Origin of the sequence: Emcibacter nanhaiensis (assembly GCF_006385175.1) — a bacterium.
Classification (GTDB): Bacteria; Pseudomonadota; Alphaproteobacteria; order Sphingomonadales; family Emcibacteraceae; genus Emcibacter; species Emcibacter nanhaiensis.
Genome location: NZ_VFIY01000005.1, coordinates 464,668 through 520,551, shown reverse-complemented (window position 1 = coordinate 520,551; position 55,884 = coordinate 464,668). Strand labels below are relative to the sequence as shown.

Below are 55,884 nucleotides of genomic sequence, written 5' to 3'. Positions count from 1 at the left end.
GATAAATATCAAGCATATAGAGCCGGTCCAGCTGACGCTTTTTGAACAGTCCGGCACAGATATGCTCTTCAGAAATCGTGACATCTTTGAGGGAAGAAAATTTGACCTTGCAGTAGTAAGTGGCCACACAAATATCCGAACGGCCACGATCGCGGGGGCGGACACAAAGATCAACAAGGTTGGCGGACTTGATTTTAAGGCCGGTCTCTTCATAGACTTCCCGGTGCAGGGTGTCCTCGAGGCCCTCGCCTTCATCCAGCTTGCCACCAGGCAGTTCCCACTCCTTGTCGGGTTCCTGCAGCAACAGCACCTTGTCTTCAAGGGTAATGACGGCCTTTACCGAAATCGGAAGACCGTCGGCTTTCCTGAAAACATCCTTTGTTGTCGGCTTCGCGCCCATATTAATTCCAAAGTCTCTAACCGTTCATATCTGGTATGTTTTCTTATTTTAGCTACCAGATATGGTATTGTCCAGTTTCCCCCTTGGAAATTAACCATAGCACTCTGCGGTTAAGGTTTTATTTATTTTTCTTCGATTTTTTTGCAGACTTCTTTTTGTCAGACTTTTTCTTGTCGGTTTTCTTCTTGTCCGCCTTCTTCTTATCGGACTTTTTCTTGTCGGATTTCTTCTTGTCCGCCTTTTTATCGGCTTTCTTTTTCTCAGCCTTTTTCTTGTCCTTTTTCTTGGCCGGTTTTTCCGCTTTTTCCTCTTTTACAGGCGCTGCTTTTTTCGCCGCCGGCTTGGCCGCCGGTTTCGGGGCAGCCGGTTTCGGGGCGGCCGGCTTTTTCGCCGCAGGCTTACGGGCCGCGGCCGTACCGGTCGCCGGAGAGGAGGTCAGCAGGATCGCCGCCTCAATTACCCGGGACGCCCTGAGTACGGAAAACCCCTGGATTTCAGCCAGCTTCTCCGGTGTCGCCTTACTCAGTGCCGCCACCGTTTTGATGCCATGCGCCTCGAGCAGTTTTTGTGTGGCCGGGCCAATCCCGTTCACATCAGATAAAGAATGCGCCATGCGTAACCTCCGCCATTGTGGAAATAGTTCTAATTCTGCAGGCCATTGTAGGCTCAAGCACCCGGCAGGTAAATGACATAAGTATGTAGTTTTTGTTACAATTTTGTGAATTTTATCACTGTCCGAGGGGGGCGTCCAGACCTCGGTGCGTCATCAGGTACGTGGCAAAACTGGCGAGCCAGTGACCGCCGGCATAATGCTCCCCGGTGACCGCCTGCAGCCCGACACTCCGGTGCACCCGGGCCGCATTCAGCAGCGACGGCCGGCGCCGGTCCCGTTTCGACAGCGCCGCGGCAATATTTTCCAGGTTCCAGGCCCGGGACAGGTTGAGGCCGTCCAGATGGGCCAGTTTGCCGTCGGCAATATCGCCGACGATCCCCGGCGGCAGCCAGTCCCAGCTGCCGTCTTTCGGCACCTGCGGCATGAATTTCCTGAACCACCTGCTGAATTTCTTCGGCGGCAGGACCCGGCGCATCAGGTCGGCCTCCATCAGGCAGGGCGACATGAAATCCTCGCCGGAGGGCTCATAGGCCAGCGGGCATTTCTGATCCTTTTCGTGGAATTCCCGCACCCGGGCGACAATCAGCTGTTCCAGGTCCTGATCCCCGGCCTGCCGGGCCCAGTCCAGCATCAGCCCCCAGGCAAAGGCCGTCTGGTTGTGGGTGCCGATGCGCACCGGATAAACCAGCTTGGGCAGCCAGATCTTGATATTCTCCACCACCACCGCCTCCAGGGGTTCGAGCGTGCGGGCCCATTGCTGCCCGATCGGATCCTGCCACTGCCTGAGCTCCGTCATCAGCTGCAGGAACCAGGCCAGGCCATAGGGCCGCTCGAAGGAACTGCCCATGCGGGCGCGGAAATAGGCCACTTCCCCCGCTACCCTGTCCGGGGTGAAACTCTGCGCCAAAGCCGGCAGGATATTGTGTTTATAGTCGCCGTCCGGCCCGACATGCAGGAGCCTGACCAGCATCCAGTGGCCATGCACCGCCGAATGCCAGTCGAAACAGCCGTAAAAGACCGGATGCAGGTCCCGGGGCGGCGCCACATGGCCGTCACTCTGCATCATATGGGAAATCTTGTTGGGATATTCCCGGTGAATGCATTTGAGCGCCAGATCGGCAAACCGTCCCGCCTGTGCCGCATCGAACACCGGCTCCCCGGTTTCCGCCCGGGCCGGCACCGCCAGGCCGATCAAGACCAGAATCCTGAATAAATTCATATAGATCTCCCGCATTGTCCCAGCCTTTCCCTCTTATCCAATACTGCATGGCCACAGCGTTATAAATGCATAACACAAGCGGTAAAAGTCTGATACCCTGAACCGCCTTAGAGCGCGAAACAATAAAAAGGGGAAAGAGCGATGTCTGTCCTGTATCCCATGGCCCTGATGGCCATCTTCACCATTCTCTATTCACCGTTCCTGGTGATCGGGCGGTTCCGGTCGGTGCGGCTCGGCGATGTGGCGCCGCATTATTACAAGACCCTCGACGGCGACACGCCGCCGGACTATGTGAAAAAGCCGACCCGGCACTGGTCCAACCTTTACGAAGTGCCGGTGCTGTTTTATGCGGTGTGCCTGGCGATCCTGGTCAGGGGGCAGGAAGACAATCTGTTCATCTATATGGCCTGGGCGTTCCTGTGCCTGCGGTTACTGCAGGCGCTGATCCATACCACCTACAACAATGTCTATCACCGGCTCATTACCTTTGCCTCCGGCATGGCTGTGGTGCTGGCCATGTGGATCAGGCTGTTGCTGATGAACCTCTAGGACACGGCCGATCGGGGGAGGTCAGTGCACCTCCCCGCCCAGGTGTTTGGCAAGGAATTTTTCCACCGCCTTCAGGAACGCCACGCGATGTTCCTGCCGGCTCAGGAAATGATCGCCCTCCTCGAACTTGAGGAAGGTGATGTCCTTTTTCTCACGCTTCATTTTTTTGGCAAAATCCTGACCCTGGTCGAATTCAACCCGTCTATCTTCGGTGCCATGGACCAGCAACACGGGAAAATCAATCTTGTCCATATTCTCGCTCGGGGACATATCGTCATAGGAGAGTTCATCGTTGCGGATATAGTGACGATACATCTTGTCCCCGATAAATTTTCTCGCATGCCATAACAGGGCGCCGACATCTGTCACCGGCGCAAAAGCCACCGAACATTTATACAAGCCTTGTTCCTTGACCGGCGCCTGGAGGGCCGCATAACCGCCGTAACTACCGCCCATAATGCAGACCTTATCCGGGTCGGCATAACCCTGTTCAATCATCCAGCGGGTGCCGTCGTTGATATCGTCCAGCATCTTGCCGCCCCACTCCTAGTCACCAAGAGATTCAAATCCCGCGCCGAAACCCGTTGATCCGCGATAATTCATTTGCAGCACCGCATAACCGCGGGTGGTCAGCATTTGAACCCAGTAATCAAACTCCCAGTGGTCCCGGGCGTTAGGTCCGCCGTGAGGCATGATGATCGTAGGCAGGTTTTTCGGCTCTTTGCCAACCGGCAGGGAGAGGTAGCCCGGTATTTCCAGCTCGTCGCGGGCCGTGTAAGTAACAGGCTCCATCGGGGCCAGCTTGCTGCGATCAAGACCCGGGTATTTTTCGGCAAACCAGTTCATGGCTTTCTTGTCCAGATCCAGAAGATAGTAATCGCCGGGGTTCCGAGGCGAGCTTACCAACACAATATATTTGCGTTTGTCCTTGCTGCTGCTGACAATACGGCTGCTCTGACCGGGAAATTTCTTTTCGAAAAAAGCAGCCAGGCTTTTACGCTTCTGGTCCGTATAGACAGTCACCGGCTTGACCCCGGAATAATAGTAGCTACGCAGGTTTCCGTCTTCGTCGATATCAACCGAGTCCACATCCCCTTCAACACTGCCGGCTACCTGGTCGATAAATTCTTCTTTCTCCAGGTCATATTTGTAGTAGGCGTTGCGACCATTCTCATCCAGCTTGGAAACATAGATGATATCAGGATCGGAACTGAATTCCTCAAAGGTAAAGGGAATATCGTCTTCAATCAGATCATAACGGGCAATGGTTTTCCAGCCGTCGTCCTCGCTCTTGCGATACATGATACGCTCTTTGCCTTTCTCATTGAACCCGATGCCCAGCCGGACAACACCCTTCTGGTCCGCCCGCCAGTCCCGGATATTTGTGCGCGAGCGGATAATGCGGGACCGGTCGGCATCATGGATATTCACCTTGTAGACATCAGGCCGATTGATATTGTCGAAATCATCGAGAGCCAGCAAAATATGATCCGGGTCGTCGGGTAAAAAGCTTACAACCTTATCCTGAAACTGGGATATCCAGGTTCGGCTTGTTGCCGCCCAGTACCCCTTGATCCGCTGCCGTTTTACAAGATTGATCTGTTCGCTTGCATCCCACTCAAACGCCAGCAAGCGTCCTTCAGTAGTATTGGAATAAAGTCGTTCCTCGGGAAATCTGATACTGGCCGCCAGACGATCATTGGTTAGCCAGCGGAACCAGTTATACCGCCCTTCCTTGAAGGGTATTGTGTAAAAAGTCCCAACTTCCCCCTGCCTCAAGCCGGTTGTAGTCAGGGTCATCGCCCCTTTGTAGCTTTGCAACATAGCCATGCGCGTGCCGTCAGGAGAGAGTTGTACGCCATCTATCCTTGGAAGCTGCCCGAACACCTCCGCCGAAACGGACGTCTGCGGCTCTTCCGCAACAGCCGGAGAAACAAAAGTAAGGACAGATAAAATAAGGATAATAAAGCGCATGCGTACCCCCCAGGAATTTATTTATCCCTGAAAGGTAGCCAAGACAGGCAAATGACGCAACCGCTAAAAGCCTAGACCCGGGTGGCAAGTTCGAGCCGGAGCACCTCGGCAATGTCATAGATCAGGGCCAGTTCCCGGGCGCTTGAATAAACCCGGCCCGGATCGGCAAAACTGGAAAACATGGAGCCGCCTTCAAAGCTATCCCCCGGCTTGCGGATGGACAGATACAGGTTGCCGCGGTCAAAGGCCAGCTGCAGGTTTTCCGTACCGACCAGCGCCGCCAGTTGCTTGATGCGCTCCATAAAGGTGGGGGTAAGCAGATAGCGGGCCTCGACCTGGTCGGTGGCATAGACCTCGAACAGGCGCTCGAACTCCGGGTCTTCCAGCTTGACCCGCTCGCCGCTGGCGAAAGCGCCGTCAAAGAAATTGCCGATCGCGGTCCTGTCCTTGCGAATGATGGTGGTGCCGGAAAACTGCTTGTGGAAATCGAAATGGGACAACAGGCCGCGGAAGACGGTGCGGCTGCTTTTGCGGCCTTTGCTGTCCCGGCTTTCCTGGATCAGCTTGGCCTCGAACATATTAAAGTCAGCGCCCTTGACCTGACCGTAGACCCGGTCCTCGATTTTCCGTTTGTTATGACCGGGGACCAGGCGCAGGTTTTTGAAAGTACTGACCGGCTGATGGGCTGGCTTCATCTGGTAGTGAAGCCCGAGATGCCCACACAGGGCGGTCATGATGCGGTTCTTGGCCTGCTTCTGCAGATTAGACAGGGGCCTGAGGCCCAGAGCGCCGATCCCCACGCAGCCCACGCCGACAAAGATCATCACCTGGGGGTCCGCCATGCGGCGGGACAGGATAAAATAAGCGGCGGCGCAAAAGACCAACACGGCCGCCACAACCGCCGCCATGAAGATTTTCATGGCCCGGGGGCGGCCGGCTTCGATCTCCTGCAGTTCGGGCAGGAGTTCCGTCTCGAAATATGATTCAAACCCCTCAAGGAGACTGTCTGCCTGCATGGCTATACCCTAGAGAAACTCCGCCGCATCGACCGGCTTCTTTTCGGCCTCGTCCATTTCGAAATAGGGCATGGCCCGGATGCCGATCATGCCGGCCACGGCGCTGGACGGGAAAATCTGCACCGCATTATTCAGGTCGGTGACACTGCTGTTGTAAAAGCGGCGCGCCGCGGAAATATGCCCCTCCACTTCCTCATAGGCCTGCTGGGCCTCGATCATATTATGCTGGGATTTCAGGTCGGGGTAGTTTTCCGCCACCGCGAACAGCTGCATCATGGCGGACTGGAAGCCCTTTTCCGCCTCGAGATGCTTGCCGACCTCGTCCGGGTTGGACGGGTCATAGGACCTGCCGGCCAGGTTGCGCATTTCGGTGACCCGGGTCAGGACGTCTTTTTCATGCTCCATGAATTTCTTGGCAATGGTCAGGATATTGGGCAGCAGGTCATGGCGTTTCTTGAGCTGCACATCAATCCCGGACAGCGCCTCCAGCGCCCGGTTGCGCTTTGTGATCAGCGAGGCATAAAGCCAATAGAGAATGAGCAGGATAACAAGAACAATAGCGCCAAAAATAATCATGATAGTCCCCATTCAAATCAGACAATAAGCATCATTGTTGGCCATATTCGGCGCCCATGCAAGTGGAAAGGGCGGCCCGGAATCCACGCTGGATCCGCGCCGCCCTCGCTACACTTCCTGCCTTACCTTGGTAATGGCTGGATCGGGCCTTATTTGTTGATCAGGCCCCTATTTAATCAAACCCTTGAGCTTGCTACCCACGTCCTCAAGCTTGTCCTTGATCACATCCTTGGTGATAATCTTGCCAAGACCGCTGTTCACCGCGCCCAGCACCTTGTTCATCACTTCGGCCCCGCTGGCGCCGTCCCCTTCCTTGCCGATATCTTCAAGATGAATGTCGGGCAGGGTCAGGCCGGTGCCCTTGCCGCCCAGCAGGTCAGTGGCCAGCTGCACCTTGGTCCCGGTGATGTAGATATCGTCAATCACGAAGCTTTTGGCGCTTTCGTCGCTGCTGCCGAACTTGGCCATATAGTCCTGCACGTTCTTCTGCAGCTTGGAGATATTGTTGCCCTTGCTGCCAAGCTCGTAAATCAGGTCGGCGCCGTCAATGCGTACTTCCTTAATATGAATAATGTCGGAGGTGACCGACATCACGTCCATGGCGACATTGACCGAGCCGACCTTGAAGGCGTGATCTGACTTGAAGCCCGGCGGGTTGCCGACCACAAGGCCGCTGAGCCCGGCCGTGCCCGCCAGGAAGGAAACATCCACGCCTTCCAGGGCGATTGGCGTTTGGGTAACTTCGGGGCCATATTTCACAACGCCTTTCTGGATAATGCTTCCGGCCTGAGAGCCAATATAGAAAACGCCTCCCAGGATCACCAGCAGGATGACAATCAGTCCAATCACAACTTTTTTCATCATTTTTCCCCTTGAATGTTTATTGACCTTCAGTGTCCCCGATCACCGGGACAAAAGCAAGGGGTTAGGAGGCGCTAATTTATCCTTTGGTCATTTGGGGTCATTTGCTGCGCCCGGTCATCTTTTCCGCACTGCGGAGCGCGCCAAGGCCGAGCAGCGCCAGCACCAGTTCCATCATATTGTCGGTAGCGATCTTAGGCGGCGTGACGTCAAGTCCGGCGAGCGCCACACCCCACTGGAACAGGGGATGGAGCAGAAAGGCCCACAAAAACCCGATCCCGCAGACCCAGCCGATAAACGGCCGCCAGCCGGCGACAAACACCGAACGATGCGCCGCCTCGATGCGGTTGATTTCCGCCTGCAGGATCTGCGGCTGCTGGCGGATTTTCGCCATCACCGCCTCGGCACGGGCCTTTTCCTCGTCGCTGGTGAACAGCTTGTCAAAAACATTGCCCACGGCAGAAACCGCATCCACCGCCGGACCGCCGAACAGATCACCCAGAAAGGACATCGTCCATCTCCCTGTAGCTCTTGCCGTCAAAAACCAGCGCCTGGCCCCGATTGGCGCGCCCCCGGGCGGGATCAGCCAGTGAACAATGCAGCCAGCCGCTCTCCGGCTCCGCCGGCCGGTGATATTCGAGGATCAACTGATCGAAAGCCAGCTCCCGCCGGATCAGTCCGGCCAGGTCATGGAGGCCGATGCCGGGAATTTTCAGGTCCACCGCCTCGCCGCACAAATGCTGGGAGCGTCCGGACGAGCCGAGCAGCCGGTTAAGCGCCGGGCAGCGGTAGCCGCTGGTGGGACTGAACGGATGGCCGATCCTCTCGCGCAATGGTTCGAGCAGATGATGCGCCAGATAGGTAAGGCGCTCGGTTGCCACAGGATCGGGGTGGTTGTCGATATTGTGCCGCGCGGCGGTCTGGCTGTGACACAGCTCCTCAAGACTGAAATGTTCCGATAACTTCATAGTTCGGCATCTCCTTGCGGCTGGCTCCCGTGAGCGACCTTGATATAAAGATCGAGGGATTGTTGAAGATGGGTCTTGGCCCAGCCCTTGCGCCGGCGCCATTTCCGGTCAATGGCGGCCAGCGAGGTTTCTTCCACCACCATGTCGAACACCGGACCGACCATCAGCTTCTCTGCCGTCATGCGATCCACCCAGTCGGCATAGCGCTCCTTCAGGTCAACCTCCCAGTCGCTTTCGCGCAGGTTGGTTCGGCGGCTGTTCTGCACCATCACGTCGGCAAAACTGGTCACCCGCGGACCAATCCCTTCTGTAATCAGGCGGTAGGCCCGCCGGATCGCGTGGGCGGCCCAGACCTGCCGGGAGGACAGGATACCCCGGGTTTCATAACTCTTGAGCGGATCCTGCGCGAGTTTCCCGGCCGTTTCCGGTGTCGGTCCGACACTGCCCGGTTCCGCCGGAATGATCCTGATCCGCGGCCCCTTCGGCTCCAGCGCCTTCTGCATCAGTTTTTCCGCCCGTTTGCGGCGCCGGGTTTGCCGGGCGCGGCGGAATGACGGCGCGGGATCATCGCCCGCGGATTTATACTCCAACACCGCGCCCGCTGGCGCAGTACAGCCATATAGTTGAAAGTCCATATTACCTCCGGTCGATCTATACATCTTATAAGAGAATCATTTTTAATAAGACTATTATAGGTATAAATAGGAACAAAACAAGAACATCGAGGGAAAAATAATAAAATCTTGACCTTGGCGGCGCTTGGTTCAACAATTCCGCTGACCGGACACCGCAGCAGTGCGGCACAGGAATTCTTTGAGGGGAGACAGAGTTATGCGCATATTATCCTACGCCGGCGGGCTTGGACTTATATGCCTGATTGTGATGATTATGGTGCTTGGCCGTGACCTTCTGGTCCCGTTCGTTATCGCGGTCGTGATCTGGTACCTGATCCATACCCTGTCTGACTACTTCCGGAAAATCAAAGTGAGCGGCAAAAGCATGCCCGGCTGGCTCAGCTTTACCCTGTCGCTTCTCAGCATGCTGCTGGCCCTGGCGCTGCTCTATGACATGATCAATTCCAATATTGCCGACGTGCGGGCCGCCGCACCAGGCTACCAGGAGAATTTCGCCAAACTGACGGCCCGGCTGTCCGGCCTGCTGGGGGCCGATGAGCAGATGAACCTGAAGCAGTTCCTCGGTCAGATCAGCCTGGCACCGTTTATCACCAATATTGCCGCCACCATGGTCACGCTGGCCGGCAATGCCAGCCTGATCCTGATCTATCTTTTGTTTCTGATCCTGGAACAGAAATTTTTCTCCCGCAAACTGGAGGCCCTGCTGCGCAACACTTCGTATGATGAAACGGTGCGGGACATCCTGTTCCATGTGCAGGAAGACGTTGAAAAATACGTGGCCATCAAGACGTTCACCAGCGTCCTGACCGGGTTCGCCTGCTATATCGTGCTCACCCTGGTCGGGGTGGATTTCGCCGAATTCTGGGCCTTCATCATTTTCCTGCTCAACTTTATCCCGACGGTCGGCTCGCTGCTGGCGGTAATTTTCCCGACGCTCCTGAGCTTGATCCAGTTTGACACCCTGACCCCGTTTTTCATTGTCATTCTGACCCTGTCCACCATCCAGTTCACAATCGGCAATGTGCTGGAGCCGAAGCTGATGGGCAATTCCCTCAACCTCAGCCCACTGGTGGTGATGCTGTCCCTGGCGCTGTGGGGCAGTATCTGGGGTATTACCGGCATGTTCCTCAGTGTGCCGTTCACGGTGATCCTGATGATTGTCTTTTCCAAATTTGACAGCACACGACCGATCGCCATCCTGTTGTCGCAGGATGGCAATGTCAAAGACCTTCGCCGGGAGGACTAAGCGCGCTGCAGAAGACATAAAAATACCGGCAACGGCCCCTCAACCATTACCGGTACGGTACTAAAGAAATACAATAAAGCTCAGACGGCGACAGCCACCTGGTCAGCATTTTCAAGGCAGAACAGCTCGTAGGTGACGCGCAGCATGTGCTGAACGCGCTCGTCCTTGATACGGTAGAAAATCTGCTGGCTTTCACGCCGGGTTGTCACCAGGCCTTCAGCACGCATGCGGCTCAGGTGCTGGGACAGAGCAGACTGGGAAATATCCAGGTTCTTTTCCAGATCCCCGACACACATTTCTTCATCAAGGAGACGGCTGAGAATGACCAGCCGGTTTGAATTTGCCAGAGTTTTCAGAAAATCTGCAGCCTGAAACGCCTTGCTCTGCAATTTATCAACATCGATTATATCTACTTTTTTATCCATGATCCCTTACCTAATTACTCTTTGGTTCCTGCCTATTGTTTCTTTGTAGTTTAATCAGTGGTGTATACACATTTATTGATTAATATATCCTAATTCCCTTTAAACGTGAAACACTATTTTATATATTCATTTTTATTTAATAGCTAAAGAAATAACTATTTTAGACTATTCGCTGAATTTTTTTTAAATTTTACTTAATTAAAAGCGGTTCGCAATAAATTTCTTCATCTCAAACGCTATTTTCTCCCTACATTCTACGCCAAGCCCTGTGCTACAGACAAGAAAGTTTTGTTGCTGATAAAAATAATTTCATCCTCAACCGACTAGTCTTTATCTCATAAAATAAGCCCCTTATATTTCATAAGGGGCTTATATAAAACAACTATAGATGGAATTTAACTTTAAAGAGTTTCGGCAAAAAGCTCCCGACCGATCAGCATACGGCGAATCTCGCTGGTTCCCGCGCCGATCTCGTAAAGCTTGGCGTCCCGGAGCAGCCGTCCGGTCGGAAATTCATTGATATAACCGTTGCCGCCAAGAGCCTGAATGGCCTGCAGCGCCATCTGGGTCGCTTTCTCCGCGGAATAGAGAATGCAGCCGGCCGCGTCCTTGCGGGTGGTTTCCCCCCGGTCACAGGCCGACGCCACTGCATAGACATAGGCGCGAGAGGCATTCAGTTCCGTATACATGTCGGCAAGCTTGCCCTGCATGAGCTGGAATTCGCCGATCGGCCTGTCAAACTGCTTGCGGTCGTGCACATAGGGAATGACCACATCGAGACAGGCCTGCATGATGCCAATCGGCCCGCCGCTGAGCACGACGCGCTCATAGTCCAGGCCGGACATCAGGACCCGCACACCGCCATTTTCCTGGCCGAGGATATTTTCCTCCGGCACTTCACAATCCTCGAACACCAGTTCGCAGGTGTTGGAACCGCGCATGCCCAGCTTGTCCAGTTTCTGGGCTGTGGAAAATCCCTTCATGCCTTTCTCGATCAGGAAAGCGGTGATGCCTTTGGGCCCCGCTGACATATCGGTCTTGGCATAGACCACCAGGGTGTCCGCATCGGGGCCGTTGGTGATCCACATCTTGTTGCCGTTGAGCACATAGTAGCCGTCTTTTTTGTCGGCCCGCAGTTTCATGCTCACCACGTCGGAGCCGGCGCCCGGCTCGCTCATGGCCAGGGCGCCCACATGTTCGCCGCTGATCAGCTTGGGCAGATATTTATGCTTCTGTTCCTCGCTGCCGTTACGTTTGATCTGGTTGATACACAGGTTGGAATGGGCGCCGTAACTGAGGCCCACGCTGGCAGAGGCGCGGGAGATTTCCTCCATGATCACCGTATGGGCCAGATAGCCCATGTCGACGCCGCCGTATTCTTCGGGAACCGTGACGCCGAGCAGGCCCAGCTCCCCCATTTTTTCCCACATATCCGTGGGGAATTCGTTGGTCTCGTCGATCTCCGCGGCGCGGGGGGCAAGTTCCTTGTCCGCAAAGGACCTTACCGTATCGCGCAGCATGTCGACATCTTCACCAAGATTGAAGTTTAAAGAAGGATATGAATTCATCCCAGAATCCTTTCGTTATTTTAAATGCTAATCAGGTCTCCCCAAAGCTATCGCAACCTTTGATGACGGAGGCCTGCCCAGTTCGTCCGCAATATACCAGGCAGCTTTGACAAGTTTCTCCAGGTCAACGCCGGTTTCAAATCCCATGCCGTTGAGCATGAAAAGGACATCTTCCGTCGCCACATTGCCGGACGCCCCCTTGGCATAGGGACAGCCGCCGAGGCCGGCCACGGAACTGTCTATCACCCGCACGCCACGCTCCAGCCCGGTCAAAATATTGGCCAGGGCTTGTCCGTAGGTATCGTGGCAGTGCAGGGCAATCTTATCGACCGCAACACGGTCCAAAACCGCCTCAAGCATGTCCGCCGTGCTTTTCGGGGTGCCGACACCAATGGTGTCGCCGAGCGAGACTTCATAACATCCCATTGCCAGAAGTTTCTCGGTTATATCGGCCACTGCCGACGGGGCAATGTCGCCCTCGTAGGGGCACCCAACGATGCAGGAGACATAGCCGCGGACGGCCACGCCTTTTTCCCGCGCCGCTTTTGCTACGGGCTCGAAACGATCAAGGCTTTCCGCGATGCTGCAGTTGATATTCTTCTGGCTGAAGCTTTCCGACGCCGCACCGAAAATGGCCACCTCCGTGGCCCCGGCATCCAGCGCCGCTTCCAGCCCCTTCATGTTGGGGGTGAGGACCGGATAGGTGACGCCCTCCCGTTTCGGCAGCGCCGCCATCACCTCAGCATTGTCGCCCATCTGCGGCACCCATTTGGGGGAGACGAAGCTGGTCGCCTCAATATATTTGAGACCCGCGTCCGCCAGCAGTTCAATGAGCCGCACCTTGACCTCGGTCGGCACCACCTGCTTTTCATTCTGCAGGCCGTCCCGGGGGCCGACCTCATAAAGCCTGACACGATCGGTCATTGTTCCGGCTCCGTAATTTTCACCAGCACCTGGCCGTCGGAGACCTGGTCGCCTTCGCCGGCGGAAATCTTTTCCACCGTGCCGTCCACCGGCGCTTTCAGGGTATGTTCCATCTTCATGGCTTCCAGCACCAGCAGCGGCTGGCCGGCCTCCACCGCATCGCCCTCGGCCACCATCAGGCGGCTGACCTTGCCAGGCATAGGGGTAACGATGACACCGCTGCCGCCGGCTTCCTCGGCATCCTCGGCGCCAGGCACGAAATGATGCAGGTAATGAACCTTGCCGTCACAGAAGACCGTCAGGTCATTGCCGCTTTCCGCCACCGTGGCATGGACTTCCCGGTCGCCGTTCATCATCAGGAACACCCGGCCCGCCTCGTCATGGACGTGGGAGACGGTGACGCTGACATCTTCCTGGGTCAGGCGGAAGCCGTCCGGCAGATATTCTGCGACCAGTTCATGACGCACCTCCCCTTCCAGAAACACGAGCGGCGATTTCAGCGACATATTCATGCGCCAGCCATCGTTCCAGCCGAAGGGATCGGATCCTGCGCCGGAGCGATCCAGGATGCGCACCGCGGCACAGGCCAGGGTCTCGATGCCCGCCTGCTTACCGCTGGGCAGCAGCGCGTCAGCATGGTGTTCGATGAAATGGGTGTCCACATCACCGTCCTTGAAGGCCTGATGATCAAAGATGGCCGCCAGGAATTCCAGGTTGGTTTTCACCCCGGCCACCGAGGTCTTGCGCAGGGCGCGGGCCATCTGCCGCAATGCTCCGGTGCGGGCACGGTCCCAGACGATCAGCTTGGCGATCATCGGGTCGTAATAGATGGACACCTCGTCGCCTTCCTCGATCCCGGTATCAAGACGGAAATGCTGGTCCACCACCGGAGTCTGGAAATGATTGAGCTTGCCGGTCTGGGGCAGGAAGTTGTTGGCCGGGTCCTCGGCATAGAGCCGCACCTCGAAAGCGTGACCGTTCAGCACAAGCTCTTCCTGGGCAAGCGGCAGAGGTTCGCCGGAGGCAACCCGGAGCTGCCATTCCACCAGATCCTGACCGGTAATCAGTTCGGTGACCGGATGCTCCACCTGCAGGCGGGTGTTCATCTCCATGAAATAGAAGCTTTCTTTGTTGAGCCCCTTTCCGGAATCGACGATGAATTCAATCGTTCCGGCACCGCAATAATTGATCGCCTTGGCCGCCTTGACCGCCGCATCGCCCATGGCAGCGCGCACTTCTTCCGGCATGTCCGGAGCCGGGGCTTCCTCGACCACTTTCTGGTGCCGGCGCTGCAGGGAACAGTCGCGCTCGAACAGATGCACGGCATTGCCGTGACTGTCGGCGAAGACCTGCACCTCGATATGACGCGGACGGGTCAGGTATTTCTCGATCAGGACATGGGCGTTACCGAAGGAGGCCTGGGCTTCGCGCTGGCAGCTTTCCAGCGAGGACAGGAAGTCGTCAGCCTTTTCCACCAGCCGCATGCCCTTGCCGCCACCACCGGCAACCGCCTTGATCAGGACCGGATAGCCGATTTCGTCGGCTTCGCTTTTCAGGAACGCCGGATCCTGGCCCTCGCCCTGGTATCCCGGCACCACCGGCACGCCGGCGTCCTGCATCAGTTCCTTGGCCTTGTCTTTCAGGCCCATGGCGCGGATGCTGTCGGCAGACGGGCCAATAAAGATGATCCCGGCCGCGGCACAGGCCTCGGCGAATTCGGCATTTTCCGACAGGAAGCCGTAGCCCGGGTGAATAGCCTGGGCACCGGTCTTTTTCGCCACTTCGATCAGCAGGTCACCCTTGAGGTAACTGTTGGCTGCTTCCGGGGCACCGATATGCACTGCTTCGTCGGCAAGGCGCACATGACGGGCATTTTCATCGGCATCGGAATAGACGGCAACGGTGCGCACCGCATTCTTGCGGGCGGTTTCGATAATCCGACAGGCAATTTCCCCCCGGTTGGCAATAAGAATCTTGTCAAACATATCTTATCCTTCCGTCCAGCCCGGTTTGCGTTTTTCAAAGAAGGCGCGGATGCCCTCCTTGGCTTCATCACCGGCCCGGGTTGAGGCAATGCGCTCGGCGCTGTCTTCGATGATTTCCGTCTCCAGCGGCCGGAAGGCATAATCCAGCACCAGCTGCTTGGAGGCCGCCATCGCCCGCGGCGCTGACAGGTTCACATCGACCAGGATCTTTTCCAGGATTTCCGTCATCTGCTCTTCCGTGTCCCCCAGTTCATGCACCAGGCCGATCTCTTTGGCTTTTTCGCCGAAGAAGGCTTCGCCGGTCTGGAAAAAGCGCTTGGCGTGGCGCGGGCCGATGGCTGCGATCACATAGGGGGAGATGGTGGCCGGGATCAGTCCCAGCTTCACTTCCGACAGGGAAAAACGGGTATCCTTGTGGGCGATCACCAGATCGCAGCAGGACACCAGCCCCAGACCGCCGCCCATGGCCGCACCGTGCACATAACCGATGGTCAGCTTGGGCATTTCATAGAGATGCTTCAGCATATAGGCCAGCGCTTCCGCATCGGCCTTGTTCTGGTCGTGGCTGAAATCGGCGGCCCGTTTCATCCAGTCGAGATCAGCGCCGGCGGAAAAGCCCTTGCCGTTACCGGAAATAATCACCGCCTTGATGCTGTCGTCCTGCGCCAATTCCTTGAACGCCTCGGTCAGCTGGCGAATCATGTCTTCATTAAAGGCATTGCGGACTTCCGGGCGGTTCAATGTTACCCGGGCCAGACCGTTTGCCTGCTTTTCTATCTGTAAAATCTGTTCGCTCATGGCTTACATCCTGAATATGCCAAAGTCTGTTTTCTCGATCGGGGCGTTGAGGCTGGCGCTGAGGCCCAGGCCCAGGACCCGGCGGGTGTCGGCGGGATCAATCACCCCGTCATCCCACAGCCGGGCGGAGGCATAATAGGGATGCCCCTGCTTTTCATACTGCTCCATGATCGGTTTGCGGAATTCTTCCTCCTCTTCGGCCGACCAGCTCTGGCCGGCCCGTTCCATGCCGTCGCGCTTGACGGTCGCCAGCACGCCGGCCGCCTGTTCGCCGCCCATCACGGAAATGCGGGCATTGGGCCACATCCACAGGAAGCGCGGATTATAGGCCCGGCCGCACATGCCGTAGTTGCCGGCCCCGAAGGAGCCACCGATGATCACGGTGAATTTCGGCACCTGGGCGCAGGACACCGCGGTCACCATCTTGGCGCCGTCCTTGGCGATACCGCCGGATTCATATTTGCGGCCGACCATAAAGCCGGTGATATTCTGCAGGAACACCAGCGGAATGCCGCGCTGGCTGCACAGCTCGACAAAATGGGCGCCCTTGAGCGCGGATTCGGAGAACAAGACGCCGTTGTTGGCAACGATGCCGACCGGCATACCGTAAATATGGGCGAAGCCGCACACCAGGGTGGTGCCATAGCGTTTCTTGAATTCATCAAAGTCACTGCCGTCGACGATACGGGCGATCACTTCGCGCACGTCATAGGGGACTTTCGGGTCCGCCGGCACCACGCCGTAAATCTCTTTCGGATCATAGGCCGGGTCGCGGATGTCGCGCAGCTCCAGCTGCTGCGGTTTGACCCGGTTCAGGTGGGACACGGTGCGCCGGGCAATCTCCAGCGCGTCATTGTCGTCCTGGGCCAGATGGTCGGCCACGCCGGAAATGCGGGTATGCACATCGCCGCCGCCGAGGTCTTCGGCGGAGACCTCTTCCCCGGTGGCCGCCTTGACCAGCGGCGGACCGGCGAGGAAGATGGTGCCCTGTTCCTTGACGATGATGCTCTCGTCACTCATGGCCGGCACATAAGCGCCGCCGGCAGTACAGGAGCCCATGACCACCGCAATCTGCGGAATGCCCCTGGCCGACATATTGGCCTGGTTATAGAAAATACGGCCGAAATGCAGTTTGTCAGGGAACACCTCGTCCTGGTTCGGCAGGTTGGCGCCGCCGCTGTCCACCAGATAGATACACGGCAAATTGTTCTGTTCGGCGATTTCCTGGGCGCGCAGGTGCTTTTTCACGGTCAGTGGAAAATAGGTGCCGCCCTTCACGGTGGCGTCATTGCAGACAATCATGCATTCCCGACCGGCGACACGGCCGATGCCGGCAATAACCCCGGCGGCAGGAATATTGTCGTCATAGACATCATAGGCGGCAAGCTGCGACAGCTCCAGGAACGGAGAACCCCGGTCCAGAAGCCGGTTCACCCGGTCGCGGGGCAGAAGCTTGCCGCGGCTCAGGTGCCGGTCACGGGCGCGTTCACCGCCGCCCTGTTCAATTTGGGAAATTTTATCTTTCAGGTCGTCGACGATTGCCTGCATGGCCTCCCGGTTGGCCGCAAAGTCTGCACCGTTGACATCCAGATCAGATTTTAACTGGGTCATTCGTTATTTCCTGACGATTTGTTGTGACGTGGGCAGTGTAGCAAAAGTCAAACCATAGAAAAAATCACTAATATTTATTTGTGTGATAGAAGTTTTCTATTATTCTGTCGCGAAGCACCAAGGACATCGAGAATGATTGAACTCTACCAGCTCCGATATTTCCTGGCCGTGGTGGAAACCGGCAGCTTCACCAAGGCGGCGGAACGGGTCTATGTCACCCAGCCGACCCTGTCGGCCGGGATTCAGAAACTGGAAGCGGCGCTGGACACCAAGCTGTTCGACCGTTCCAGCAAGCGGGTGTTCCTGACCGAAAGCGGCAGCCGCTTTGTCGACCGGGCCAAGGCGATCCTGCACCAGGTCAGCTTGGCCGAGGCGGAAATGGGCGACACCGACAACCCCAAGATCCTCAGGCTCGGGGTACTGATGACCATCCCGGCGGAAACCGCGCAAAGCCTGCTGCAGCCCTATCTGCGGGAGGAAGGCGGGCTGGTGGTCGAGCTGTTCGAAGGCACCGAACAGGAAATCCTCAACCGGCTCGATTCCGGCCAGGTGGATATCGCCCTCACCATCCTGCGCCCCGGACAGAAGGGCAAGACCGTGCCGCTGTATCGGGACCGCTATTCCCTGGCCATCCCGGCCCACCACCCGCTGGCGGAAAAGGATATCATCCAGCCCCGCGATCTGGCCGACGCCCCGACCATCGTGCGGTCCCGTTGCGAAATCCTGAGCGAGACCAGCCGTTTCTTTACCGACCATAATGTACGGCCGCGCCTGGTTTATCGCACCCCGCAGGATGAACGGGCCCTGATGATGGTGGCGGCCGGCATCGGCTTCACCACCATGCCCGACCAATATACCATGGAAGGGGTTGCGCGCCTGCCCATGGAGGGATATGACTTCGAAAGACAGATCGGCCTGATCTGGACCGCCCATCATCTGAGTCCGGAAAGGGAAGGCCTGCTCAGCCGGTTCAGTATGTATGCAAAAAGCCAGCTCCCCGATCTGGCCTATAAAGGTAACCCCTGATGTTTGCCGAACTTTTCGCCGTCACCGCCCCCGTCTTCCTGATCACCATGATCGGATATGGCTGGGTCAAACGGGGACAGGAGTTTCCATCGGATTTTATCACCAAACTCAACATGAATGTCGGAACGCCGGCGCTGGTGTTTAACGGCCTGATCGGACTTGGCAGCGACCTTCTGGATTCGGGTGTATTCACGATTGCGTCGCTTATCGTGATCCTTTTCATGCTGCTGGCAAGCGCGCTCGCCACCTACCTGCTGCGCCTGCCCGGACGGGGCTATATCATTGCCCTCTATTCCACCAACAGCGGCAACATCGGGCTGCCCCTGTGCCTGTTTGCCTTTGGCGAAGCCGGACTGGGGCTGGGCGTAATCTTTATGGCCATGTCCTCTGTGTTTCAGCTGACGGTCGCCCTGTTTATCAGTCACGGCAAAATGAGCGCGGCCAGCCTGACCCGGATCAGCCTTTTCTGGGGCCTCGGCCTTGCGCTCTATTTCATCCTGAGCGGCACGACGCCACCCGGGTGGCTAAGCAATACGTCGGAGCTTCTCGGCGGCTTGACCATCCCGCTGATGCTGCTCACCCTCGGCGCCTCGCTCGCCCGCCTGAAAGTGGAAAATTCCGGCCAGCTGATCGCCTTGTCCGTGTTCAAGATCGCACTTGGCACCGGCATCGGCCTGCTGGTGGCCATGGCGTTTGGCTTTACCGGTCTGGAAAGGAATGTCCTGATCCTGCAGAGCAGCATGCCGGTGGCCGTTCTCAGTTACCTGCTGGCCGCCCAGTATAACCGCAACCCCCAGGAAGTAGCCGCACTGGTCTTCTTCTCCACCCTGATTTCAGTGGTGACGGTACCGCTGCTGCTGACGTACATGTTGTAGAAAAATTCGGAAAGATTGGGACGGGGCTTTATTGTCGTTACCACACAAACCTGTTACCACACAGGAACAATCCTCCATATAATCCCGGCTCTGCCTTAACTGCCTGAGCCCCGTTCCCACCTCTTGAACACCAGGATCCAGATGATTGTATAAAATTTCAATATCACCAAACGATATAAAAAACAAATAAAAACAAGGCCGTTGGGTATATTAAATTTTTCTTCAGGATGCCTCGGCCGGACTTTTGAGGTCCAGGGAAAGGGCGTGAACAGGGCCGGCCAGCTCGTCAGCCAGGATCTTATAAACCAGCCGCTGGCGCGCGACCCGGTTCAGCCCGTCAAAGGCGGCGGCCACGGCAACCACATGGAAATGGGTTTCCCCCTCCGGCCGCGTGCCGCTGTGACCGGCATGATTACAGGACTGGTCGATGACATCAAGTTTGGCCGGGGCTAGTTCCCGGGTCAGTTTTTCCCTGATGGAGGCTGCAACTTTCATGTTTATTTGTCCCTTTCGCTTCCTTCTATGTGCGCCGGAAACGCTTCTTATTCAAGCCTTGATGAAGATAAATTTTGAAATTTGCCCGCAGCGATATATTTATTACGTATGACTGACAACACAGCCCGCCCCCATCCCGGCCTCGACTTGGGACAAAAGAAGGACAGCCGCTGCTGCGATCACCCCGAGTGCAGCGCGGAAGGCCAGCATCGCGCGCCCAAATCCCGGGACCGGCTCAACGATTATTACTGGTTCTGCAAGGACCATGTGCGGGACTATAACAAGAACTGGGATTTCTTCGCCGACATGGACCAGGACCAGATCCACGCCTGGCAGCGCTCAAGCCAGACCTGGCACCGGCCAACCTGGCGCATGGGCGCGCGCGCGATGGGCGCGATGGGAATGGACGGCCTCCGCGATGATTTGGGCATTTTCGAAGACCTGGCGGGCTTTGCCGGCCGTTTTACGGAAAAATCTGCGCCAGATCCGGGAAAAAGCACTTATCGCGCCGAAGATATGCGCCAATTGGCTGTCCTCGGCCTTGACGAATCGGCTTCGATCACCGACATAAAGAATGCATACAAAAAGCTGGTAAAGCGGTATCATCCGGATGTGAACAGCAATGACGAGTCCGCCGAGGAGAAATTCAAGGAAATCGTCAACGCCTACCATCATATGACCAGCCTCAAATCAGGAAGTTCAGAATGACAGTTTCAGGATCCGAACAAAGTTACACAGACCTCCCCGATATCAAGGTCAACGTTCGACAGGTTTTTGGCATCGACAGCGACATGGAAGTGCCGGCCTTTGCCGAGACGGACGAGCACGTCCCTGATCTGGATGAAAATTATATTTTCGACCATGACACCACCCTCGCCATCCTAGCTGGCTTTGCCTATAACCGCCGGGTGATGATCCAGGGTTACCACGGTACCGGGAAGTCCACCCATATCGAACAGGTCGCCGCGCGCCTCAACTGGCCCTGTATCCGGATCAACCTGGACAGTCACATCAGCCGTATCGACCTGGTGGGCAAGGACGCCATCGTGCTCAAGGACGGGGTACAGGTTACGGAATTCCAGGAAGGGATCCTGCCCTGGGCCCTGCAGCATCCGACCGCCCTGGTATTCGACGAATATGACGCCGGGCGCCCGGACGTGATGTTTGTGATCCAGCGTATCCTGGAAGTGTCCGGCAAGCTGACCCTGCTGGACCAGAACAAGGTGATCCGCCCGCATCCGGCGTTCCGCCTGTTTGCCACCGCCAATACCATCGGCCTCGGCGACACCTCCGGTCTCTATCACGGCACCCAGCAAATCAACCAGGGGCAGATGGACCGCTGGAGCATTGTGTCCACACTTAACTACCTGGCCCATGAGATGGAAGAAGACATCATCCTGGCCAAGATGCCGTCGCTCAACAGCGACGACGGCAAGAAGCTGATCAAGCAGATGGTCCAGGTCGCCGACCTGACCCGCAACGGTTTCATCAACGGCGACATTTCCACCGTTATGTCGCCGCGGACGGTGCTGACCTGGGCGGAAAACAACGCCATTTTCAACGATCCGGCCTTTTCCTTCCGGGTGACCTTCCTCAACAAATGTGACGAGATGGAACGTCCCCTGGTCGCGGAATATTACCAGCGCTGCTTTGGCGAGGAACTGCCGGAAGCGGCCGCTCCGGGTCTCGCCGGCAGCGGACCGGTTGTCAATTAACCGGCGGACTTTCTCGTGGGCAAATCGAACGGTCGGCAGATAGAAAAATTCAAGCAGGCGGTGACCTCCACCGTCCGGGCGCTGGCCGGTAATGCCGAAATCGATGTGACCTTCGGCCCGGAGGCAAATGCCCGGCCGGGGGAGAGCGCGCGCCTGCCCCTGGTGAGCCACGACCTGCCCGCGGGGGAAGTCACCCTGGCCCGGGGTTACGGCGACGCCTATGCCCTGCGCAAAAGGTTCCATAACGACGTCCTGCACCGCAGGAATGCCCCGACGCTGCCCGATGCCCGGGCCATCTATGACGCCATGGAAGAGGCGCGGGTCGAAGCCATCGGCAGCACCCATATGAAAGGCGTGGCCGGCAACCTGGATGCCCTGACCAACAAATATTACAAAGATCATTCGCTGACCGCGTCCAGCAACCTGGACGACGCCGCCCTGGGCGATGTGATGAATCTTCTGGTGCGGGAAAAACTGACCCACCAGGCACCGCCCGAGGAAGCCCGGGAAGCCGTCAATGCGCTCCGGCCGCTGATCGAGGAAAAGGCCTCCCAGCATCTTGACCAGCTGATGGCGGCCATGGAAGACCAGGCCGCTTTTGCCCGGGTCAGTCGCCAGATTATTTCCGACCTCGGCCTGGCCGAAAACCTCAATCCGGACGAGGAGCCGGAGGACAGCGAGCAGGACGAGCAGGAGCAACAGGACCAGCAGCAGGACCAGGACGAACAGGATACCGAGGGCGAACAGTCCTCGGATGCCGCCGCCGACATGAGCGACCAGGGGGAGAGCCCCGACGAAAGCTCAAGCGCGGAGGCCGGCGCCGAACTGACGCCGGAGCAACTGGAAGACCTGATGAACGAAGCGGCCCTGGAACAGATGTCCGAGGTGCCTTGGTCCCACATGAGCAATCACCCCGGCCAGGGACCGATCACCAGTTACAAGGTCTATACCACCGAATATGACGAAATCATCGCCGCTGAGGAACTGTGCGACCCGGACGAACTGATCCATCTTCGCAAAACCCTGGACCAGCAGTTAAGCCACCTGCAGGGTATGGTGACCAAGCTCGCCAACCGGCTGCAGCGCATGCTGATGGCCCAGCAGATGCGGTCCTGGGATTTCGACCTGGAAGAAGGCATTCTCGATACGGCACGGCTGACCCGGGTCGTCACCAATCCGATGCACCCGCTGTCTTTCAAAATGGAAAATGAGACCGAGTTCAAGGACACGGTCGTGACCCTGCTGATCGACAACTCGGGCTCCATGCGCGGCCGGCCCATCACCATCGCCGCCATGTGCGCCGATATCCTGGCCCGCACCCTGGAGAGGTGCGGTGTCAAGGTGGAGATCCTCGGCTTTACCACCAAGGCCTGGAAAGGCGGCAAGTCCCGCACCCAGTGGCTGGAAGACAACAAGCCGAAAAACCCGGGTCGGCTCAACGACCTGAGGCATATTATCTACAAGACTGCCGACGCTCCCTGGCGCCGGGCCAACACCAACCTTGGCCTGATGTTGCGGGAGGGCCTGCTGAAGGAAAATATCGACGGCGAAAGCCTGCTGTGGGCTCACAACCGGCTGGTTGGCCGACCGGAGGAGCGTCGCATCCTGATGGTCATTTCCGACGGCGCCCCGGTGGATGACAGCACGCTGTCTTCCAACAACGCCAATTTCCTGGAGGACCACCTGAGGGCGGTCATCGACTGGATCGAGAAGAAATCAACGGTAGAGCTGCTGGCGATCGGTATCGGCCATGACGTGACCCGTTATTACCAGAACGCCATCACCATCATGGATGCGGAACAACTCGGCGGCGCCATTACGGAACAACTGGCCGACCTGTTCGATGACAAGCCGGGCCGGCGAAAACTTCACTAACTGGTTTCTGTAATTCCGGGAAGGAATCTACATGGAGCGGATCCAGCTTTTCAGCTGGTTGAGCTGGTTGCGCAGGATGGTTTCATCCCCGGCGGCCGAAGACAGCAGGGTGACCCCGTAAAGGGCCCCGGTCAGGCGGGCGGCCAGATCCGGCGCTTCATCCACAAAACTCATGAGACGAAACTGCTCGGTAATCCATTCCAGGCGCCGGTTGACCAATGCCGTTGCCGCCTGCTCAAGTTCCGGTGATTCATTTTTCAGATCGAGGAACAGGCGGGTAATCGGGCAGCCGTATTTCACCAGGCTTTCCCCTTCGTCCACCAGGCTGTCAATCAGGCTGCTCAGGCGCTGGCGGGGATTGGACTGTTCCTCGGTTTTGGAAAAAATTTCACTGAGGTGTTCGTTGTGGCGGTCCAGCACCTGCAGGCAGAGATCCGCCTTGGTTGCAAAACAGTCGGTGACTTTGTCCAGCGGCAGGCAGACATCATCGGCGATGTCTTCCAGGGTCGTCTTGTGATAGCCCTGTTTGCGCATCAGTGCCAGCGCCGACAAAACAAGTCTGTCAGCGGTCGTGTCTGTCGTAGTCTGGTCCTTCTGGTTTTCCTGCACAGTCTGTCCCCCGGCCGGCAAACTCTCTGGATCCATATGATTTGCCAATTGAGTCTGCATTCGCTGCTTTCTCTATATTATTACATTTTTTTTTGCCGCGCCCAGTCTTTCACCAAAATCTTAACATAATCTTATGGGAAACATTCAACTTTAAGGAATTGATTTTCCTTAACTCGTGGAAATTTAAGTGGATTTTCTAGCGGTTTTATGGGATTAGCTATAACTATGTTGGCCAGTGGATTTACCAGACAGTTGATGTTTTGGCTTGCGGTCGTCCTGACGACTTTGCCGACCCTTAGCCATGCCGGGGACACCCCCGTTCCTGAGAAGATCCGGAAAATCGACCTCAAGTCGATCTCTATCCCCTTGAATCACAAGAATATTTCCGAAAACAAAGCCGGCGCCCTCACCTATCTGGGGGGCGTTCAACTGTTCAGCAACAGCGCCTCTTTCGGCGGCATTTCAGGCTTTGTCATCAGTCCCGACGGCGACAGGATTCTGGGCGTCTCGGACCGTGGCTTCTGGTTTCTGGCCAATGTGATGTACGACAAGGGACATCTTGTCGGTTTGCAGAATGGCGAAATGAGCCCGCTTTCAGATGAAAAAGGCCGGCAATATCGTGGCAAGGAAAGTGATGCTGAAGCCGTCACCCTGGTGGACAGCGGGGGACTCGTGGTGTCTTTTGAAAATGACCACCGATTCCGTTATTACCAGGCAAGCTCCACCCTGAACTTTGACTCCGTCCTGAAGTCAAACGCCCAGGTGATTTCCTTCGCCCCGGATCTGTCCCCGGTTCTGGAAGGACTGCCCAAAAACCTGGGGATTGAGGCCCTGACCACCCTGACCGACGGACGGATGCTGGCCATCTCCGAAGCCGCCCTGGAAAACAGCAACAACGGCATGGCCCGGGCCTGGATCATCGGCCGCGGCGCGGTTCTGCCGCTGACCTATGAGTTGACGGACCTTTATCGCCCGACCGACATGGCCACCCTGCCGGACGGGGATGTCCTGGTGCTGGAGCGGCATTTCTCCCTTGCCCGCGGTATGGCCAGCCGCCTGCGTCACATCAAGGCCGCCGACATTCGGGAAGGCACCGAACTGAAGGGCGAAGTGATCGCCTGCATGGAGTTCCCCTATAACATCGATAATATGGAAGCCCTGGCGGTACGGCAGAATGAGGCCGGTGAAACCATTGTCTATATGATGTCCGACAACAACTTCAATCCGCTGCAGCGCAACCTGCTGATGATGTTCCGCCTGGACCAGGAAGAAAAGCCCGAGCAGCCGCAGCCGGCATTTTCCGGCCAGCAGCTGGCCCAGACCATGGGCCTGGTGGCCGGCAACCGCTGACCTTCCACTCACTTTCTGATTTCAGGCACAAAAAAAGCCGCTCAGGTGAGCGGCTCTTCGTAAATTCATTTTACAGATTGCTTAGGCAGCTTTTTCAGCAACCTTTTTCTTGATCTGTTTTTTCAGGCGACGGGCCTTGAGGGACAGGTTCTCATCGCGGGATTTCAGCAGGAAGTTATCCAAGCCACCGTTATGCTCGACGGAGCGCAGGGCGTGAGTGGAGATCCGCAGGCCTACGGACTGACCCAGGGCGTCGCTGAGCAGGGTTGCCTTGGTCAGGTTCGGCAGGAAACGGCGACGAGTCTTGTTCATGGCATGGCTGACGTTGTTGCCGCTCATCACACTTTTGCCGGTCAATTCACATACGCGTGACATTGCTTTGTCCTTGTTTTTAAACGTTATCTATCCGGGCCATCACCAATAACTCAACAGAATCGCCGGGAGGCCCTGTAAAACTTGAAAGGGGTATATAGGGGATAGGCCATATCACGTCAAGCAATATCCCGCCTCCGGGGCAAAAAAAACGCCCCGGCGTCAGGGGACGCGCCTATCCGGCGAGAAAGGCCTCCAGAAGGGTGCGGGCCGCGGCGGTCGGCGGCTGTTTGCCGTCACGCACCGCCTGTTCCATCTCTTCAAGCTTCTCCGGCAGATGCTCACGAAAGCGGTCCACCAGCTGGTCATGGATTTCCGACCACATCCAGGATACCGCCTGTTCGGCCCGGTTGGCGGCCAGTTCGCCGCTGCCCGTCAGCTTGTCGCGATAGTCGCCGACCGCCTGCCAGATTTCCTCGAGCCCAGTGCCCTTGAGCGCCGAGGCGAGGCAGACCTGCGCCGTCCAGTTGGGGCTTTTCGGCCGCATCAGGTGCAGCGCCAGGCTGTAGTCCGCCGCCGCCCGCTTGGCCGCCGGTTTGAGGTCGCCGTCCGCCTTGTTGACAATCACCAGGTCGGCCAGCTCCATGATGCCGCGCTTGATGCCCTGCAGATCGTCGCCGCCACCGGGGGACAGCAGCAGCAGGAACATGTCGACCATCTCCGCCACCGCCACTTCCGACTGGCCGACGCCCACGGTCTCGATCAGGATCACGTCATAGCCCGCCGCCTCGCACATCAGCAGTGCTTCGCGGGTACGGCGCGCGACGCCGCCGAGGCTGCCGCCGGACGGCGACGGCCGGATGAACGCCTTGGGATTGCGGCTCAGTTGTTCCATGCGGGTCTTGTCACCAAGGATCGAGCCGCCGTTGAGGGTCGAAGACGGGTCGATGGCCAGCACCGCCACCTTGAGGCCCTGTTCGGTGAGGTAAGTGCCGAAGGCCTCGATAAAAGTGGATTTGCCGACCCCGGGCGTGCCAGTAAAGCCAAGCCGGATCGCCTTGCCGGTATGGGGCAGCAGCGCGGTCAGCAGGTGCTGGGCCTCGGCCTGATGGTCGGCGCGGGTGGATTCGCTGAGCGTAATCGCCTTGGCCAGCGCCCGGCGCTGTCCCTGGAGGATTCCGTCTTTCAAGCTCTCGATGTCCATGATTATGGTTTTAAGGGTCAAGTCCCGGAAAGTACAGAGGGATTATGACTTGTAGATATCCGGAACATTGATTTCCATGAAGATGTCCGGGTTTTGCACCGGCTCGAAGCCGAGCCTGGCATAGACCCCGTGCGCATCCCGGGTCGCCAACATCCAGCGCCGAAGCCCCTGCAGCTCCGGATGAGCCCGGAGCCGGGAGACCAGTTCCCGGGCCAGTCCCTGCCCCTGATAATCGGGCAGGACAAACACATCGGCCAGATAGGCGAAGCTCGCCCGGTCGGTCACCACCCGGGCAAAGCCGGCCTGGACGCCGTCTGAATCATAGACACCGATACACAGGGAGCCGTCGATGCACTTCTGCACCGTATCCAGCGGGATGCCGTCCGCCCAGTAGGACTGGGTCAGGAAACCATGAATGACGTCCGGCTGCAGCCGCTCCTTATCGAAACTATACTGGTAAGCTTCCCTGTCCTTCATTATCTGGCGGCCTCCATCTCGTCTTCCTCGGGATAATCCACCGCCACACCATAATGCGGATCCTCGATCACGGAAACCTCCATGAATTTTCTGGCCCGTGTCAGCAGCTTCTGACAATCCGGACTCAGGTGGCGGAGATGCAGCTTCTTGCCGGCCTTTTCATATTTCTCGGCCATGCTGTCGATGGCCTGCAGCGCGGAATGATCCACCACCCGGCTGTTGATGAAATCGACGATCACATCGTCCGGATCCTGGGCCGGATCGAACAGGGCATTGAAACTTTCCACCGAGCCGAAGAACAGCGGACCGTTAAGCCGGTAAACCTTGCTGCCCTGCATGTCGATCAGCACCTTGGCGTCAATCCGTTTCGACGCCTGCCAGGCATAGACCAGCGCGGAGACAATCACCCCGGCAATCACTGCCACGGCCAGGTCGCTGTAAACCGTAACCCCGGTCACCAGCAGCAGCACGAAAGCGTCGGCCCGGGGAATCACCATCAGGATCTTGAAGGTGGCCCAGGCAAAGGTGCCGATCACCACCATGAACATGACGCCGACCAGGGCGGCGAGCGGAATCTGCTCGATCAGGCCGGAAGCAAACAGGATGAAGGCGAGCAAAAACAGCGCCGCGGTAATGCCGCTCAGGCGATGGCGGCCGCCGGATTTCAGGTTGATGATGCTCTGGCCGATCATGGCGCAACCGCCCATGCCGCCGAAGAAGCCGGTCACCACATTGGACATGCCCTGGGCCACGCATTCCTTGCTGGCGCCGCCCTTTTTCTCCAGCATTTCATTGGCCAGGTTGAGGGTCAGCAGCGATTCAATCAGGCCGATCGCCGCCAGGATCAGGGCATAAGGGAAGATGATTTCCAGCGTCTCAAAATTGAGCGGTACCATCGGCAGATGAAACTCCGGCAGGCCGCCGGCGATGGAGGCCATGTCGCCGACCCGCGGCACATCCAGGTCAAAGCCGATCACCACGGCGCTGACGCCGAGGATGGCGGCCAGCGGCCCGGGAACGAATTTGGTGATTTTGGGCATGAAATGAATGATGAACATGGTCAGCACCACAAGGCCCAGCATCATGGCGAGCGGCTCGCCGGTCATCCAGACCTTTTCCCCGGCCGCATTATGGACCTTGAACTGGCCGAGCTGGGCCAGGAAAATCACAATCGCCAGGCCGTTGACAAAGCCGAGCATCACCGGATGCGGGATCATGCGGATAAACTTGCCGAGCCGGAATACCCCGGCCAGGATCTGGAAAATGCCCATCAGCACCACGGTGGCGAACAGATATTCCACCCCGTGATCGGCCACCAAAGCCACCATGACCACGGCCAGCGCCCCGGTGGCGCCGGAGATCATGCCGGGACGACCGCCGAACAGGGCGGTGATCAGCCCGACCATGAAGGCGGCATACAGGCCGACCAGCGGATTGACCCCGGCGACAAAGGCGAAGGCGACCGCCTCCGGCACCAAAGCCAGGGCCACGGTCAGGCCGGAAAAAAGCTCGGTTTTAATCTGTCCCGCGGACATGCCGCGTAAAAAGGACGGCCCTGCGCCGCCCCCTGTTTCTATCCTGTTGGTCACGTTATACCCTGTCCGGCCCCGGGGGGCCTTTTCCTGTTCAGGGGCCTGCATAAAGCAATTCACGCTGCGCCGCAACAGCAGACCGGGAATTATTGGTCAAAGCCTAGGCCTCGTAGGCATGCACCTCGATGGTAATATGGTCGAGGCCGGAAATGTCCGGCAGCAGCGCCCGGTAATGCTCCGGCGCTTTGGGATCGCGGGAGACGATAGATAGCATGGCCACCTTCTTGTGTGGGCTGACCTGCCACAGGTGCAGGTCGACCACATGGTCACCCGTTTCCTTTTCGATAGCGTCGATGATTTTCACCCGGAGCGCGGGATCTTCGGTCCGATCCAGCAGCACGTGGCCGGTTTCCTTCATCAGGCCCCATGCCCATTTGCTGATGATCACGGCGCCGACGATGCCCATCAGCGGGTCCATCCACACCCAGCCCAGCGACTTGCCGGCCAACAGCGCGACGATGGCCAGCACCGAGGTCAGGGCATCGGCCAGCACATGCATATAGGCGGCGCGCAAATTATGGTCCTCGTGGCCATGGTCGTGTCCATGGTCGTGGGAGTGATCATGATGATGATCGTGCCCGTGATCGTGGTGATGGTGATGGCTGTCCTTCAGCATCCAGGCGCTGACCAGGTTGACGATCAGGCCGACCACCGCCACCAGGATCGCTTCGTTGAACTGGATCGCCTCGGGCGTGATCAGGCGGGAGACGGATTCAATCACCATCAGCAGGGCGACAATGCCGAGCACGATGGCGCTGGTATAGCCGCCAAGGAAACCGACCTTGCCGGTGCCGAAACTGAACTGGACATTTTCCGCATGCTTGCGGGCATAGCCGTAGGCGAACAGGGTGATGCCGAGCGCAGCGGCATGGGTGCCCATATGCAGCCCGTCGGCCAGCAGCGCCATGGAGCCGAACATAAGCCCGGCACCCACTTCGATCACCATCATGAACAGGGTCAGCAGGATCACCCGGAAGGTGCTCTTCTCCCCCTGTTTATTTTCAAGATGAAAGTCGTGGTTCGGCTGCCAGCGCTCGAGATTATCCATACTTCTGAAAATACCCTGTTCTTTTTATTCCTCTGAGAATTCTTTTTACTGGTTCAGATTGACCTTGGCACGTGTTTTTTTCAGGGCGCCCTGTTTCTTCTTGCCCTCAAGCCGGCGTTCCCTGGCGCCGCGGCTGGGTTTGGTCGGCGTGCGTTTTTTCGGCACATGGGTCGCCTGGCGGATCAGCTCGACCAGCCGCTCCAGCGCCAGCTCCCGGTTCCGCGCCTGGCTGCGGGTCTCATGGACGCTGATCACCAGCACCCCGTCCTTGGTCATGCGCTGGCCGGCGAGTGTGCGCAGCCGGGCGAACAGGGCCGGGGAAATGGCGGCGGAGTGTTTGGCGTCATAGCGCAACTGCACCCCGGTCGAGACCTTGTTCACATTCTGCCCGCCCGGTCCCGGCGAGCGGATGAACTGCTCCTCGATCTCGTCCTCGTCGATATGGATGTTGTGGGTGATTTCGATCATGAAGAGACTTTAACAGGTGAAAAAGGGATGTCAAAAAGGAGAAAATAATATCGATTGACGATACTATCGAAATACGGTACTATACAGCATGATCAGGGGGTTCAAGGATAAGCAGACGGAACGCATCTTCAATCGGCAGTTCACCAAAAAGCTGCCCCAGGACCTGCACCGCCTGGCTTATCGCAAATTGCTCCTGATCCACGCCACCGCCGATGTCAGCGAGTTGCGTATCCCACCGGGCAACCGGCTGGAGCAGTTAAAAGGCGACCGGGCCGGACAATATAGCATCCGCATTAATGACCAATGGCGCATTTGTTTTGTCTGGCGGGACGGCAACGCCTTCGAAGTAGAAATTTGTGATTATCATTAGGACGTGCAAATGGACGGACAAATGAAAAAGATAGACCCCATTCATCCCGGTGAAATCCTCCAGGAGGAGTTTCTCACCCCCATGGGCCTCAGCGCCTATGCCCTGGCCAAGGCCACCGGCATGACCCAGACCCGCCTGTCCGAAATCCTCAAGGGCAAACGGGCCATTACCGCCGATACGGCGCTGCGCCTCGGCCGGGCCTTTAACATGTCGGCCGATTTCTGGATGACCCTGCAGGCACATTATGATCTGGAAGTGGCGCGGGACGAAGTGGGGGACAAGATTGCGGAAGAAGTGAAGGTTGTGGCGGCTTAAACTGCCGGGTTACCCGATCACCCCATAGCCCCGGGCCATGAGGACGGCCAAGAGCGGGATCAGCAGGAACAGGGCAAGCTCGGCCCGGATCAGCATCAGCATGAGGGACGGCACATAGACGGTACCCTCAGCCTGCCGCCGGGCCCTGAGGAAAAAGAAGGTCGGCCACAGCGACAGCACCCCGACGGTGACAAAGACCGCGAGCTTGAGGTGGAAAATCCAGTTGCCGAGATAATAGTCCGCATCACCAACCACGAACCAGAGCGCCAACCCGGCCAGCAGCACCAGCCCGGCACTGAGCCCGTAAAGCGCGTCAATCAGGGCGAGGCGGCGGATTTCCTGCACCGTCATTTCCGCCTTGATCAGCATATGTTCGGCTGACAGGGTTGCGCCCACGCCGATGATGCCGAGAAAATGAATATAGCGGATAAGAACGTCTTCCATGCGAGCCCCCTGTTGCTGGTTCAGAAATGTATCATGACCGCCGCCGCGGCAAAACACAAGCAGGACAGCAGAATACCGACAAAGGGAATGCGGAACCAGTAGCACCGCGCCAGCACCAGGTAGCCCAGGCCCAGCAGCAGCGGCAGGTTGGAAAACCACAGGCTTCCCCGGATCAGCTCCATATGCCACAGCGCCAGCGGAATATAGATCGCCGCGAACAGCATCGGGCCGAAGCTATGGCTGGCGTTAAAGCCGATCCAGGCCTTCCACACCGTGGTCTCGCGGGTGAGGCGCAGGGTCGAGCCCTGCATGGCCTCGATGGCTGCGGGGTCATAAGGCTCAAACCGCGGCGTGAAAAAGGTATAGACCAGATGCACAACCCCCAGGAGGCCAAGGATCGCCGCACCGATGATGATCAATATCTGGTCCATGTTATCTCCCCTTTACTGGGTCGCCATACTCCCCGGGGAGCCTGCGCCCAGGTGTTTGGCGAAAAATGCCTCCATGGCCTTCAGGGTAGCATAGCGCGCAGCTTCCGTATCCAGCATATGGTCGCCGTCTTCCAACTGGACAAAGGTTACATCCTTGCCTTCATCCTTCAACTCGTCCACCATCATTTCCGCATGGCGGAGAGGAACCCGGAAGTCATCCTTGGCATGGATAATCAGCAGCGGGATTTTGATATCATCAACACGATGATAGGGGGAAACCTCTTCATCGTCCGCTCCCTCAAGCCCCATGGTTTTGATCCAGGCCCTGCCGCCGGTATAGCGTTTGTCTTTTGCTTTCAGCATCGGCAGGTTGAGCACGCCGTTGATGCTGACAGCGCACTGGTACAGGTCAGGTGTCTTGACGGCGCCCATGGCCGCCGCATAGCCGCCATAGGAGGCTCCGGCGATACAGATCCGGTCCGGATCAGCCATGCCCTGATCAATCAGCCATTTGACCCCGTCGGTCACATCATCCTGCATCAGGCCGCCCCACTGGTTTTCACCAGCTTCCTGGAAGGCCGGTCCATAGCCTTCCGAGCCCCGAAAATTGGGCTGGAACACGGCATAACCCCGGCTGGCGAGAAATTGGGTGCGATAGGCAAACGATCTGACCGTCTGGGCTTCCGGCCCCCCGTGCGGCATCACAATCAAGGGAAGATTTCTCACTTCTCTCCCCCTGGGGACTGTCAGGTACCCGTGGATGACCTGACCGTCCCGGGCTATGTAGCGGACATACTGCATAGGCGACATCTGTTCCGGGGTAATGCCCGGCATGGTTTCGGCAAGGAAGTCCAGGCTTCCTTTGCTGAAATCAAGCAGATAATAGACCCCGGGTTCAACATCGCTGGAGGAGAAAATCAGGAACTTCTTCTGACCCTTCACCCGGCTGATGACCCGATTGACCGTATTTGGCAAAGCCTTGTCGACGACCTTTTGCAGCGCGGCAAAATATTTGTCAAAATACATATATCCGGACTTTTCCCTGTAATTGCGCACCCCGATCGGCCTGCCGGACAAAGGATCGAAAACAATGTGATCTGTATCGACATCTTCATCCGAATAAACTTCTTCCACAACTTTGTCTGCAGGAATATTCACCTTGTAAACCGCAAAACGGCCGGCTTCATTCAGACCTTTGGCATAGGCAATCGCAGGGTCCTTGTCGAAGGCAATGGGGTCCAGATTCAGTTTCGCAAGCTGCCCCTCCTCGATCTGCATCCATTTTCCTGTCTCGGGAGACCTGTAGAGCTGTTTGAAATCGCTTTTCCAATAGCCCCAGGACAGGCGCAGCTCATGCTGCTGATCGGTCTGGTAGCTCTGGATTCCCTTCATACCATCGGTGAGTTCGGTAAAATCACCGTCGTTGACGTCGACCATGCGGATTTCGCTTGCCCCGTCCCAGTCTCCGTCAATGGATACAAGAATATGGTCAGGATCATCCGGCAGCCAGTCGATCACCCTGTCCTGGATCTGGACATCGAAATCTTCCTTGGTCAGGGTTGATACCGACCCCTTCCTCTTTCTCGGCTTGATGATATTTTTCAAATTCCCGCTCGGCAAATCAAACGCATAGAGGCGGGTTTCCAGGGTGGTTGTGCCGTATCTCTGGGCAGTGTACCCGATAGAGACGGCTATTTTTTTATTGTTCACCCATTTGAACCAGTTGATATCCGCCTTGTCCGGCGCCGGAATACCGCTCAGCTTGCCACTTTCAATATTGCGGATGACGATAGCCTTGCGCCCCTTGTGCGGCACCATATAGGCGATATGACTGCCGTCCGGCGACAGCTCCATATCCATGATGGCCGGCAGCTGGGCAAAAGCCTTGATGGGGATATCCCCGGGCGACTTGACGTCCTCAGCCCAGGCTGAATTGATGGAAAGAATAAAGGAAAATATTAGTGTAAGAAAAAGTCTTATCCGGCCACACATCCGAATACCCCCTTATCGTTATCTGGTCTGTTTATTGCAAAAATCCTAGTACAGACCATTGAGGGGGACAACCTTTTTTCTAAAAAGCCGGGCTTACTTCCCTTCCAGCTTGTCGAGGATTTCGCCGGCGGCTTTGGGGATGTTAGTGCCGGGGCCGAAGATGGCGGCGCAGCCGGCCTTGTAGAGGAAATCGTAATCCTGCTGCGGGATCACGCCACCGCAGGAGACCAGGATATCTTCCGCGCCTTCTTTTTTCAGTTCGGCAATCAGGGCCGGCACCAGGGTCTTGTGCCCGGCGGCCAGGCTGGAGACACCGATGATATGCACGTCATTTTCGATCGCCTGGCGGGCGGCCTCCTCGGGGGTCTGGAACAGAGGCCCCACGTCGACGTCAAAGCCGATGTCGGCAAAGGCGGTCGCCACCACCTTGGCGCCGCGGTCATGGCCGTCCTGGCCCATTTTCACCACCATCATGCGCGGGCGGCGGCCTTCGCGTTTGGCGAACTGCTCAACCCGCTCCTGGATGGCCTTGAAGCCTTCATCCCCTTCGTAGGCGGAACCGTATACCCCGGAGATGGAGCGCACTTCCGCTTTATGGCGGCCGAAGATTTTTTCCATGGCGTCTGAAATCTCCCCGAGTGAGGCGCGGGCGCGGGCGGCGTCCACGGCTTTTTCCAGCAGATTTTCGCCGCTTTTGGCCGCTTCTGTCAAGGCCTCGAGCGCGGCCTGGCATTTGGCTTCGTCGCGAGTGCTGCGCATTTTCTCGAGCCTTGCGATCTGGGCCTCGCGCACAGCGGCATTATCCACATCGAGGATTTCGATCGGGTCTTCCTTGGCCAGCTGGTATTTGTTGACACCGACCACCACTTCCTCGCCCTTGTCAATGCGGGCCTGCTTGCGGGCGGCGGCTTCCTCGATCTTCATTTTCGGCAGCCCGGCCTCGACCGCTTTGGTCATGCCGCCCATTTCCTCAACTTCCCAGATCAGCTTCCAGGCTTCCTGCACCAGCTCATTGGTCAGGCTTTCGATGTAATAGGAGCCGCCCAAGGGATCGACCACATTACAGATGCCGGTTTCCTCCTGCAGCACCAGCTGGGTGTTGCGGGCGATGCGGGCGGAAAAGTCAGTCGGCAGAGCGATGGCTTCATCCAGCGCATTGGTGTGCAGGCTTTGCGTCCCGCCGAGCGCCGCGGCCATAGCTTCCACCGTGGTGCGGATTACATTGTTGTAGGGGTCTTTCTCGGTCAGCGACACGCCAGAGGTCTGGCAGTGGGTGCGCAACATCAGGCTTTTCGGGTTCTTGGCGCCGAAATTTTCCATGATCTGGGCCCAGATGGTGCGGGCGGCGCGCAGCTTGGCCACTTCCATGAAGAAATTCATGCCGATGGCGAAGAAGAAGCTCAAGCGCGGGGCGAAGGCGTCCACATCCAGGCCCTTGGCCGTGGCGGCGCGGACATATTCCATGCCGTCGGCCAGGGTAAAAGCCAGTTCCTGCAGCTGGGTCGCGCCCGCTTCCTGCATGTGATAGCCGGAAATGGAGATGCTGTTGAAGCGCGGCATTTTGGTAGAGGTATATTCGATGATGTCGCCGATGATGCGCATGCTGGGTTCCGGCGGGTAAATATAGGTGTTGCGGACCATGAATTCCTTGAGGATGTCATTCTGGATGGTGCCGGAGAGCTGTTCCGGTTTCACGTCCTGTTCCTCGGCGGCAACAATATAGAAGGCCATGCAGGGAATGACCGCGCCGTTCATGGTCATGGAGACGGACATTTCATCAAGCGGGATCTGGTCGAACAGGATTTTCATGTCCTCGACCGAGTCGATGGCCACCCCGGCCTTGCCCACGTCACCGACCACCCGCGGATGATCGCTGTCATAGCCGCGGTGGGTGGCGAGGTCGAACGCGACCGACAGGCCCTTCTGGCCGGCGGCCAGGTTGCGGCGGTAAAAGGCGTTGGATTCCTCGGCGGTGGAGAAACCGGCATACTGGCGCACGGTCCAGGGCCGGCCCGCATACATGCTGGCGCGCACGCCGCGGGTATAGGGAGCGAAACCGGGCAGGAAGGTCTGGTCGTCGGCCAGATAGGGGATGTCCCTGAGGTCTTCCGATGTATAAAGCGCCTTGACGTCAATGCCTTCCGGCGTATGCCAGACGATGTCATCGGCGGTCTTGCCGCGCAGTTCCTTCGTCACCAGTTCCTGCCAGTCGGTAATGCCTTTGGTGTTTTTCGTCTCGCTCATGTCTCGTCCAAGGTCCCTCTTGCGCCCACAGGGGCCTGCCCTGCTGCAAAATGTTACTCACGAGTAAGGTATTTATCCCATTCCCCCGGCCAAGGCAATAAATCTTTTGGCCAGTGCCGAAAAATTCCCGCAAAATTTCCCAAAAATTTCAGACTCAAAATCGTATACAATTTTCCCATAGTCCAGTATGGTGGCGCTTTGAATTAACCATACACACATGATAACACACATGGGGATGAATATGTCTTTCCGTACCACACTTTTCAGTCTGGTGATTTTCGCGCTGTCCGTGGCCACTGCCCGGGCCGACGCCACCGCAGACTTCCACAAGCTTCTCGATAAACACTGGCAGAAAGCCAACGAAGAACAGGTTTTCTTCCACACCGACCCGGACGGCTGGAAGCCGGACGGCAAACTGGCCGATTTTTCACCGGCAGGGTTTGACCGCCGGATGAAGTTCAATGACCAAATGCTGAGCGAACTGGCCAAAATCCCGATGGATCAATTGTCCGCCGAGGACCAGATCAGCTATCGCCTGTTCCAATATGAGCGGGAGCTGGAAAAGGAAAGCTACACGACCCAGGACAAATATTTCCCGGTCAACTATCTCTCCGCCTGGTTCAGCTATTTTGGCGAAGCTCCGGCCAACATGGCCTTCCTGAACAAGCAGGATTATGATAAGTTCCTGGTCAGCCTCGACGACTACCCCCGCTTCAACCGGGAAAATATCGAGCTGCTGCGCGAAGGCATCAAGGCCGGCTACACCCAGTATTGTGGCAGCTTCCAGGATTATCATAAGAACATCAGCAACTATATCACCGCTACGCCGGAAGATAGCCCGCTCTATGTACCGTTCAAAAAGTTCCCGGCCACCTTCCCGGACAAGCTGAAACAGGACCTGGCGGCCAAGGCGAAAAAGCTGATCGCCGAGAAAGTCATCCCCGCCTACCAGGAGCTTTATGACTTCTGGATCAAAGACTATATGCCCCACTGCCGCAAGGAAGCGGGTATTTCAAGCCTGCCGGGCGGCGACGACTATTACGCCTGGGCGATCCGGTTCTATACCACGACCGATATGACGGCGAAGCAGATCCATGAACTCGGCCTCAGCGAAGTCAAACGCATCCGCGCCGAGATGGACGCCATCATCAAAAAAGTGGGCTTCACCGGCAGCTACAAGGAGTTCCTCACCTTCCTGCGTACTGATGACCAGTTTTACGCCACCAGCGAACAGGACCTGATGGAAAAAGCTTCCTATATCAACATGAAAATGTACGGCAAACTGCCCTATCTGTTCGGCACCCTGCCGCGTAACACCTTTGCCCTCAAAAGCACAAAGGACCGCGGCACCTTCTATATGCCGCCGCCGGACAACCGCACCCCCGGCACCTATTTCCTCAGCATTAAGGGCCTGCGCGAACAGCCGCTTTACGACCTGACCGCCCTGAGCCTGCATGAGGGCGTGCCGGGCCACCACCTGCAGACCGCGCTGGCCATGGAATCAAATGTGCCGGCTTTCCGCCGCACCCTCAACCACAATGCCTATACGGAAGGTTGGGGTCTTTATTCGGAAAAGCTGGGCGTGGAAGCCGGCATGTATGAAGACCCCTACAGCGATTTCGGCCGCCTGAGCAACGAAATCTGGCGCGCCTACCGGCTGGTGGTCGACACCGGCATCCATTCCATGGGCTGGAGCCGCCAGAAAGCCATCGACCTGCTGGTCAATAATACCGCGCTCAGCGAAGGCGAGGCCGCGGCCCAGATCGACCGCTATATTTCCTGGCCGGCTCAGGCCCTGTCCTACAAGATCGGCGAGTTGAAACTGCTGGAACTGCGCCACCGGGCGGAAAAAGCGCTCGGCGAAGACTTCGATATCCGCGCCTTCCATGACGTGCTCCTGCTCAACGGCTCCCTGCCGCTCAGCATGCTCGAGGAAATCGTCGACGACTGGATTGCCAAACAGCGCAAAAAATAAAGGGGATAATTATGAAACTGAAGACCGCCTTCTCGGTCGTTCTGCTGGCCGGGGCTTTGGCCCTTCCGGTGCAGGCCGATGAAACCAAAGGCTTCCGCAAGATTCTGGACGACAGCTGGGAATATGCCATGAAGGAATTCCCGACCTACGCCAGCTATCTCGGGGATAAACGCTATAACGACCAGCTGGACCATGCCTCGCTCAAGGACGAGGAACGCCGGGCAGAACATACAAAAAAGATCCTCGCCCGGCTGGATAAAATACAGCTGTCCAAACTGAGCGCGGAAGACCAGCTCAATTACAAGCTGTTCCGCACCGAGGTGGAGCGGGACATTGAGGCTCACACCTTCAAAAACTATCTGTTCAATATCACCAACCGGGGCGGCTGGCACATGGATTTTGCCCAGTTGCCGAGCCTGCTCAGCTTCACCAAGGAAAAGGATTACCGGGATTTCATTTCCCGCCTCAATGCCTATCCCCGCTTTAACGCGGAGAACATGGAGGTGATGAAAGAGGCCATCAGGGAAGGTTTTGTCCATGCCTGCGCCTCCATGGAAGGCTACGAGACCTCCATCTCCACCCATATCGTCAAGGATGTGGAAAAAAGCGCCCTCTACGCGCCGTTCGTGAAGATGCCGGATATGATCCCGGCCGACACCCAGGCTGAACTGCGGGCGGAAGCGAAAAAAGCCATCATGGACAAAGTGGTGCCGGCCTACCAGGCCCTGTACGAGCTATATACCGAAGACTATCAGCCGCACTGCATGAAACAAGTGGGCGCCCTGCACTGGCCCAACGGCAAGGCCTATTACGAGCACCGGGTGCGCCAGTATACCACCACCGACATGACGCCGCAGGAAGTGCATGAAAAAGGCCTGAGCGAGGTCAAGCGCATCCGCGGCGAGATGATGGATGTGATCAAGGAAGTAGGCTTCGACGGCGGCCTCCAGGAATTTATCGAATTCCTGCGCACCGACCCGCAGTTTTACGCCAAGACGCCGGAAGAGCTTCTCGGCAAGGCCAGCACCATTGCCAAGAAGATGGACGGCCAGTTGCCCAAGCTGTTCGGCCACCTGCCGCGCCAGCCTTACGGCATCGCGGTGATCCCGGCTGATATCGCCGAGAAAACCACCACCGCCTATTATATGCCGGGGGCGCCGGACGGCAGCCGGGCCGGTTTCTATTATGTCAATACCTCGCTGCTCGACAGCCGGCCGCTGTATACCCTGGAAAGCCTGACCCTGCATGAGGCGGTGCCGGGCCACCACCTGCAGATCGCGCTGGCCAGCGAAACCGACCTGCCCAATTTCCGCAGGTATGGCGGCTATACGGTGTTTGTCGAGGGCTGGGGCTTATATGCCGAACGGCTCGGCCTGGAAGTGGGCTTCTACGAAGACCCCTACAGCAACTTCGGCCGCCTGAGCTATGAAATGTGGCGGGCGTTGCGCCTGGTGGTCGATACCGGCATGCATTATCTCGGCTGGACCCGCCAGCAGGCCATCGACTTCATGGCGGAAAATTCCGCCCTCAGCCTGCATAATATCACCGCCGAGGTGGACCGCTACATCACCTGGCCGGGCCAGGCGCTGGCCTATAAGACCGGCGAGCTGAAAATCCGCGAACTCCGCGCCAGAGCGGAAGAGGCACTGGGGGAAGATTTCGACCTCCGCGCCTTCCATGATGAGATCCTGCGCCACGGCGCCGTACCGATTTCCGTGCTGGAGGATATTGTCGACAACTGGATCAAGACCCGGAAAAGCTGACCTTCAGTCACTCCATTTTCAAAGGCCCAGCTCTGACCGCTGGGCCTTTGTCAGTTTGGCCCTGATGATGTCATAGGCGTCCGTGATGTGCAGGCGGATATCCTCGTCAGTCATGGCAGCAGCATCGACAAGCTGGACCCATTTGGCCCGGGCGAGATAGGGGGCCGGGACGATGCCGTCCTGTTCGCACAGCACTTCATAAGCCAGGTCGGAACATTTGAAGCTGATCTTCTGCTCCTCACCCTCGCCCCAGATCGAACAGATGGCGAAAATCTTGCCGCCCACCTTCCACACCGAGCTGTTGCCCCACTGCACCACATTGTCACTGGCCTTCAGGCTGCCGCAAAACTGATCAAATTCTTCCCGTGTCATTTTATCCCCTTACACGACAGGGATTGTTCCGCAAATTTTGCCCGGGCACAAGCCATATAAAATCTGCATATTCACCAATGTACCGAATTCCCTTGACTTTGTGCAGCGCAACGCCCATATGGTGCAGCAACCGCCGTGCTGTTAAGGGCACGGCCTTTTTTACGTCCGCCGTGAAAGCAGGCCCAGCCTGCCAGACCAGTCTAGTTCATTGGGTATCATCGCGGAACAAAGCCGGACCACCGGCATAACGCACGCGAAAGGATACTCCGTGACTGAAGTGACCACATCGGCCTTTGCCGATCTGGGCCTTGTTGGCCCTTTGCTTAAAAACATCCGCAAGGAAGGCTTCGAAAGCCCGACCCCGATCCAGGAAAACGCCATTCCGCTTCTGCTGGAAGGCCGGGACATGATCGGCCTCGCCCAGACCGGCGGCGGCAAGACTGCGGCCTTCGCCCTGCCGACCCTGCAGCGGCTCAGCGAAACTGCCGGCAAGCGCCGGCCCTCCACCCCGCGCGCCCTGATCCTGGCCCCGACCCGGGAACTGGCCAAGCAGATCGCCGACAGCATTTTCCCCTTTAACCGGGGCCTCGGCCTGAAACAGACCGCCATTTTCGGCGGCGCCCCCATGGGCAAACAGATCGGCCTGCTGCGCCAGGGCGTTGATGTGCTGGTGGCCACACCGGGCCGCCTGCTGGACCATAAGAAACGCGGCAGCATCAACCTCAGCGAAATTGAAATTTTCATTCTGGACGAGGCCGACCGCATGCTGGACATGGGCTTCATCCACGATGTGAAGGCCATTGCCGCCGACCTGCCGGAAGAACACCAGACGGTGCTGTTTTCCGCCACCATGACCCCGAATGTGAAAAAGCTGGCCCAGCAGATCCTGCGTAATCCCGCCTATGTGGAAATGGAGCAGGAGACCGCCGTGGCCGACACCATCAGCCACAAGGTCATGTTCCTGGACGGCCAGAACAAGCGCGCCCTGCTCACCGAAGTACTGGAAAAGGAAGATCCTGCGCAGGCGATCATCTTCGCCAAAACAAAGGCCGGCTCGGATAATCTGGCCCGGGCGCTGTCTCAGCAGGACTATACCGTTGCCGCTATTCATGGCGACAAACACCAGTCCATGCGGGAAAAAATCCTGCGCCGGTTCCGGAACGGCTCCCTGCGATTTCTGGTCGCCACCGATGTGGCCGCCCGCGGCATTGACGTGCCGGGTATCGACATGGTGATCAACTATGACCTGCCGATGGAACCGGAAAACTATGTCCACCGGGTGGGCCGGACCGGCCGCAACGGCGAGCGCGGCCAGGCCATTTCCTTCTGCGACGGCAAAGACAAAGGCCTGCTGCGGCTGATCGAGAAACAGATCGATCAGAAAATCGAGGTGGACGCCGACCATGCCTTCCACGTCGAGGTGAAGGAAGAAAAAGTCGGCCGCGGCTACAAGGGTGGACGCCGGACCGGCGGACGCCCGTCAGGCAAGCCGGGGCAGAAATCCTACAAATCACGTAAACCGCGGGGACCGAAAAAAGAGTTTGGTGAAAGCCGGCGGGTAAAACCGGGCAGCAAACCTTCTGGCCCCAAAAAGAATTCGAACGCCAATGGAAACAACAAGTTCGTCAAAGCCAGAAAGCCTGCCGGCGGCCCGAAGCGGCGTGCAGCCTGAACCATTTGATGTCCTGATCATCGGGGCCGGCGCCGCCGGCCTCATGTGCGCCATCGAGGCCGGCAAACGCGGCCTCAAGGTGCTGGTGCTGGACCATGCCAAAAAACCGGCGGAAAAAATCCGCATCTCCGGCGGCGGCCGCTGCAATTTCACCAACATTCATGCCGCGCCGGAAAACTATATTTCGCAAAACCCGCGATTCTGCGTCTCGGCCCTGCGACGATACCGGCCGCAGGATTTCATCAATCTGGTCGACCGCTACCAGATCAAATGGCACGAGAAGACCTTGGGGCAGCTGTTCTGCGACAACAGCTCACAGGACATTATCGGCATGCTGTTCCGGGAATGTGAACGGGCCGGTGTCGCCATTATCACCAGTTCCGAGATCGACGAGATCAGCCACAAGGACGAGCTGTTCCGGCTCACAACCTCGCGCGGCCCCTATGCCTGCCGCAAGCTGGTCGTCGCCTGCGGCGGGCCGTCGATCCCGAAAATGGGCGCCAGCAATTTCGGCTACAGGATCGCCCGCCAGTTCGGCCTCAAGGTGATCGAGCCGCGGCCGGGTCTGGTGCCGCTGACCTTTTCCGGCCCGCTCAAGGAAAAGCTGGCGGCGCTGAGCGGCGTCTCCCAGGAGGTCGAGGTGCGGTTTGGCAAAGTCAAATTCCGCGAAGCACTGCTGTTCACCCACCGGGGCCTGAGCGGCCCGGCGATCCTGCAGATTTCCAGCTATTGGCGCGAGGGAGAACCGCTCCGCCTCAACCTGCTGCCGGACCATGACCTGTTCGCCCTGCTGAAAGACGCCAAGGAGGCTACCCCCAAACAGGAGCTGATCACGGTACTCACCGACCATTTGCCCCGCCGTCTGGCCCAGTTCATCGTTGAAGAAACCGGCGTTGACGGCCGGCTCGCCGACCTTAGCCACAAGAAGCTGCAGGCCGTCGCCGCCATGGTCAACGACTGGCAGGTGCTGCCCAACGGCACCGAGGGCTACCGCACCGCCGAGGTCACCGTCGGCGGCGTCGATACCGACGAACTGTCGTCAAAAACCTTTGAAGCCAAAAAGGTGCCCGGGCTTTATTTCATCGGTGAAGTGGTCGATGTCACCGGCCATCTCGGCGGCTATAACTTCCAGTGGGCCTGGGCTTCGGGCCACGCCTGCGGGCAACTGATTTAATTGCCGCTATAGACTTATTTCCCCACATCCATTGACCGCCGGAACAGGATCAGACTGAGGCCGAAGAAGAACAGTCCCATCACCGCCACGATCAGGAACTCGGGCCAGACCACGTCGATGCCCGCATCCCGCAGCAGGATCGACTGGGAAAAACTGACATAATGGCGGGAGGGGAGGAAAAAGGTAATGTCCTGCATCCAGTCCGGCTGGTTTTCCACCGGCGTCTTGCCGCCGGACAGCAGCATCATCGGCAGAATCATGAGAATAGTCAGAAGGCCGAGCTGGGGCATGCTGCGGACGATGGTGCCGATAAACACGCCGAAAGCGGTGGCGAAAAACAGGAAAATAATGGTCCCGCACAGATAAAGCGGCACCGATCCCGCCACTGGCACCGAAAGCACCCGGTGGATGACCAGCAGGATGGCAAAAGCCACGCCGAGCAGGATGACCAGGCCGTTGGCCCAGACCTTGGACAGGACGATTTCCCAGGGGGTGAGCGGCATCACCATGAGATGCTCGATGGTGCCATGCTCCCGCTCCCGGATCAGGGCGGCGCCGGTCAGAATGACGGTCAGCATCACCACCTTGTCAATCACCGAGGCCAGGCTGGTAAACCACATGGAAATGGCATTGGGGTTGAAGGCCATATGGCTGACCAGCTTGACCGGCGGCTCGATTCCCTCGGGCGTGCCAAGGACAAAATTTGCTACCTCGTCATTGATCAGTTCCTGCAGGTACCCCGCCCCCTTGCCGGCCTGGTTGACGGCGGTGGCGTCCACATCGACCAGGATTTCCGGCTTGCGCCCGGCCAGAATATCCTGCTCAAACCCCTTGGGGATATTGAGTACAAACATATAGTCGCCGTCATCCATACCGTTCGCCGCCGCCGGCGCACTCACCATAACCGGATCCCGGAAAAAGGGTTTCGGTACCGCGTCCATGATCTGCTTGGACAGGCGCGACTGATCCTCGTCAACCACCGCGATGGAGGCGTTGTGCACCTGGCCGGTAATGCCGGTGGCTTCCACATAGACCGCCAGGGTGAAGGAATAGATCACCAGAACCAGCAGTACGATGTCCCGCTTCAGACTGAACAATTCCTTGATGCCGAGCCAGAAAATATGCCGAATCCTGTTCATGTCATTTCTCCTGCTTTTTCATGGCGATGACGGCAAGGGTCAGGAACACCGGCACATAAACCATCAAACGCAGCAGATCCGGGGCCAGGGCCTCCAGCGACAGGGCCTTGGTAAAGGAGCCGACCCCCAGGTGCAGGAACTTGCCGGCCGGCCAGAGATGGCCCATAAGTTCGGCCCGGCCCTGCAGCGTGGACACCGGCTGGGTCAGGCCGGAAAACTGGATCGTCGGCATAATCGCCAGGATGGCGGTGGCGAAAATGGCGGCGATCTGGCTGCGGACAAAGGCGGAAATCATCAGCCCGAAGCCGGTCGTCACAGTCACATAGAACAGGCTGCCGATCAGAAAGGCGGTCAGGCTGCCCTTGACCGGCACCTGGAACAGGAACAGGGCCATCACCAGCAGCATCAGGGTATTGATGTAAAAAATTATGATATAGGGCAGCTGCTTGCCGAGCAGGAATTCAAGCCGGGTGACCGGTGTCACATAAAAATTGTTGATGCTGCCCAGTTCCTTTTCCCGCACCACACTGACCGCCATGAGGATCGCCGGCACCATGAACAACAGGATGGTGGGAATGGCCGGCACCATGGCATAGATGCTTTCGAAGCTGGGATTGTAGCTGTAGCGGATCACGATATCCACCGGCAGCTGTTGCAGCGGTTCGCCTGTTGTCCGGCGACTGTAATCATCCAGATAGGCACGGTGCAGGCCCTGGACATAGCCCTTGATGGTTTCGGCCTGGTCCGGCATGGCCCCGTCAATCCAAGCCGCCACCTCGGGCTTTTTGCCCTGACTGAGGTCGCGGCCGAAATCGGGCGGTATTTCCACCACCAGCGACGCTTTGTTGCCCTGCAGCAGGGTTTCCGCCTCCTCGGCACTGTAAATCCGGTCAACCTCCCGGAAATAGCGGGAGCCGCGGAACTGTTCCACATAGGCCCGGCTTTCCGGCGAATTGTCCAGGTCCAGCGCCGCATAGCGCAAATTCGTCACATCGGCGGAAATGCCGTAGCCGAAAACGATATAGAGCAGGGCCGTGCCGCCGAAGGCAAAGGCCAGCCGGATCGGATCCCGGATAATTTCCAGATATTCCCGGTAACTGTAGGTCAGCAGGCGCGACAGCCGGAAAAATCCCGGCTTTTTGCGTTGTCCCGGTTCTGCCGCCGCTTCCGCAGGGACAATTTCCTCAACCTCGGCCTCCTCTTCCCCTACCGTTTCCCGGATATAGTCGATAAAGGCGTCCTCGAAACTTTCGGTATTCTTCGCCTGCATCAGCCGGTCGGGCGTATCGCAGGCCAGCACCTTGCCGTCATGCATCAGAGAGACCCGGTCGCAGCGCAACGCCTCATTCATAAAATGGGTGGAGATGAAAATGGTCACATTCTGATTGCGCGACAGGTCGATCAGCAGTTTCCAGAACTCATCGCGGGCAATGGGATCCACCCCGGAGGTGGGCTCATCCAGGATCAGCATTTCCGGCTCGTGAATGACCGCCACCGCCAGCGACAGGCGCTGGCGCACGCCGAGCGGCAGGGACTCGGTCAAATCGTCGAGATGTTTTTCCAGCGTGAAGCGGGCCACCAGATCCTTTATCCGCGCCTTGATCTCACGGTCAGAGAGATTAAACAGGCGGCCATGCAGCACCAAGTTCTGCCGTACCGTCAGTTCCCGGTACAGCGAGAAGGATTGCGACATATAGCCGACCCGCTCGCGGGTTTTCATGTCTCCCCCTTTGACCTGGCTGCCAAACAGAAAGGCCTCACCTTCGCTGGCCGGCAGCAGGCCGGTCAGCATCTTCATGGTCGTGGTCTTGCCGCAGCCGTTGGAACCGAGAAAGCCGAAAATTTCGCCGCGCTGGATTTCAAAACTGACATCATCGACGGCTGTAAAATTGCCGAACCGCCGGGTCAGGTTCCGGGCCTCGATGGCGACTTCGCCATCCTGCACTTCCAGCGGCGGGATCACCAGCCGTTGTTTGCTGCCTTGCTCCTGGCCCGGAAGCAGCCGGATAAATGTATCTTCCAGACTGTCGCAGCCGGTCTGCGCCTTCAGGTCGGAAGGCGTCCCCGTGGCCAGCACTTTGCCGTCATTCATGGCCACCAGCCAGTCGAAACGGTCCGCCTCCTCCATATAGGCGGTAGAGACCAGCACACTCATGTTCGGGCTGCTTTTCCGGATCTCGTCGATCAGGATCCAGAACTGCTGCCGGCTCAGCGGGTCGACGCCGGTGGTCGGCTCGTCCAGGATCAACAGGTCTGGATCATGGATCAGGGCGCAGCACAGACCCAGCTTCTGCTTCATGCCGCCGGACAGCTTGCCCGCCGGACGGCGCTTGAACGGCAACAGTCCCGTTGCCCTGAGCAGGCGATCAATCCGGACTTTGCGCGCTTTCCGGCTCAGGCCGAACAAGCGGGCGAAAAACTGCAGGTTTTCATGGATACTCAGGTCCATATAGAGGTTTTTACCCAGCCCCTGGGGCATGTAGGCGATATGGGGATAGACCCTGTTGCGGTGTTTTTCCGAGGTCATGTCGCCGTCCAGCACCTCGACTGTACCTTCCTGCAGCTTGCGGGCGCCGGCGATCAGGCCCATCAGGGTCGACTTGCCGACCCCGTCCGGCCCGATCAGGCCGACCATACAGCCTGCCGGCAGGGAAAGGGTGACGTCGCTCAGGGCGGATTTGCGTCCATAACGGTGAGTGACACCGGTCAGTTCGGCAACATATGATCCCGACCGGTCGCTCACGGGCTATCCTTCAGGCTGGCTCAGGTTGACCTCAAGTTCCTCGGGCCAGGCGACGTCCCTGTTCAGCCGGACATAGGCCAGCCCCCTGACGCCGGTTTTGACCCGGTCGATATTTTTCATCACCAGTTCGCTGGGAATGGTCACCTTGACCCGGAACATCAGTTTTTCCCGTTCGTCCCGGGTTTCCACCTGTTTCGGGGTGAACTGGGCCTCCGGGGAAACAAAGGTCACCACCGCGGGGACAACCCGGCCGGGGGCAGCATCCACCTTGATCCGGGCCTCGGCACCGAAACGGACCCGGGCCGCTTCGGCCGAGGGCAGGAAGATGGTCATATAGATGTCGCTCAGGTCGACCAGGGTCAGCACCTTGCCGCCCGCCCCCAGCACCTCGCCATTTTCTGCCAGCCGGTAGAGCACCCGGCCGGTGACCGGGGCTTTCAGGGTTGCCTCATCGATCTGGATCTTGATTCTTTTCACTTCCGCCTGGGCGGAAGCCACCGCCTGTTCGGTGGTTTTCAACCGTGCTTTTGCCGCCTCCAGCGCTGCTGCGGCAATATCCCGGGTGCTGATTTTCTGGTCCGCCTGCTGCTGCGAGACATGGCCCTTCGCCACCAGCGCTCTGGTGCGCTCCAGTTCCTGGTCGGCAAATTTCAGTTCACTTTCCCGCTGGACAATGGTCGCTTCCACTTCACGGACCGATTGTTCCGCCTGCGCAATGGAAGCCCGGGCTTCCTCCAGCAGGGCTTCCTCTTCGGCCGTATCCATCACGGCCAGAACCTGTCCCGGCTTCACCAGATCGCCCTCGTTGGCGTAAATCGCGATAATCCGGCCGCCATATTTGGTGGCCACATCAACCTGGTCGGCTTCGATCCTGCCGTTGCCCATTGCAAAGTCAGAAAACTCGCCATTGTTCCGGGCCTGCCACCAGCGCACACCGCCGATAACGGCAGCAATGACAATGATAAAAATAAAAGCATTCCTGAGGAACGAACCGCTCATTGAAGACGTCTCCTGCCCTTTTTTGCTCTGCAACAATATAACCCGCATTAGACGAATTCAAGTGACCTGAGTCAATCGCACAGTCTTTTTTTAGCCGCATTCATAAATGAAACTTCGCTGACACTAAGGACAGTCGGATGATGCAACGTATTTTATTGATTTTATTTATAATTTCTCTCGCTGCCTGTACCCGGGAAGCCGGTGAGGAGATGGCCCGCAATATCTGCGACAGCGCCGGTAATTGCAGTTACCGCTGCCCGGACGGCACCCTGACCAGCGCCGGGTTTCCCCGCTGTCCTATCAACGACCGGGATCTGCTGCCCCCGGGCAATGAAGATGTGGGCCCGCCGCGAAAGTAGCCTAGTCCAGCTTGACGATCTGTTTGCCGAAATTTTCCCCCTTGAGCAGGCCGATGAAGGCCCGGGGCGCATTTTCCAGCCCCTCGGTCACTGTCTCCCGGTATTTCAGCTTGCCGTCCCTGACCCAGCCGGCCGCCTTCTGAACATATTCCCCGCACAGGTCGGGGCGGTCAGAGACGATAAAGCCCTGCATTTTCAGCCGTCGCTGGATCATCACCGCCATGCCGCGGGGACCGGGTGTCATTTCCGTGTCGTTATAGTTGGCAATCATCCCGCACAGGATGATGCGGCCAAAGTCTTTCATCTGCCACAGGGCCGCTTCCATGATTTCCCCGCCGACATTTTCAAAGTTGATGTCGATGCCTTCCGGGCAGACCTCGCGCATTTTCTTGTAAACCGGACCACAGGTCTTGTAGTTGAAGGCGGCATCGAAGCCCAGTTCGTCTATCAGCCAGGCCACCTTGTCATCTTCCCCGGCGCAGCCCACAACCCGCAGGCCCATGATCTTGCCCAGTTGCCCGACTACGCTACCGACCGCACCGGAGGCGGCGGACACGAACAGGGTTTCGCCCTCCTTCGGTTCACCGATCGACATCAGCCCCACATAGGCGGTCATCCCCGGCATGCCCAGGATCCCCAGGTTCCAGGACAGGGGCGCGATATCAGGATCCACCTTCATCAGCCCGGCGCCATTGGAAGCCGAGTAATTTTCCCAGCCCAGCATGCCGGAAACATGATCGCCGACGGCAAATTTCTCGTTATGGCTTTCAATCACTTCCCCGACCACGCCAGCCTGCAGCACCTTGCCGATTTCAAACGGCGCCACGTAGGATTTGCCCTCGTTCATACGGCCGCGCATATAAGGGTCCAGCGACATATATTTGTTTTTGACCAGGATTTCTCCCGGGCCCGGGACCGGCATGTCACCGGCCACATAATCGAAATTTTCTTCGGTCACCCAGCCGACCGGCCGGGATTTCAATAGAACCTGATGATTGATTTCCGCCATAATGCCCTCCTATATATCTTTAAGCTATATTATTACCGGACCTGATGCAAGGCGGTTGACTTCCCCCGGTCAATCCGCAAAGCTTTCGGCCTGACTGGAAATCCCGGATTTCCCGGATTTCCCATTATCATAGCAAAAAATGAGGCTCCATGCGGCTATTCTCTCTCACCGTCCTGCTTTTCCTGACCTTAATAACATCCGGCCGGACAGAAGAGCTGAGCGGCAAAATCTGGGATGTGCAGGACCAGTCCTTTATTTCCCGCGACCGGCTGATCGAGCAACTGAACAGGGCGCGTTTCGTCTTGCTTGGGGAGATTCATGACAACAAGCTCCATCACGACAGGCAGGCCGGGTTGCTGGACAAACTGACCGGCAGTGACCGGAAAAGAGCGGTGGTCTTTGAGATGGCGGAACGAAGCAAGCAGAATGCCTTTGCCATTTTCCGCAGCCGTTTCGCCTCGCCAGAGCCCGGCGGCAGCCCGCACCGGCACGACGCCAGCGGCCTGGAGGTGCTGCTGGACTGGGAACACAGCGGCTGGCCCGACTGGACCTGGTACAAACCCCTGTTTGATATCGCCATGGAAAAGGAGTTGCCGATCGGCGCCGGCGGCCTGTCCCACCATGATGTGGGCGCTGTGCATAAACAGGGGCTGGGCGGGTTGCCGGCCGACCTGAGGGCTGCGTTCTCCCCTTATCTGAACATCGACTGGCCCGACGAGCTGGAGCAACAAAGCCAACAGGAAATCATGGAAGGCCACTGCAATGCCCTGCCCGACCGGGTGCTGCCCCGGTTCAGCCTGATCCAGCGCCTCAGGGACGCCTCCCTGAGCCAAAGCCTGGTTGAACAGGCCGGCCTCAGCCCCATCGGCAAAGCGATCCTGATTGCCGGCAACGGCCATGTCCGCAGGGATCTGGGCGTGCCCTATTATCTGGTGAAATCAGGCGTCGCGGGAACGGTCCTGAGCGTCGGCCAGGTCGAGGTGCAACCCGGCCTGGAGACGCCCACGGACTATGCCGCTGCGCAGGGCGTGAAGCGGCTGCCCTATAATTTTGTGATCTTCAGTGAGGCAACGGACCGGGATAACCCCTGCGCCGTATTCAACAACAAGGGCAAATAGAAGGGGCCGCTATACAAGCAGCTTGAGCCCTTTGGGCGGCAGACCGGCAACCTCGATCCGGCCGCGGCCGTTTTTCTTGGCCAGATAGAGAGCCTCGTCGGCGGTCTTGATCAGTCCGTCGGCGGTGGTGCCGTGATCGGGGAACATGGCAACCCCCATGCTGGTCCCTACTTCCAGCTCAACGCCGTCGATTTCCAGCGGCTGGGAGATCTTTTTCAGGATCCTGTTGAGCGGGGCCAGAACTTCTTCAATTTCATTGATTTCGTCAAACATGATGGCGAATTCATCGCCGCCGAAACGGGCCACCAGGTCATCATCCCGGACGCTGACGGCGAAGATTTCCGCCACCCTTTCCAGCAGCGCATCTCCCATGGGGTGGCCGTGGGTATCGTTGACATGCTTGAATTTATCCAGGTCCAGCATGACGACGGCAAAGGGGCCGTCGTTGCGGCGGCTCTGGTGCAGCCGGCCTTCCAGTTTCTCGGTGAAATGCGCCCGGTTGGACAGGCCGGTCACACCGTCAAAATGGGCCATGCGGCGGATCACATGTTCCGCTTTCTTGCGCTCGGTGATATCCGTATAGGTGGCGACAAAACTACCGTCCAGCAGGACAGTCCGGAACACTTCCAGGGTGCGTCCGTCCTCCATTTCCCGTTCATAATGGGTCACTTCATCAGGGACAGCGGTTTCCGGCAGGTCGTCGGACAGGTTGTATTTGCCGACCAGGGCGTGGTCGGGAACGCTCAGCCGCGCATCGCTCAGGCTCCAGCTGAGCTGGGCAAATGTCATGTCCGCACTGATGGCCTCCGGCGCCAGGCCAAACAGGGGCGCCATTTTACTGTTCCAGTTGAGCATTTCCCCGTCGGCCGACACCAGGCAGACCGCCTGGGGCATATTTTCCATGACCGCCATCAGAAGACTGCTGTGCGCTTCGGCTTCTTCCCGGGCGAGAAAGTTTTCTTCCGCAAGGCCGATATTTTCCTCGGCAATTTTCTGCAACGCCGATTTTTCCGCAGCCAGGGCATCCCGGCTGGCGTGCAGCTCCAGGGAGGTTTCTTCCAGTTTTTCCTCCAGCGAGACGTTTTTCCGATAGAGGTAAAAGACCATGAAAACGGCAAGGGTTATGCCAAAGACGGCAAAGACGCCGGCGATATTGCCGTCAGAAAACACCATCCCGGCCAACAGCAGGAAAAACATCAGAATACCGAGCAGCGGATATATGTTAGTGGTGTTCTTTTCGTACGTCATAACCAACTCTGACAACTAAGATAACCCTAGGGTATGAGCTATTTATAAACAAAATCTTGATAGATAAATTTGTAAGTAAAAAACTACACCCGGGATAGGGAAAATCGGCGCCAAAGCTGTTGAAATATCAGGGAGATTTGATGAGAAAAAATTCTGCCGCGCCCCTTCCGCCTTTCCGACCCAAAGAGCTTTTGTTTGATCTCCCTCCCGGTTCTGTTAGAGTTTCCTCATAACCAACAACCTACGGGGATAGTAGTATGAAAAAGTCAGTTTCCTTTATCATTGGTATGACCATGTTGGCCTCGACCGCCTTTGCCGGCGAGGATCTCAGCAAAACCATCGCCAAGGATTATGACAGTTACCTGAAAGACCTGTTCGTCCATTTTCACAAAAATCCGGAACTGAGCCTGACCGAGACCAAGACCGCGGCCCGGCTGGCCAAGGAACTGCGCGCGGAGGGCTTTGAAGTCACCGAAGGCGTCGGCGGCACCGGCATTGTCGCCATCATGAAGAATGGTGACGGTCCGCTGGTCATGATGCGCGCCGACATGGACGGCCTGCCGGTGGAGGAAAAATCCGGCCTGCCCTATGCCTCCAAGGCGACCCAGAAAGACCCGATTACCGGCAACATGGTGCCTGTCATGCATGCCTGCGGCCATGATGTGCATATCACCAGCCTGGTGGGCACCGCCCGGCGCATGAACGCCATGAAAGACCAGTGGTCAGGCACCCTGATGCTGATCGGCCAGCCAGCGGAAGAACGGATCATGGGTGCGAGGAACATGATGGCAGACCATCTCTGGGACCGGTTCGGCACACCGGATTATGCCCTGGCGTTCCATGTTTCCGCCAATGACGAAGCCGGTGTCATCAATGTCAGCGAAGGCTCCCCCTATGCCGGTTCTGACAGCGTCGATATCATCGTCCACGGCATCGGCACCCACGGCGCCCACCCCCATGCGGGCAAGGACCCGATTGTGATTGGCGCGGAAATTGTCATGGCCCTGCAGACCCTGGTGTCCAGGGAACTGCCGCCCCGCTGGCCGGGTGTTGTGACCGTCGGTTCCTTCCATGCCGGCACCAAGCATAATATCATTTCCGACGAGGCCCACCTGCAGCTCACCGTGCGCAACACCAGCCCGGAAACCCGTAAAATCCTGCTCGACGGCATCAAGCGCATTGCGGTCAACATCGGCCGGGCCAACGGCCTGCCGGAGGACCTGCTGCCGGAAGTGATCTATTCCAAGGAAAGCACGCCGCCGACCGTGAATGATGCAGCGCTTGCCCGGCGCCTGAAGACCGTCTGGAAGGCGGGAATGGGCGAAGATGCGGTTGTGGATATCCCGACCAAAGGCATGGGCGCCGAGGATTTCCCCTTCTTCACCACCGACCCGAAGATCAAGAGCGTCTATTTTGCCGTCGGCGGCACCCCGAAAGAGACCTTTGAGAAAGCCAGGAAAGGCGGACCGGCAGTGCCGAGCCATCATTCGCCGCTGTTCAAGGTGGCCCCCGAACCGTCGATCACGGCCGGTGTCGAGGCCACGGTTCTGGCCCTGCTGGAGCTGATGCCGAAGAAATAACCTGGCAGAATCGTAACGATCCCCTTCCTGCCCGGCAGGAGGGGGATTTTTATTCAGGCGTCGTCGATAACGAGGAAATGCAGATGGGCCTTGGCGATGGGCTTGTCGCGGTCGTCCTGCCAGGCCGTCACATGCAGGTTGGCGAAACGGCGCCCCATACGGACCACTTCCGCTTCGGCGAAAAGGTCCTGCGGCTTGCCGCTCCTCAGGTAATCAATATTCATATCAACGGTCTTGGGACTTTTACTCATTTCCAGGTCCCAGATCAGCTGGCAGTAGGCCGCCACTTCCATCATGCCGGCGATGGCGCCGCCATGCAGCGCCGGCGGCAGGGGAGAACCGATCAGGTCATGGTCGAATTTCATCACGGTTGACAGCCGTCCGGCCCGGCGGCGCAGGACCAGGTTAAGAAGCTCACCATAGCCGCCGTCACATACCTCATGGTCAAAATCATCCTTGCCCAACAGCGGCTTGAATTCTCCGACGATCATCCCATACTCCCCACATTCTGGTCGCTGATGGAAAAGGCGGCAGAGGCGCGGGCAACCGGCTGCGCCGGATCCTCACACCAGGCTTCTCCCTGCACGAAGGCCACTTCCCGGGTCAAGCGAATGCATTCGCTCCGGGCGTTGATGGGGCTGAACGGGGTTGAGGCCCTGAGAAAATCCACCCTGAGGTCCAGTGTCGCCATGCCGCGCAATTCCCCGACCTTTTGAAAAACCGCCATGCCGAGCGCCGTATCCAGAAGGGTGCTTACCGCACCGTTCGCGATAATACCCTTCCCCTTGCCGACCGAAATGGCGTCACTGTAATTCAGTCGGCTCAGGACGGCAGTGCCTTCCGTGCCCAGTATCTCGATACCGATCTTGTTGGCGTGCATGACATAGGGAAGAATCTGCTTCAGGTCCAGGCTCACATTTGTCCCCTTTGTTCTGTTACGGCTTGGCTCATTGTCCCGGCGTCCAGGGTTTGGCGGCAAAACCGCCCTCCTGTCCCAATATCCTGAAGATAGCAATTTGCAGGCTTTCCGCAATCATATTGCTGCGGACGACAAATTTCTCCGCCAGTTCGGCTTCATAGAGTTCCCGGGCCGTGGCGTGAAACAGCTCGAGCCAGCGCGCAAACATGTCCCGGTTGATGCCTTTGATGCCCACATGCGGCGGCACCGGGCGGCCGTCATAACCGCCGGTTTTCAGCATCACATTGGACCAGAAAGCATACATCTTGGGCAGGTGCTGATCCCAGCGGTCACCAATCTTTTCTTCGAAAATGGGGCCCAGCACCTCGTCCTCGCGAACCTTGCCGTAAAAGCTATCGACCAGGGTCTTGATGTTGTCCGGGGTGATTTCGGAAAAGGCCATCACGCGCCTCCTGCGTAGGCCCGGGCAATGGTTTTGATTTTTTCATCCATGGAAAACAGGCCGTTGGTGCGCATGGGAGAAAGATGTTTTTCCAGTCCCAGCTGATTGAGAATATCACGCGCATCGGTCTGAAGTATCTCTGCCGGAGTCTTGCCGGAATAGATCATCAGCATCAGCGCCACCAGCCCCTTGACGATATGGGCATCGCTCTCACCGCGGAAAATCACTTTACCGTCTTTGAGGCTGTGCACCAGCCAGACCCGGCTGGTGCAGCCGTGCACCCGGTTTTCCTCGACCTTCTCGTCTTCGGCCAGTTCCGGCAGCTCGCGCCCCAGGTCGATGATGTATTTATAGCGATCTTCCCAGTCCTCCAGAAATTCGAAGGTTTCAATGACTTCAGTGATATCCATACCTGACATTACCCTGTTTTTTGTGTGCCGGATTTTTGGACCACATAGATATATGCCCCGTTTTCTTCCGTTTGCTCTTCCAGCCGATGGCCGGCCTGGTCGCAAAAATGGGGAATATCCAGCAGGGTCATTTCATCCGTTGCCCTGACCCTGATATAGGTGCCGGGGGCACTGATTTCCAGCAGTTTCCGAAGACGAAGGACCGGTATGGGACATTTGTGCCCGGATACATCCAGCTCCGTTATTTCCTGACCCTTGCTCATCCCTACTTTCCGCCGGAAGACCGGCACATGTTTCATTCAGTGTTGCAGTGTCGATGTAGCATCTCGTTCTCGGACTGGCAAAATATTTCACACCTGACCGACAGCCAAAGGCTTACTCCCATCCCTTGTCCCGCGCCCTGTCTCCACAGGCGTCCAGCCGCTCTTTGTCAGACAATATGCATGCGCACCTATTAAATTTCCATATTTAAATCAAACACATACGAAAAGGCCCGAGATTTGCGTCCAGCTCCGGATATCCGGACCGCGTTAACCACAAATTAAGTCCGACCCCCTAGACTCACTCCGAGTGCAGATCAGGGAAAAGTACATTAGTATGAATGGTGAGATATTGCCGATAAGAAAAACAACAGTTGCTCCCGTAGCAGGCGATATTCAGTTTTTGCTCGAAGGACTCCCGCATGCCGTGGCTGTCTTTGACGGCAACCTGCGACTTGAGTCCTGGAACAAGAAACTTCTGAATATTCTTGA

At 57.7% G+C, this 55,884-nt stretch carries 57 protein-coding genes and 1 pseudogene (2 of these 58 cut by a window edge); 18 read left to right on the top strand and 40 right to left on the bottom strand.

Going from position 1 to position 55,884, the window contains the following annotated elements; all coding sequences use genetic code 11:
* From FIV46_RS06350 to FIV46_RS06340, 3 genes are all read right to left on the bottom strand, one after another.
* On the bottom strand, positions 1–400 hold the 5' portion of the coding sequence (locus FIV46_RS06350; protein WP_139939588.1) for an NUDIX domain-containing protein. Its footprint begins 29 nt before the window's first position; only the first 400 of its 429 coding nucleotides appear in the window; the start codon lies at positions 398–400; its stop codon lies beyond the left edge, outside the window.
* 118 nt (positions 401–518) lie between these two features.
* Positions 519–1,013, bottom strand: a complete 495-nt coding sequence (locus FIV46_RS06345; RefSeq protein ID WP_139939586.1) for a helix-hairpin-helix domain-containing protein — start codon at positions 1,011–1,013, stop codon at positions 519–521.
* Positions 1,014–1,128: 115 nt separating this feature from the next.
* On the bottom strand, positions 1,129–2,232 hold the full coding sequence (locus FIV46_RS06340; protein ID WP_139939584.1) for a DUF2891 domain-containing protein: 1,104 nt from the start codon (positions 2,230–2,232) through the stop codon (positions 1,129–1,131).
* A 141-nt stretch (positions 2,233–2,373) separates the two neighbouring features.
* Between FIV46_RS06340 and FIV46_RS06335 the strand changes: the two genes are divergently transcribed.
* Positions 2,374–2,781, top strand: a complete 408-nt coding sequence (locus FIV46_RS06335; protein ID WP_139939582.1) for an MAPEG family protein — start codon at positions 2,374–2,376, stop codon at positions 2,779–2,781.
* A gap of 21 nt (positions 2,782–2,802) precedes the next feature.
* Here FIV46_RS06335 and FIV46_RS06330 read toward each other — a convergent pair.
* The 8 genes and pseudogenes from FIV46_RS06330 to FIV46_RS06295 form a co-directional block, all read right to left on the bottom strand.
* A pseudogene (locus FIV46_RS06330) lies at positions 2,803–3,315 on the bottom strand (alpha/beta hydrolase family protein); the annotation flags it as partial.
* Between the two features lie 12 nt (positions 3,316–3,327).
* Positions 3,328–4,755: an alpha/beta hydrolase family protein gene (locus FIV46_RS06325; RefSeq protein ID WP_139939578.1), complete on the bottom strand. Its 1,428-nt coding sequence runs from the start codon at positions 4,753–4,755 to the stop codon at positions 3,328–3,330.
* 71 nt (positions 4,756–4,826) lie between these two features.
* The gene (locus FIV46_RS06320) at positions 4,827–5,771 is read right to left on the bottom strand and encodes a DUF3137 domain-containing protein (protein WP_139939576.1); all 945 of its coding nucleotides are present in this window, start codon (positions 5,769–5,771) and stop codon (positions 4,827–4,829) included.
* A 9-nt stretch (positions 5,772–5,780) separates the two neighbouring features.
* Positions 5,781–6,347, bottom strand: a complete 567-nt coding sequence (locus tag FIV46_RS06315) for a LemA family protein (protein WP_219845929.1) — start codon at positions 6,345–6,347, stop codon at positions 5,781–5,783.
* 168 nt (positions 6,348–6,515) lie between these two features.
* The gene (locus tag FIV46_RS06310) at positions 6,516–7,208 is read right to left on the bottom strand and encodes an AsmA family protein (protein ID WP_181163081.1); all 693 of its coding nucleotides are present in this window, start codon (positions 7,206–7,208) and stop codon (positions 6,516–6,518) included.
* Between the two features lie 100 nt (positions 7,209–7,308).
* Entirely contained in the window at positions 7,309–7,719 is a 411-nt protein-coding gene (locus FIV46_RS06305) for a 3TM-type holin (RefSeq protein WP_139939570.1), read from the bottom strand.
* Positions 7,703–8,176 (bottom strand): D-Ala-D-Ala carboxypeptidase family metallohydrolase, encoded by a 474-nt coding sequence (locus FIV46_RS06300; RefSeq protein WP_181163080.1) that lies wholly within the window; start codon positions 8,174–8,176, stop codon positions 7,703–7,705. Before FIV46_RS06300 ends, FIV46_RS06305 begins: the two co-directional genes overlap by 17 nt.
* Positions 8,173–8,811: a hypothetical protein gene (locus FIV46_RS06295; protein WP_139939566.1), complete on the bottom strand. Its 639-nt coding sequence runs from the start codon at positions 8,809–8,811 to the stop codon at positions 8,173–8,175. Before FIV46_RS06295 ends, FIV46_RS06300 begins: the two co-directional genes overlap by 4 nt.
* A 196-nt stretch (positions 8,812–9,007) precedes the next feature.
* Here FIV46_RS06295 and FIV46_RS06290 point away from each other — a divergent pair, with 196 nt between their 5' ends.
* A complete protein-coding gene (locus tag FIV46_RS06290; protein WP_139939564.1) occupies positions 9,008–10,057 on the top strand; it encodes an AI-2E family transporter in 1,050 nt (349 codons plus the stop codon).
* A gap of 80 nt (positions 10,058–10,137) precedes the next feature.
* Here FIV46_RS06290 and FIV46_RS06285 read toward each other — a convergent pair whose 3' ends face one another.
* From FIV46_RS06285 to FIV46_RS06260, 6 genes are all read right to left on the bottom strand, one after another.
* On the bottom strand, positions 10,138–10,482 hold the full coding sequence (locus FIV46_RS06285; RefSeq protein ID WP_139939562.1) for an ArsR/SmtB family transcription factor: 345 nt from the start codon (positions 10,480–10,482) through the stop codon (positions 10,138–10,140).
* Positions 10,483–10,883: 401 nt separating this feature from the next.
* Complete coding sequence (locus FIV46_RS06280; protein WP_139939560.1) at positions 10,884–12,050, bottom strand: isovaleryl-CoA dehydrogenase; 1,167 nt, start codon at positions 12,048–12,050, stop codon at positions 10,884–10,886.
* A 27-nt stretch (positions 12,051–12,077) separates the two neighbouring features.
* On the bottom strand, positions 12,078–12,974 hold the full coding sequence (locus tag FIV46_RS06275) for a hydroxymethylglutaryl-CoA lyase (RefSeq protein WP_139939558.1): 897 nt from the start codon (positions 12,972–12,974) through the stop codon (positions 12,078–12,080).
* Positions 12,971–14,959: an acetyl-CoA carboxylase biotin carboxylase subunit gene (locus FIV46_RS06270; protein ID WP_139939556.1), complete on the bottom strand. Its 1,989-nt coding sequence runs from the start codon at positions 14,957–14,959 to the stop codon at positions 12,971–12,973. Before FIV46_RS06270 ends, FIV46_RS06275 begins: the two co-directional genes overlap by 4 nt.
* 3 nt (positions 14,960–14,962) lie before the next feature.
* Positions 14,963–15,757: an enoyl-CoA hydratase-related protein gene (locus tag FIV46_RS06265; RefSeq protein WP_139939554.1), complete on the bottom strand. Its 795-nt coding sequence runs from the start codon at positions 15,755–15,757 to the stop codon at positions 14,963–14,965.
* Between the two features lie 3 nt (positions 15,758–15,760).
* On the bottom strand, positions 15,761–17,368 hold the full coding sequence (locus FIV46_RS06260; protein WP_139939552.1) for a carboxyl transferase domain-containing protein: 1,608 nt from the start codon (positions 17,366–17,368) through the stop codon (positions 15,761–15,763).
* Between the two features lie 132 nt (positions 17,369–17,500).
* Between FIV46_RS06260 and FIV46_RS06255 the strand changes: the two genes are divergently transcribed.
* Together FIV46_RS06255 and FIV46_RS06250 are read left to right on the top strand one after the other, a co-directional pair.
* A complete protein-coding gene (locus tag FIV46_RS06255; RefSeq protein ID WP_139939550.1) occupies positions 17,501–18,394 on the top strand; it encodes a LysR family transcriptional regulator in 894 nt (297 codons plus the stop codon).
* A complete protein-coding gene (locus FIV46_RS06250; RefSeq protein ID WP_139939548.1) occupies positions 18,394–19,269 on the top strand; it encodes an AEC family transporter in 876 nt (291 codons plus the stop codon). Before FIV46_RS06255 ends, FIV46_RS06250 begins: the two co-directional genes overlap by 1 nt.
* A 222-nt stretch (positions 19,270–19,491) precedes the next feature.
* On the opposite strand, the gene FIV46_RS06245 is transcribed toward FIV46_RS06250, so the two are convergent.
* Entirely contained in the window at positions 19,492–19,764 is a 273-nt protein-coding gene (locus tag FIV46_RS06245; RefSeq protein ID WP_139939546.1) for a BolA family protein, read from the bottom strand.
* Positions 19,765–19,872: 108 nt separating this feature from the next.
* Between FIV46_RS06245 and FIV46_RS18335 the strand changes: the two genes are divergently transcribed.
* Genes FIV46_RS18335 through cobT form a run of 3 tightly spaced genes read left to right on the top strand, consistent with a single transcriptional unit; the run spans position 19,873 to position 23,354 of the window.
* Complete coding sequence (locus FIV46_RS18335) at positions 19,873–20,472, top strand: J domain-containing protein (RefSeq protein ID WP_139939544.1); 600 nt, start codon at positions 19,873–19,875, stop codon at positions 20,470–20,472.
* Positions 20,469–21,479, top strand: a complete 1,011-nt coding sequence (gene cobS / locus FIV46_RS06235) for a cobaltochelatase subunit CobS (RefSeq protein WP_139939542.1) — start codon at positions 20,469–20,471, stop codon at positions 21,477–21,479. Before FIV46_RS18335 ends, cobS begins: the two co-directional genes overlap by 4 nt.
* A 15-nt stretch (positions 21,480–21,494) precedes the next feature.
* A complete protein-coding gene (cobT, locus tag FIV46_RS06230; protein WP_139939540.1) occupies positions 21,495–23,354 on the top strand; it encodes a cobaltochelatase subunit CobT in 1,860 nt (619 codons plus the stop codon).
* A gap of 27 nt (positions 23,355–23,381) precedes the next feature.
* Here the strand turns inward: cobT and FIV46_RS06225 are convergent, their stop codons facing one another.
* Complete coding sequence (locus FIV46_RS06225) at positions 23,382–23,963, bottom strand: TetR/AcrR family transcriptional regulator (RefSeq protein WP_219845928.1); 582 nt, start codon at positions 23,961–23,963, stop codon at positions 23,382–23,384.
* Between the two features lie 255 nt (positions 23,964–24,218).
* Here FIV46_RS06225 and FIV46_RS06220 point away from each other — a divergent pair, with 255 nt between their 5' ends.
* On the top strand, positions 24,219–25,313 hold the full coding sequence (locus FIV46_RS06220; RefSeq protein WP_181163079.1) for an esterase-like activity of phytase family protein: 1,095 nt from the start codon (positions 24,219–24,221) through the stop codon (positions 25,311–25,313).
* An 81-nt stretch (positions 25,314–25,394) separates the two neighbouring features.
* On the opposite strand, the gene rpmB is transcribed toward FIV46_RS06220, so the two are convergent.
* The 6 genes from rpmB to arfB all read right to left on the bottom strand — a co-directional run bounded on the left by rpmB (position 25,395) and on the right by arfB (position 30,414).
* Positions 25,395–25,688: a 50S ribosomal protein L28 gene (gene rpmB, locus FIV46_RS06215; RefSeq protein WP_139939534.1), complete on the bottom strand. Its 294-nt coding sequence runs from the start codon at positions 25,686–25,688 to the stop codon at positions 25,395–25,397.
* Between the two features lie 172 nt (positions 25,689–25,860).
* A complete protein-coding gene (gene meaB / locus FIV46_RS06210) occupies positions 25,861–26,829 on the bottom strand; it encodes a methylmalonyl Co-A mutase-associated GTPase MeaB (protein WP_139939532.1) in 969 nt (322 codons plus the stop codon).
* 42 nt (positions 26,830–26,871) lie between these two features.
* Entirely contained in the window at positions 26,872–27,306 is a 435-nt protein-coding gene (locus FIV46_RS06205; protein ID WP_139939530.1) for a GNAT family N-acetyltransferase, read from the bottom strand.
* The gene (locus FIV46_RS06200) at positions 27,306–28,841 is read right to left on the bottom strand and encodes a SulP family inorganic anion transporter (RefSeq protein ID WP_139940040.1); all 1,536 of its coding nucleotides are present in this window, start codon (positions 28,839–28,841) and stop codon (positions 27,306–27,308) included. Before FIV46_RS06200 ends, FIV46_RS06205 begins: the two co-directional genes overlap by 1 nt.
* A gap of 157 nt (positions 28,842–28,998) precedes the next feature.
* Entirely contained in the window at positions 28,999–29,946 is a 948-nt protein-coding gene (gene dmeF, locus FIV46_RS06195) for a CDF family Co(II)/Ni(II) efflux transporter DmeF (protein ID WP_139939528.1), read from the bottom strand.
* Positions 29,947–29,991: 45 nt separating this feature from the next.
* Positions 29,992–30,414 (bottom strand): alternative ribosome rescue aminoacyl-tRNA hydrolase ArfB, encoded by a 423-nt coding sequence (gene arfB / locus FIV46_RS06190; protein ID WP_139939526.1) that lies wholly within the window; start codon positions 30,412–30,414, stop codon positions 29,992–29,994.
* 88 nt (positions 30,415–30,502) lie between these two features.
* Between arfB and FIV46_RS06185 the strand changes: the two genes are divergently transcribed.
* Positions 30,503–30,784, top strand: a complete 282-nt coding sequence (locus FIV46_RS06185) for a type II toxin-antitoxin system RelE/ParE family toxin (protein WP_139939524.1) — start codon at positions 30,503–30,505, stop codon at positions 30,782–30,784.
* Positions 30,785–30,805: 21 nt separating this feature from the next.
* On the top strand, positions 30,806–31,099 hold the full coding sequence (locus FIV46_RS06180) for a HigA family addiction module antitoxin (protein WP_139939522.1): 294 nt from the start codon (positions 30,806–30,808) through the stop codon (positions 31,097–31,099).
* A gap of 9 nt (positions 31,100–31,108) precedes the next feature.
* On the opposite strand, the gene FIV46_RS06175 is transcribed toward FIV46_RS06180, so the two are convergent.
* The 4 genes from FIV46_RS06175 to scpA all read right to left on the bottom strand — a co-directional run bounded on the left by FIV46_RS06175 (position 31,109) and on the right by scpA (position 36,210).
* The gene (locus FIV46_RS06175) at positions 31,109–31,543 is read right to left on the bottom strand and encodes a DUF2214 family protein (protein WP_139939520.1); all 435 of its coding nucleotides are present in this window, start codon (positions 31,541–31,543) and stop codon (positions 31,109–31,111) included.
* A gap of 20 nt (positions 31,544–31,563) precedes the next feature.
* On the bottom strand, positions 31,564–31,974 hold the full coding sequence (locus FIV46_RS06170; RefSeq protein ID WP_139939519.1) for an LIC_13387 family protein: 411 nt from the start codon (positions 31,972–31,974) through the stop codon (positions 31,564–31,566).
* Between the two features lie 12 nt (positions 31,975–31,986).
* Positions 31,987–33,966, bottom strand: a complete 1,980-nt coding sequence (locus FIV46_RS06165) for an alpha/beta hydrolase family protein (RefSeq protein WP_139939517.1) — start codon at positions 33,964–33,966, stop codon at positions 31,987–31,989.
* A gap of 93 nt (positions 33,967–34,059) precedes the next feature.
* Positions 34,060–36,210 carry a methylmalonyl-CoA mutase gene (scpA, locus tag FIV46_RS06160; RefSeq protein ID WP_139939516.1) on the bottom strand — a complete coding sequence of 717 codons (2,151 nt, stop codon included), beginning with the start codon at positions 36,208–36,210 and terminating at the stop codon, positions 34,060–34,062.
* A 241-nt stretch (positions 36,211–36,451) separates the two neighbouring features.
* On the opposite strand from scpA, the gene FIV46_RS06155 reads away from it, so the two are divergent.
* Positions 36,452–38,185, top strand: coding sequence for a DUF885 domain-containing protein (locus FIV46_RS06155; protein ID WP_219845922.1), 1,734 nt, complete (start codon positions 36,452–36,454; stop codon positions 38,183–38,185).
* An 11-nt stretch (positions 38,186–38,196) separates the two neighbouring features.
* The gene (locus tag FIV46_RS06150) at positions 38,197–39,948 is read left to right on the top strand and encodes a DUF885 domain-containing protein (protein ID WP_139939514.1); all 1,752 of its coding nucleotides are present in this window, start codon (positions 38,197–38,199) and stop codon (positions 39,946–39,948) included.
* Positions 39,949–39,966: 18 nt separating this feature from the next.
* On the opposite strand, the gene FIV46_RS06145 is transcribed toward FIV46_RS06150, so the two are convergent.
* Positions 39,967–40,320: an MmcQ/YjbR family DNA-binding protein gene (locus tag FIV46_RS06145; protein ID WP_139939512.1), complete on the bottom strand. Its 354-nt coding sequence runs from the start codon at positions 40,318–40,320 to the stop codon at positions 39,967–39,969.
* A 268-nt stretch (positions 40,321–40,588) separates the two neighbouring features.
* Here FIV46_RS06145 and FIV46_RS06140 point away from each other — a divergent pair, with 268 nt between their 5' ends.
* Positions 40,589–41,992, top strand: coding sequence for a DEAD/DEAH box helicase (locus FIV46_RS06140; protein ID WP_139939510.1), 1,404 nt, complete (start codon positions 40,589–40,591; stop codon positions 41,990–41,992).
* Complete coding sequence (locus FIV46_RS06135; RefSeq protein WP_139939508.1) at positions 41,928–43,166, top strand: BaiN/RdsA family NAD(P)/FAD-dependent oxidoreductase; 1,239 nt, start codon at positions 41,928–41,930, stop codon at positions 43,164–43,166. The genes FIV46_RS06140 and FIV46_RS06135 overlap by 65 nt, the downstream gene beginning before the upstream one ends.
* A 14-nt stretch (positions 43,167–43,180) precedes the next feature.
* On the opposite strand, the gene FIV46_RS06130 is transcribed toward FIV46_RS06135, so the two are convergent.
* From FIV46_RS06130 to FIV46_RS06120, 3 genes are read right to left on the bottom strand one after another with little or no spacing between them, the layout of a single operon-like run.
* A complete protein-coding gene (locus FIV46_RS06130; protein WP_139939506.1) occupies positions 43,181–44,305 on the bottom strand; it encodes an ABC transporter permease in 1,125 nt (374 codons plus the stop codon).
* A gap of 1 nt (position 44,306) precedes the next feature.
* Positions 44,307–47,048: a ribosome-associated ATPase/putative transporter RbbA gene (gene rbbA, locus FIV46_RS06125; protein WP_139939504.1), complete on the bottom strand. Its 2,742-nt coding sequence runs from the start codon at positions 47,046–47,048 to the stop codon at positions 44,307–44,309.
* 3 nt (positions 47,049–47,051) lie between these two features.
* A complete protein-coding gene (locus FIV46_RS06120; protein WP_139939502.1) occupies positions 47,052–48,047 on the bottom strand; it encodes an HlyD family secretion protein in 996 nt (331 codons plus the stop codon).
* Positions 48,048–48,184: 137 nt separating this feature from the next.
* Here FIV46_RS06120 and FIV46_RS06115 point away from each other — a divergent pair, with 137 nt between their 5' ends.
* Entirely contained in the window at positions 48,185–48,406 is a 222-nt protein-coding gene (locus FIV46_RS06115; protein WP_139939500.1) for a hypothetical protein, read from the top strand.
* A gap of 1 nt (position 48,407) precedes the next feature.
* Here FIV46_RS06115 and FIV46_RS06110 read toward each other — a convergent pair whose 3' ends face one another.
* Positions 48,408–49,415 carry an NADP-dependent oxidoreductase gene (locus tag FIV46_RS06110; protein WP_139939498.1) on the bottom strand — a complete coding sequence of 336 codons (1,008 nt, stop codon included), beginning with the start codon at positions 49,413–49,415 and terminating at the stop codon, positions 48,408–48,410.
* Positions 49,416–49,564: 149 nt separating this feature from the next.
* Between FIV46_RS06110 and FIV46_RS06105 the strand changes: the two genes are divergently transcribed.
* Entirely contained in the window at positions 49,565–50,533 is a 969-nt protein-coding gene (locus FIV46_RS06105; RefSeq protein ID WP_139939496.1) for a ChaN family lipoprotein, read from the top strand.
* A gap of 9 nt (positions 50,534–50,542) precedes the next feature.
* Here FIV46_RS06105 and FIV46_RS06100 read toward each other — a convergent pair whose 3' ends face one another.
* Complete coding sequence (locus FIV46_RS06100; protein ID WP_139939494.1) at positions 50,543–51,781, bottom strand: sensor domain-containing diguanylate cyclase; 1,239 nt, start codon at positions 51,779–51,781, stop codon at positions 50,543–50,545.
* A gap of 257 nt (positions 51,782–52,038) precedes the next feature.
* Between FIV46_RS06100 and FIV46_RS06095 the strand changes: the two genes are divergently transcribed.
* Positions 52,039–53,361 carry an amidohydrolase gene (locus FIV46_RS06095; protein ID WP_139939492.1) on the top strand — a complete coding sequence of 441 codons (1,323 nt, stop codon included), beginning with the start codon at positions 52,039–52,041 and terminating at the stop codon, positions 53,359–53,361.
* A gap of 53 nt (positions 53,362–53,414) precedes the next feature.
* On the opposite strand, the gene FIV46_RS06090 is transcribed toward FIV46_RS06095, so the two are convergent.
* From FIV46_RS06090 to FIV46_RS06070, 5 genes are read right to left on the bottom strand one after another with little or no spacing between them, the layout of a single operon-like run.
* Entirely contained in the window at positions 53,415–53,852 is a 438-nt protein-coding gene (locus FIV46_RS06090; RefSeq protein WP_139939490.1) for a PaaI family thioesterase, read from the bottom strand.
* A complete protein-coding gene (locus tag FIV46_RS06085) occupies positions 53,849–54,277 on the bottom strand; it encodes a PaaI family thioesterase (RefSeq protein WP_139939488.1) in 429 nt (142 codons plus the stop codon). Before FIV46_RS06085 ends, FIV46_RS06090 begins: the two co-directional genes overlap by 4 nt.
* A 31-nt stretch (positions 54,278–54,308) precedes the next feature.
* The gene (locus tag FIV46_RS06080) at positions 54,309–54,722 is read right to left on the bottom strand and encodes a group III truncated hemoglobin (protein WP_139939486.1); all 414 of its coding nucleotides are present in this window, start codon (positions 54,720–54,722) and stop codon (positions 54,309–54,311) included.
* Positions 54,722–55,132: a SufE family protein gene (locus FIV46_RS06075; RefSeq protein ID WP_139939484.1), complete on the bottom strand. Its 411-nt coding sequence runs from the start codon at positions 55,130–55,132 to the stop codon at positions 54,722–54,724. Before FIV46_RS06075 ends, FIV46_RS06080 begins: the two co-directional genes overlap by 1 nt.
* A gap of 8 nt (positions 55,133–55,140) precedes the next feature.
* Positions 55,141–55,395, bottom strand: coding sequence for a sulfurtransferase TusA family protein (locus FIV46_RS06070; protein ID WP_139939482.1), 255 nt, complete (start codon positions 55,393–55,395; stop codon positions 55,141–55,143).
* Between the two features lie 334 nt (positions 55,396–55,729).
* Between FIV46_RS06070 and FIV46_RS06065 the strand changes: the two genes are divergently transcribed.
* Positions 55,730–55,884, top strand: partial view of an EAL domain-containing protein gene (locus FIV46_RS06065; RefSeq protein WP_139939480.1) — the beginning only. 2,089 nt of this gene lie beyond the right edge of the window; the window shows 155 of its 2,244 coding nt (coding positions 1–155); its start codon is at positions 55,730–55,732; its stop codon lies off the right edge, out of view.

Coding starts and splice junctions, on each gene's coding strand:
- FIV46_RS06295 (WP_139939566.1), bottom strand. CDS start 8,811: ATGGACTTTCAACTATATGGCTGTACTGCGCCAGCGGGCGCGGTGTTG.
- FIV46_RS06300 (WP_181163080.1), bottom strand. CDS start 8,176: ATGAAGTTATCGGAACATTTCAGTCTTGAGGAGCTGTGTCACAGCCAG.
- FIV46_RS06080 (WP_139939486.1), bottom strand. CDS start 54,722: ATGGCCTTTTCCGAAATCACCCCGGACAACATCAAGACCCTGGTCGAT.
- FIV46_RS06220 (WP_181163079.1), top strand. CDS start 24,219: ATGTTTTGGCTTGCGGTCGTCCTGACGACTTTGCCGACCCTTAGCCAT.
- FIV46_RS18335 (WP_139939544.1), top strand. CDS start 19,873: ATGACTGACAACACAGCCCGCCCCCATCCCGGCCTCGACTTGGGACAA.
- FIV46_RS06280 (WP_139939560.1), bottom strand. CDS start 12,050: ATGAATTCATATCCTTCTTTAAACTTCAATCTTGGTGAAGATGTCGAC.
- FIV46_RS06315 (WP_219845929.1), bottom strand. CDS start 6,347: ATGATTATTTTTGGCGCTATTGTTCTTGTTATCCTGCTCATTCTCTAT.
- FIV46_RS06305 (WP_139939570.1), bottom strand. CDS start 7,719: ATGTCCTTTCTGGGTGATCTGTTCGGCGGTCCGGCGGTGGATGCGGTT.
- FIV46_RS06345 (WP_139939586.1), bottom strand. CDS start 1,013: ATGGCGCATTCTTTATCTGATGTGAACGGGATTGGCCCGGCCACACAA.
- FIV46_RS06325 (WP_139939578.1), bottom strand. CDS start 4,755: ATGCGCTTTATTATCCTTATTTTATCTGTCCTTACTTTTGTTTCTCCG.
- FIV46_RS06155 (WP_219845922.1), top strand. CDS start 36,452: ATGTCTTTCCGTACCACACTTTTCAGTCTGGTGATTTTCGCGCTGTCC.
- FIV46_RS06265 (WP_139939554.1), bottom strand. CDS start 15,757: ATGAGCGAACAGATTTTACAGATAGAAAAGCAGGCAAACGGTCTGGCC.
- arfB (WP_139939526.1), bottom strand. CDS start 30,414: ATGATCGAAATCACCCACAACATCCATATCGACGAGGACGAGATCGAG.
- FIV46_RS06150 (WP_139939514.1), top strand. CDS start 38,197: ATGAAACTGAAGACCGCCTTCTCGGTCGTTCTGCTGGCCGGGGCTTTG.
- FIV46_RS06075 (WP_139939484.1), bottom strand. CDS start 55,132: ATGGATATCACTGAAGTCATTGAAACCTTCGAATTTCTGGAGGACTGG.
- FIV46_RS06250 (WP_139939548.1), top strand. CDS start 18,394: ATGTTTGCCGAACTTTTCGCCGTCACCGCCCCCGTCTTCCTGATCACC.
- FIV46_RS06070 (WP_139939482.1), bottom strand. CDS start 55,395: ATGAGCAAGGGTCAGGAAATAACGGAGCTGGATGTATCCGGGCACAAA.
- FIV46_RS06200 (WP_139940040.1), bottom strand. CDS start 28,841: ATGTCCGCGGGACAGATTAAAACCGAGCTTTTTTCCGGCCTGACCGTG.
- FIV46_RS06115 (WP_139939500.1), top strand. CDS start 48,185: ATGATGCAACGTATTTTATTGATTTTATTTATAATTTCTCTCGCTGCC.
- cobS (WP_139939542.1), top strand. CDS start 20,469: ATGACAGTTTCAGGATCCGAACAAAGTTACACAGACCTCCCCGATATC.
- FIV46_RS06270 (WP_139939556.1), bottom strand. CDS start 14,959: ATGTTTGACAAGATTCTTATTGCCAACCGGGGGGAAATTGCCTGTCGG.
- FIV46_RS06320 (WP_139939576.1), bottom strand. CDS start 5,771: ATGCAGGCAGACAGTCTCCTTGAGGGGTTTGAATCATATTTCGAGACG.
- FIV46_RS06170 (WP_139939519.1), bottom strand. CDS start 31,974: ATGGACCAGATATTGATCATCATCGGTGCGGCGATCCTTGGCCTCCTG.
- FIV46_RS06205 (WP_139939530.1), bottom strand. CDS start 27,306: ATGAAGGACAGGGAAGCTTACCAGTATAGTTTCGATAAGGAGCGGCTG.
- FIV46_RS06285 (WP_139939562.1), bottom strand. CDS start 10,482: ATGGATAAAAAAGTAGATATAATCGATGTTGATAAATTGCAGAGCAAG.
- FIV46_RS06290 (WP_139939564.1), top strand. CDS start 9,008: ATGCGCATATTATCCTACGCCGGCGGGCTTGGACTTATATGCCTGATT.
- FIV46_RS06180 (WP_139939522.1), top strand. CDS start 30,806: ATGAAAAAGATAGACCCCATTCATCCCGGTGAAATCCTCCAGGAGGAG.
- FIV46_RS06095 (WP_139939492.1), top strand. CDS start 52,039: ATGAAAAAGTCAGTTTCCTTTATCATTGGTATGACCATGTTGGCCTCG.
- FIV46_RS06090 (WP_139939490.1), bottom strand. CDS start 53,852: ATGATCGTCGGAGAATTCAAGCCGCTGTTGGGCAAGGATGATTTTGAC.
- FIV46_RS06120 (WP_139939502.1), bottom strand. CDS start 48,047: ATGAGCGGTTCGTTCCTCAGGAATGCTTTTATTTTTATCATTGTCATT.
- FIV46_RS06135 (WP_139939508.1), top strand. CDS start 41,928: ATGGAAACAACAAGTTCGTCAAAGCCAGAAAGCCTGCCGGCGGCCCGA.
- scpA (WP_139939516.1), bottom strand. CDS start 36,210: ATGAGCGAGACGAAAAACACCAAAGGCATTACCGACTGGCAGGAACTG.
- FIV46_RS06335 (WP_139939582.1), top strand. CDS start 2,374: ATGTCTGTCCTGTATCCCATGGCCCTGATGGCCATCTTCACCATTCTC.
- FIV46_RS06130 (WP_139939506.1), bottom strand. CDS start 44,305: ATGAACAGGATTCGGCATATTTTCTGGCTCGGCATCAAGGAATTGTTC.
- FIV46_RS06145 (WP_139939512.1), bottom strand. CDS start 40,320: ATGACACGGGAAGAATTTGATCAGTTTTGCGGCAGCCTGAAGGCCAGT.
- FIV46_RS06340 (WP_139939584.1), bottom strand. CDS start 2,232: ATGAATTTATTCAGGATTCTGGTCTTGATCGGCCTGGCGGTGCCGGCC.
- FIV46_RS06255 (WP_139939550.1), top strand. CDS start 17,501: ATGATTGAACTCTACCAGCTCCGATATTTCCTGGCCGTGGTGGAAACC.
- FIV46_RS06165 (WP_139939517.1), bottom strand. CDS start 33,966: ATGTGTGGCCGGATAAGACTTTTTCTTACACTAATATTTTCCTTTATT.
- FIV46_RS06110 (WP_139939498.1), bottom strand. CDS start 49,415: ATGGCGGAAATCAATCATCAGGTTCTATTGAAATCCCGGCCGGTCGGC.
- FIV46_RS06245 (WP_139939546.1), bottom strand. CDS start 19,764: ATGAAAGTTGCAGCCTCCATCAGGGAAAAACTGACCCGGGAACTAGCC.
- FIV46_RS06175 (WP_139939520.1), bottom strand. CDS start 31,543: ATGGAAGACGTTCTTATCCGCTATATTCATTTTCTCGGCATCATCGGC.
- FIV46_RS06260 (WP_139939552.1), bottom strand. CDS start 17,368: ATGACCCAGTTAAAATCTGATCTGGATGTCAACGGTGCAGACTTTGCG.
- FIV46_RS06105 (WP_139939496.1), top strand. CDS start 49,565: ATGCGGCTATTCTCTCTCACCGTCCTGCTTTTCCTGACCTTAATAACA.
- dmeF (WP_139939528.1), bottom strand. CDS start 29,946: ATGGATAATCTCGAGCGCTGGCAGCCGAACCACGACTTTCATCTTGAA.
- FIV46_RS06310 (WP_181163081.1), bottom strand. CDS start 7,208: ATGAAAAAAGTTGTGATTGGACTGATTGTCATCCTGCTGGTGATCCTG.
- FIV46_RS06185 (WP_139939524.1), top strand. CDS start 30,503: ATGATCAGGGGGTTCAAGGATAAGCAGACGGAACGCATCTTCAATCGG.
- meaB (WP_139939532.1), bottom strand. CDS start 26,829: ATGGACATCGAGAGCTTGAAAGACGGAATCCTCCAGGGACAGCGCCGG.
- FIV46_RS06100 (WP_139939494.1), bottom strand. CDS start 51,781: ATGACGTACGAAAAGAACACCACTAACATATATCCGCTGCTCGGTATT.
- FIV46_RS06275 (WP_139939558.1), bottom strand. CDS start 12,974: ATGACCGATCGTGTCAGGCTTTATGAGGTCGGCCCCCGGGACGGCCTG.
- rpmB (WP_139939534.1), bottom strand. CDS start 25,688: ATGTCACGCGTATGTGAATTGACCGGCAAAAGTGTGATGAGCGGCAAC.